At 47.6% G+C, this 57,671-nt stretch carries 50 protein-coding genes, 1 tRNA gene and 1 pseudogene (2 of these 52 only partly in view); 11 read left to right on the top strand and 41 right to left on the bottom strand.

Annotated elements, in window-relative coordinates; all coding sequences use genetic code 11:
* The 5 genes from U5R06_04295 to U5R06_04275 all read right to left on the bottom strand — a co-directional run.
* Positions 1–184: the 5' portion of a hypothetical protein gene (locus U5R06_04295; protein MDZ7722051.1), read on the bottom strand. The gene continues 110 nt to the left of window position 1, outside the view; the window shows 184 of its 294 coding nt (coding positions 1–184); its start codon is at positions 182–184; the stop codon falls past the left edge of the window.
* A gap of 92 nt (positions 185–276) precedes the next feature.
* Positions 277–3,399, bottom strand: coding sequence for an efflux RND transporter permease subunit (locus tag U5R06_04290; protein MDZ7722050.1), 3,123 nt, complete (start codon positions 3,397–3,399; stop codon positions 277–279).
* On the bottom strand, positions 3,396–4,517 hold the full coding sequence (locus tag U5R06_04285) for an efflux RND transporter periplasmic adaptor subunit (GenBank protein ID MDZ7722049.1): 1,122 nt from the start codon (positions 4,515–4,517) through the stop codon (positions 3,396–3,398). Before U5R06_04285 ends, U5R06_04290 begins: the two co-directional genes overlap by 4 nt.
* Before the next feature lie 15 nt (positions 4,518–4,532).
* On the bottom strand, positions 4,533–5,909 hold the full coding sequence (locus U5R06_04280) for a TolC family protein (GenBank protein ID MDZ7722048.1): 1,377 nt from the start codon (positions 5,907–5,909) through the stop codon (positions 4,533–4,535).
* 29 nt (positions 5,910–5,938) lie between these two features.
* On the bottom strand, positions 5,939–6,538 hold the full coding sequence (locus U5R06_04275) for a TetR/AcrR family transcriptional regulator (protein ID MDZ7722047.1): 600 nt from the start codon (positions 6,536–6,538) through the stop codon (positions 5,939–5,941).
* A gap of 294 nt (positions 6,539–6,832) precedes the next feature.
* Between U5R06_04275 and ispG the strand changes: the two genes are divergently transcribed.
* From ispG to U5R06_04235, 8 genes are all read left to right on the top strand, one after another.
* A complete protein-coding gene (gene ispG, locus U5R06_04270) occupies positions 6,833–7,891 on the top strand; it encodes a flavodoxin-dependent (E)-4-hydroxy-3-methylbut-2-enyl-diphosphate synthase (protein ID MDZ7722046.1) in 1,059 nt (352 codons plus the stop codon).
* A complete protein-coding gene (gene ftcD, locus U5R06_04265; protein MDZ7722045.1) occupies positions 7,891–8,904 on the top strand; it encodes a glutamate formimidoyltransferase in 1,014 nt (337 codons plus the stop codon). Before ispG ends, ftcD begins: the two co-directional genes overlap by 1 nt.
* On the top strand, positions 8,901–9,830 hold the full coding sequence (locus tag U5R06_04260; protein MDZ7722044.1) for a PfkB family carbohydrate kinase: 930 nt from the start codon (positions 8,901–8,903) through the stop codon (positions 9,828–9,830). The genes ftcD and U5R06_04260 overlap by 4 nt, the downstream gene beginning before the upstream one ends.
* Positions 9,827–10,357 (top strand): peptidylprolyl isomerase, encoded by a 531-nt coding sequence (locus U5R06_04255; GenBank protein MDZ7722043.1) that lies wholly within the window; start codon positions 9,827–9,829, stop codon positions 10,355–10,357. The genes U5R06_04260 and U5R06_04255 overlap by 4 nt, the downstream gene beginning before the upstream one ends.
* A 44-nt stretch (positions 10,358–10,401) precedes the next feature.
* The gene (locus tag U5R06_04250) at positions 10,402–11,076 is read left to right on the top strand and encodes a glycosyltransferase family 2 protein (GenBank protein MDZ7722042.1); all 675 of its coding nucleotides are present in this window, start codon (positions 10,402–10,404) and stop codon (positions 11,074–11,076) included.
* 124 nt (positions 11,077–11,200) lie between these two features.
* A tRNA-Pro gene (locus tag U5R06_04245) sits at positions 11,201–11,278 on the top strand.
* Between the two features lie 122 nt (positions 11,279–11,400).
* Complete coding sequence (locus U5R06_04240; GenBank protein MDZ7722041.1) at positions 11,401–12,330, top strand: DUF368 domain-containing protein; 930 nt, start codon at positions 11,401–11,403, stop codon at positions 12,328–12,330.
* An 88-nt stretch (positions 12,331–12,418) separates the two neighbouring features.
* Positions 12,419–12,541 carry a hypothetical protein gene (locus U5R06_04235; protein MDZ7722040.1) on the top strand — a complete coding sequence of 41 codons (123 nt, stop codon included), beginning with the start codon at positions 12,419–12,421 and terminating at the stop codon, positions 12,539–12,541.
* A 434-nt stretch (positions 12,542–12,975) separates the two neighbouring features.
* Here the strand turns inward: U5R06_04235 and U5R06_04230 are convergent, their stop codons facing one another.
* Both U5R06_04230 and tnpA read right to left on the bottom strand, forming a co-directional pair.
* Complete coding sequence (locus U5R06_04230; GenBank protein ID MDZ7722039.1) at positions 12,976–13,152, bottom strand: hypothetical protein; 177 nt, start codon at positions 13,150–13,152, stop codon at positions 12,976–12,978.
* Positions 13,153–13,296: 144 nt separating this feature from the next.
* Positions 13,297–13,758 carry an IS200/IS605 family transposase gene (gene tnpA / locus U5R06_04225; protein MDZ7722038.1) on the bottom strand — a complete coding sequence of 154 codons (462 nt, stop codon included), beginning with the start codon at positions 13,756–13,758 and terminating at the stop codon, positions 13,297–13,299.
* 876 nt (positions 13,759–14,634) lie between these two features.
* On the opposite strand from tnpA, the gene U5R06_04220 reads away from it, so the two are divergent.
* Both U5R06_04220 and U5R06_04215 read left to right on the top strand, forming a co-directional pair.
* Positions 14,635–14,868, top strand: a complete 234-nt coding sequence (locus U5R06_04220) for a hypothetical protein (protein ID MDZ7722037.1) — start codon at positions 14,635–14,637, stop codon at positions 14,866–14,868.
* A gap of 1,099 nt (positions 14,869–15,967) precedes the next feature.
* The gene (locus U5R06_04215) at positions 15,968–16,204 is read left to right on the top strand and encodes a hypothetical protein (GenBank protein ID MDZ7722036.1); all 237 of its coding nucleotides are present in this window, start codon (positions 15,968–15,970) and stop codon (positions 16,202–16,204) included.
* 1,181 nt (positions 16,205–17,385) lie between these two features.
* Here U5R06_04215 and U5R06_04210 read toward each other — a convergent pair.
* From U5R06_04210 to U5R06_04110, 21 genes are all read right to left on the bottom strand, one after another.
* The gene (locus U5R06_04210) at positions 17,386–18,450 is read right to left on the bottom strand and encodes a glycosyl hydrolase (GenBank protein ID MDZ7722035.1); all 1,065 of its coding nucleotides are present in this window, start codon (positions 18,448–18,450) and stop codon (positions 17,386–17,388) included.
* Positions 18,451–18,832: 382 nt separating this feature from the next.
* A complete protein-coding gene (locus U5R06_04205) occupies positions 18,833–20,626 on the bottom strand; it encodes an ABC transporter ATP-binding protein (protein ID MDZ7722034.1) in 1,794 nt (597 codons plus the stop codon).
* A 478-nt stretch (positions 20,627–21,104) separates the two neighbouring features.
* Positions 21,105–23,453, bottom strand: coding sequence for a hypothetical protein (locus tag U5R06_04200; GenBank protein ID MDZ7722033.1), 2,349 nt, complete (start codon positions 23,451–23,453; stop codon positions 21,105–21,107).
* 68 nt (positions 23,454–23,521) lie between these two features.
* A complete protein-coding gene (locus U5R06_04195) occupies positions 23,522–23,689 on the bottom strand; it encodes a hypothetical protein (GenBank protein MDZ7722032.1) in 168 nt (55 codons plus the stop codon).
* Positions 23,690–23,713: 24 nt separating this feature from the next.
* Positions 23,714–24,877 (bottom strand): T9SS type A sorting domain-containing protein, encoded by a 1,164-nt coding sequence (locus U5R06_04190; GenBank protein MDZ7722031.1) that lies wholly within the window; start codon positions 24,875–24,877, stop codon positions 23,714–23,716.
* A gap of 13 nt (positions 24,878–24,890) precedes the next feature.
* Positions 24,891–25,913 (bottom strand): hypothetical protein, encoded by a 1,023-nt coding sequence (locus U5R06_04185; protein ID MDZ7722030.1) that lies wholly within the window; start codon positions 25,911–25,913, stop codon positions 24,891–24,893.
* Positions 25,914–25,941: 28 nt separating this feature from the next.
* On the bottom strand, positions 25,942–29,856 hold the full coding sequence (locus U5R06_04180; GenBank protein ID MDZ7722029.1) for a C25 family cysteine peptidase: 3,915 nt from the start codon (positions 29,854–29,856) through the stop codon (positions 25,942–25,944).
* A 240-nt stretch (positions 29,857–30,096) separates the two neighbouring features.
* A complete protein-coding gene (locus U5R06_04175) occupies positions 30,097–33,831 on the bottom strand; it encodes a C25 family cysteine peptidase (GenBank protein MDZ7722028.1) in 3,735 nt (1,244 codons plus the stop codon).
* Positions 33,828–34,952, bottom strand: a complete 1,125-nt coding sequence (locus U5R06_04170; protein ID MDZ7722027.1) for a radical SAM protein — start codon at positions 34,950–34,952, stop codon at positions 33,828–33,830. The genes U5R06_04175 and U5R06_04170 overlap by 4 nt, the downstream gene beginning before the upstream one ends.
* Positions 34,953–35,123: 171 nt before the next feature.
* A complete protein-coding gene (locus tag U5R06_04165) occupies positions 35,124–35,498 on the bottom strand; it encodes a S24/S26 family peptidase (GenBank protein MDZ7722026.1) in 375 nt (124 codons plus the stop codon).
* A 110-nt stretch (positions 35,499–35,608) separates the two neighbouring features.
* Positions 35,609–35,911, bottom strand: coding sequence for a PqqD family protein (locus U5R06_04160; GenBank protein MDZ7722025.1), 303 nt, complete (start codon positions 35,909–35,911; stop codon positions 35,609–35,611).
* Positions 35,904–36,350, bottom strand: coding sequence for a GNAT family N-acetyltransferase (locus U5R06_04155; GenBank protein MDZ7722024.1), 447 nt, complete (start codon positions 36,348–36,350; stop codon positions 35,904–35,906). Before U5R06_04155 ends, U5R06_04160 begins: the two co-directional genes overlap by 8 nt.
* A 67-nt stretch (positions 36,351–36,417) precedes the next feature.
* Positions 36,418–37,599, bottom strand: a complete 1,182-nt coding sequence (locus U5R06_04150; protein ID MDZ7722023.1) for a radical SAM protein — start codon at positions 37,597–37,599, stop codon at positions 36,418–36,420.
* A complete protein-coding gene (locus U5R06_04145) occupies positions 37,596–39,545 on the bottom strand; it encodes a radical SAM protein (GenBank protein MDZ7722022.1) in 1,950 nt (649 codons plus the stop codon). The genes U5R06_04150 and U5R06_04145 overlap by 4 nt, the downstream gene beginning before the upstream one ends.
* 38 nt (positions 39,546–39,583) lie before the next feature.
* The gene (locus U5R06_04140) at positions 39,584–40,303 is read right to left on the bottom strand and encodes a YjbH domain-containing protein (protein ID MDZ7722021.1); all 720 of its coding nucleotides are present in this window, start codon (positions 40,301–40,303) and stop codon (positions 39,584–39,586) included.
* Positions 40,304–40,378: 75 nt separating this feature from the next.
* Complete coding sequence (locus U5R06_04135) at positions 40,379–41,545, bottom strand: hypothetical protein (protein MDZ7722020.1); 1,167 nt, start codon at positions 41,543–41,545, stop codon at positions 40,379–40,381.
* On the bottom strand, positions 41,542–42,090 hold the full coding sequence (locus U5R06_04130; GenBank protein MDZ7722019.1) for a hypothetical protein: 549 nt from the start codon (positions 42,088–42,090) through the stop codon (positions 41,542–41,544). Before U5R06_04130 ends, U5R06_04135 begins: the two co-directional genes overlap by 4 nt.
* Positions 42,091–42,205: 115 nt before the next feature.
* Positions 42,206–43,414: a YjbH domain-containing protein gene (locus U5R06_04125; protein ID MDZ7722018.1), complete on the bottom strand. Its 1,209-nt coding sequence runs from the start codon at positions 43,412–43,414 to the stop codon at positions 42,206–42,208.
* Between the two features lie 125 nt (positions 43,415–43,539).
* Positions 43,540–44,811 (bottom strand): sugar transferase, encoded by a 1,272-nt coding sequence (locus U5R06_04120; GenBank protein MDZ7722017.1) that lies wholly within the window; start codon positions 44,809–44,811, stop codon positions 43,540–43,542.
* Positions 44,763–45,482 (bottom strand): hypothetical protein, encoded by a 720-nt coding sequence (locus tag U5R06_04115; GenBank protein ID MDZ7722016.1) that lies wholly within the window; start codon positions 45,480–45,482, stop codon positions 44,763–44,765. Before U5R06_04115 ends, U5R06_04120 begins: the two co-directional genes overlap by 49 nt.
* Before the next feature lie 74 nt (positions 45,483–45,556).
* A complete protein-coding gene (locus U5R06_04110; protein MDZ7722015.1) occupies positions 45,557–46,591 on the bottom strand; it encodes a DUF354 domain-containing protein in 1,035 nt (344 codons plus the stop codon).
* A gap of 518 nt (positions 46,592–47,109) precedes the next feature.
* On the opposite strand from U5R06_04110, the gene U5R06_04105 reads away from it, so the two are divergent.
* Positions 47,110–47,295, top strand: coding sequence for a hypothetical protein (locus U5R06_04105; GenBank protein ID MDZ7722014.1), 186 nt, complete (start codon positions 47,110–47,112; stop codon positions 47,293–47,295).
* Positions 47,296–49,190: 1,895 nt separating this feature from the next.
* Here the strand turns inward: U5R06_04105 and U5R06_04100 are convergent.
* From U5R06_04100 to U5R06_04040, 13 genes and pseudogenes are all read right to left on the bottom strand, one after another.
* Positions 49,191–49,460 (bottom strand): hypothetical protein, encoded by a 270-nt coding sequence (locus U5R06_04100; GenBank protein ID MDZ7722013.1) that lies wholly within the window; start codon positions 49,458–49,460, stop codon positions 49,191–49,193.
* Positions 49,461–49,822: 362 nt separating this feature from the next.
* Positions 49,823–50,068 carry a hypothetical protein gene (locus U5R06_04095; GenBank protein ID MDZ7722012.1) on the bottom strand — a complete coding sequence of 82 codons (246 nt, stop codon included), beginning with the start codon at positions 50,066–50,068 and terminating at the stop codon, positions 49,823–49,825.
* 207 nt (positions 50,069–50,275) lie between these two features.
* A complete protein-coding gene (locus U5R06_04090; protein MDZ7722011.1) occupies positions 50,276–50,491 on the bottom strand; it encodes a hypothetical protein in 216 nt (71 codons plus the stop codon).
* 37 nt (positions 50,492–50,528) lie between these two features.
* Positions 50,529–51,425 carry a nucleotidyltransferase family protein gene (locus U5R06_04085; GenBank protein MDZ7722010.1) on the bottom strand — a complete coding sequence of 299 codons (897 nt, stop codon included), beginning with the start codon at positions 51,423–51,425 and terminating at the stop codon, positions 50,529–50,531.
* A 3-nt stretch (positions 51,426–51,428) separates the two neighbouring features.
* A pseudogene (locus tag U5R06_04080) lies at positions 51,429–52,407 on the bottom strand (NAD-dependent epimerase/dehydratase family protein).
* A gap of 191 nt (positions 52,408–52,598) precedes the next feature.
* A complete protein-coding gene (locus U5R06_04075) occupies positions 52,599–52,946 on the bottom strand; it encodes a four helix bundle protein (GenBank protein ID MDZ7722009.1) in 348 nt (115 codons plus the stop codon).
* Positions 52,947–53,110: 164 nt separating this feature from the next.
* Positions 53,111–53,701 carry an ERCC4 domain-containing protein gene (locus tag U5R06_04070; protein MDZ7722008.1) on the bottom strand — a complete coding sequence of 197 codons (591 nt, stop codon included), beginning with the start codon at positions 53,699–53,701 and terminating at the stop codon, positions 53,111–53,113.
* A gap of 881 nt (positions 53,702–54,582) precedes the next feature.
* Complete coding sequence (locus tag U5R06_04065) at positions 54,583–55,281, bottom strand: ERCC4 domain-containing protein (protein ID MDZ7722007.1); 699 nt, start codon at positions 55,279–55,281, stop codon at positions 54,583–54,585.
* 242 nt (positions 55,282–55,523) lie between these two features.
* Positions 55,524–55,760, bottom strand: coding sequence for a type II toxin-antitoxin system HicB family antitoxin (locus tag U5R06_04060; GenBank protein MDZ7722006.1), 237 nt, complete (start codon positions 55,758–55,760; stop codon positions 55,524–55,526).
* A gap of 179 nt (positions 55,761–55,939) precedes the next feature.
* A complete protein-coding gene (locus U5R06_04055; GenBank protein ID MDZ7722005.1) occupies positions 55,940–56,590 on the bottom strand; it encodes a nucleotidyl transferase AbiEii/AbiGii toxin family protein in 651 nt (216 codons plus the stop codon).
* On the bottom strand, positions 56,569–56,823 hold the full coding sequence (locus tag U5R06_04050) for a hypothetical protein (GenBank protein ID MDZ7722004.1): 255 nt from the start codon (positions 56,821–56,823) through the stop codon (positions 56,569–56,571). The genes U5R06_04055 and U5R06_04050 overlap by 22 nt, the downstream gene beginning before the upstream one ends.
* Positions 56,824–57,443: 620 nt before the next feature.
* Entirely contained in the window at positions 57,444–57,659 is a 216-nt protein-coding gene (locus tag U5R06_04045; protein MDZ7722003.1) for a type II toxin-antitoxin system HicA family toxin, read from the bottom strand.
* Positions 57,656–57,671, bottom strand: partial view of a type II toxin-antitoxin system HicB family antitoxin gene (locus tag U5R06_04040; GenBank protein MDZ7722002.1) — the final stretch only. It continues 236 nt past the right edge of the window; 16 of the gene's 252 nt are visible here — the last part of the coding sequence; its start codon lies beyond the right edge, outside the window — the gene reads right to left on this strand; it ends in the stop codon at positions 57,656–57,658. The genes U5R06_04045 and U5R06_04040 overlap by 4 nt, the downstream gene beginning before the upstream one ends.

Genomic DNA, 57,671 nt, shown 5'->3' with positions numbered 1-57,671 from the left:
GTTTGTCCTTGATTTTCACCCATTCCGCCATGGCCTCCCGGCATTCATTCCAGCTGGCCGGATCATAAAACTTGCAATTCAAACAACAATGTAAACAAGTCTTGCACTTTGGGCACGTATCCGTTGATCCGATACGCTGACTGGGTGCATATTCAATTTCATGTCCGCATTTGTAACATTTCATAGCGCACCTCCTTTGGTCTAAAATTATAAAAAATCAAAGGTAAATGCAAGAACAAAAAAGGCGTCCCCGCGTCGGGACGCCTTTTTTTTTGATCAGGCGTTCTCTATCCGCGCCTGTTTTGCAGCTTTTTTTTCTTTTCGGCGTCTGCTTCGCACCTCGAGCGTTGCATAGATGGTCGGCACCACAATTAAGGTCAGACCGGTGGCCACAATCAGACCTCCCATCACGGCGCGGGCCATGGGAGCCCAGGATTCACCGCTGGCGCCCAGTCCCAGCGCCAGTGGAAACATCGCCAGAATGGTTGTCAAAGCCGTCATCAGCACCGGTCGGATACGCACCCGTCCAGCTTCACGTATGGCATCAAACAGTTCATAATTGCGATCTCTGAGTTGATTGATATAATCAATTAGCACAATACCGTTATTGACCACGATCCCCACCAGCATAATAACGCCGATAAAGACGATTGCGCTGAATATGGTACCGGTCAGTAAAAGGCCCAACGCGACCCCGATAAAGGACAGGGGAACTGTGAACAAAATGACAAACGGATCGATAAAGGATTCAAACTGTGAAGCCATAACCATATACGTTAAAATAACCGCGATAAACATCGCCAGCAGCAGATAAAAGAATGATTCCTGCTGTTCTTCAGCCGCACCGCCGATTTCCAGTCGGAAATTAGTGGGAACTGCGATATCATCAACGACGTTTCTGACATCTTTTGTTACGCTTTTCAAATCCCGTCCGGCGATATCAATATTCACACTGACCTGACGTTCCTGGTCTTCCCGGTTGATGGTTTGAGGAGCATTGCTGTATTCAATATTGGATATAGCGCGTAACGGCACTTGTCGGCCCTGTGGTGTGACGAACAAAATATTATCCAGATACTGCTTGCTGGTTCGGTATTCTTCTGCCAGACGCACCCGAACATCATATTCATCCCCGCCTTCGCGGTACCGGGTCGCCACATTCCCCAGCAGACTGTTCTGCAGGGTGCCGCCAACCTGTGCGGTACTCAAACCAAGATCGGCAATGCGATCGCGGTCCAGATTGATAGCCAGTTCGGGTGAAGCATCTTCAAGCGTGCTTTGAACAAAATCTACGCCTTCAATTTCGCTTACTTTGGTCTTGATCTCCTCAGAAAGCGCACGCGCAACCTCCAGATCAAAACCGAATATTTGTATCACAATATCACCTTCGCCGAACATTTGGTTAAATCCGCCTTGAATAAATTTCACTTCAGTATCCGGCAATTCATTAAAGCGGTCCCGCAACACATCCTGAATTTCAAACTGGCTGCGCTCGCGCTCGCTTTGATCCGGCAGCGTAATTTGCATGGAACCCCGGTTCGATCCCTGTGACCCAAACAGCGCCATGATTCCTTCACCCTGGCCGAAATCCACATAAGTCAATTTGGCTTCCGGTACTTCTTCACGTACAATATCTTCCATGGTTCGCATGGTTTTCGCCATTTCATTCAGACTGATACCCGGAGAGCGCTCCACCTGCATTTCAATGAATCCCATATCATTTTCCGGAAGAAACTCGGCGCCGAGCATAACCAATATGATGACAGAGACGACAAACGCACCCATGGATAGCAGAATAACAATTTTGCGATGCAAAAGACTCCAGTCCAGCCATTTGCCGTAACGGGCGTACAACCGATTCATCATGGTTTCGATGCGGCGCGCCCAGTTCCCGAGCATGCCTTTTTGTTTATGCACCTGGCGAACGCGCAAAAAGCGTGATGCCAGCAACGGAATCAGGGTCAGCGCCACCAGCAGGGAAACAATCAACGAAAAACAAATGGTCAAGCCCATGTCCCGGAACAATTGTCCGGATAGACCCGGGACAAAGAGAATGGGGACAAATACCGAAATTGTGGTCAATGTCGAAGCTGTAATGGCCATCCCCACTTCAGAGGCGCCCTGGTCGGCGGCTTTATCAGCCGGCTGACCTTCTTCCTCATGCAGCCGGTAAATACTCTCCAACACCACAATCGCGTTATCCACAAGCAACCCGACCGCCAGCGCCAATCCGGCCATAGAAATCACATTCAATGTAAGATCAGCCAGCATCATGACAGCAAAGCTGAGTAATATTGAAATCGGAATAGACACGGCAACAATGAGTGAACTGCGGAAATTGCGTAAAAAGAACAACAGGACAAGAAACGCCAGGACAATGGCCTGAACCGCTGTACTGCCCAGATTGGACATGGATTGATTGATAAAATCCGCCTGATCCCAGAAAATATCCAGGCTTACCCCTTCAGGCATGGCGCTCTGGAGATCAGCCATTTGCGCATTGATCCGATCCGATGTGTTGACAATGTTGGCATCCGATTGTTTCTGTAAAAACACCATCACCGCCGGTCGGCCATTGGTCCAGACTTGCTGTCGGACCTCCTTGAATCCGTCAATGACATCCGCCACATCGCGAACGCGGATCACAGAACCGTTCATGGTTGTGACAGCCGTATTTCGAATCTGCTCAACATTGTCATACTCGCCCTGCGTCTGTATGGAAAACTCGGTGTGCTGATCATCGATAAACCCGGACGGTATCTGCAGATTGTTTTGCTGCAAGGCAGCGGTGACCTGCTGAATGGCAAGGTGATGCGCACGCAATCTCACCGGATCAATCATCACCCGAATTTCACGAGTCAGTCCGCCCGATGTATTGGCCGTTGCCACACCGGGAATACGTTCCAGACGCGGTTCAACTTCATCCAATGCAATCTGCCGCAATTCGGCAGGTCCATGCTGGTCCGAATTCACCATAATGTACATGATCGGCATTTGCGAAATATCAAATTTAAACAAAAGAGGATCGCTCATATCAGCGGGCAGATAATCGCGGATATAATCGAGATTATTCCGGACATCCATTTCCGCCTGGTCCATATCCGTGCCCCAGGCAAATTCAAGATACACCAGGGAGAGACCCTGTTTGGATTCAGAACTGACCTCTTTAATATTTTCCGAGGTTGCAACCGCCTCCTCAATCGGACGGGTCACAACCGTCTCTATATCTTCCGGTCCGACACCGGAATATTGTGAAATCACCACCATCATCGGAAATTCGAGTTCAGGATAAAGATTCAGTTTCAACTGGGTTAACCCGAACAATCCGAATCCGACAGCGATCAAGTAGATCATCGTAAATGTCACGCCGCGGCGTATGGATACTTTGGATAATTTCATAATTCACTTTCCTCTTTGACGATCTTGACAGGTGTTTGGTCTTTGATATTGTTCTGGCCTTCTACAATCAGTTTTTCTCCGACTTGCAGACCGCTGTCCACAGCCATGCGCACATGGTTGATGTAATTAATATCCAGTGTCCGTTGCTCAGCCAGGCTGTCTTTTACGACAAACACATGATATTCTTTGACCACCTGGTTGCCGCTGCTCTCACGGTTTAGACGTGTATTTTCAAGCGTCGCAAATCTCGGCACCAGGATCGTGTTTTCCACAATGCCGGTCACAATTTCAACTTTGGCGTACATACCGGAACGCAGCAACCCTTCAGGGTTATCAATATGAACTTTAACCGTCGCCATACGCGTCATCGGATCCAGAACCGGACTGATGCGTTTAACCTTACCTGTAAACACTTTATCTTTATAACTTTTAATATGAACACGCGCAGTTTGTCCCGTCTTGATTTTGCCGAGATCATTTTCAGTCACGTCGAACCGGATCTCTACGCTGTCCATCTGAACCATCAAAATAAGCGGCATACCGGGTGATGCCATATCACCGGCTTCCATATAGCGTCTGCCGACCACCCCCTGAATGGGCGAAGTAACCGTGGCATCCTTTAATCCCTCTTTTGCGCTTTGCAATCCCGCTTCAGCCTGTTCCAGTTGCGCTTTGGCGGCTTTGTATTGAGTTTTAACCTGATCATACTGTTGTTGACTCACCGCACCCTCTTTAAAAAGCCGTTCGCTGCGTTGAAACTCTTCTTTCATATTGGAATGCTGTGCTTCAGCGGCGGATAATGCAGCCCGGGCTTGTCTCACACCCTGACGGATGGAAGTCGCGTAAATTTCAGCCAGCGGTTCTCCTTTTTTCACCACATCTCCCTCTTTTACAAAGAAACGCGCAATGCGGTCGGGAATCTTGGAAAAAACTCTGACCTCCACCCGGGCTTTGATATCACCCTGGTAGGTGAGCGATTGTTCCAGATCACCACGCGTTACAGTTTGTACGGTCACCGGAACACGAACATCCTGTTCTTTTTCCTCGACACCTGTTGCGCATCCGAGCAGTACTGAAATAACCAGTACGACACAACCTATAGATAATATACGTTTCATTGGTTTCTCCCAAAGTTATTCTAATAGTCCGGTTAATGTTCCTGTTGCTTTGCGCAGTTCATATCTGGCCATTTGATAATCAAACAAAGACCGCAATTCGTTCAGCTGCGCCTGAGTCATCGCCGACTGGGCAGCCCAGACATCCAGTTGCGTGCTGGCGCCCTCTTCGTACATCATATTGGCCAGCCGATAAGACTCTTGCGCGAGTTCCACGGACTGCGCGGCGGCCTGATACTTTTCGCCGGCTTCCTGAAGATTATTATATGACATTTCCACTTCTGCGACAATGCCGTCTTTTAGCTGCTTGTCATGATCCAGGACGATTTTATAGTCCAGTTTGGCTTTTTGATAGGATTTATTGTTTTTGAATCCGCTGAACAGCGGCACCTGCAAACTGATACTTGAAGTAAAACCCTTGCTGAATTCATTCTGATTCAGTTTCCAGTCGTTCTGGTTCGCCATATAGGAATAATCGGTTTGGAATATCAATTTCGGCATAAACGCACTGCGCGCCGCTGTAATTCCCTTTTTGGCGATATAACGCTGTTCATGAAACGCCTGTACCTCGGGACGATATTGCAGGGCTTTGTCTTTCAGATCGCTCAAGGTCATTTCTGCCATGGATTCCTGTTCATAGAGCAAATTGCCGTCTACTTTTAGTTCCTGATTCCTGGGCAGACCCAGGACCATACGCAATTGTGTTAATGCAATCTGATAATTATTTCGGGCTGAAATAGCCTGGGGCTCTGTATTGGCCACATTGACCTCGGCACGCATTTTATCAAACCGGGATGCCGTACCTGCATTGTATTTTTTCGTCACCACATTTAGATTGGCCTTTGCCTGTTCCAGCGCCTCTTCCTGAACCGTCACCAGCTCTTTGGCCAAAATACAGGAGTAAAACGCCTGGGTTGAATTGTAAATCAATGACTGTTTTCTGGAAGCCTTGTCATATTCGGCGGCCTTGACTCCGGCCAAAGCCATTTGAATTCCGGAGAGTCCGGCGCCGCCGAGAAATAAAGGCTGCTGCAAGTTTGCGCCGTAACGGAACGAATTCTCCAGTCCAAACGCCACTTCGATATAGTCCGGCATCTGGCTGCTGAATTGATCCGGCAACGCCGGTTTTAAAAAGTTGGGCATTCGGGTGGTTTGAATATCCCAGTTGTGCTGAACATTGGCGTTGGCATTCACCTGCGGCAGCACCTGTGAATAGGCCTCCCACACACCGGCCTCGGCTTTTTGCACCTGCTTTTCAGCGCTCTGGTAACCCGGATTGTTTTCCAGGGCGATAGAGACACTTTTATCGAGTGTCAGAACCATAGGCTCCTGAGCCTGCAGCGAGACACTGATTAAAAAAATGATACACAACCCTGTGTACATTAGACGTTTCATAAAATCCTCCATGATCTCGAACTTTTTTTTTATTCATTCAATCCTTTAAAAAGCATTTCAACAATTTCTTCAGCCAGGTCATCGTTCAAAACATCCTCTTGCGAATGCAGTTGCTGCCAGATAAATGACTGCAGGACCCCGCCAACGATTCGCGCCGCCAGTTCAGGATGCGCGCTGGCGCCAAACTCACCTGTTTCAACAGCTTCCTGAATCATGGTTATTAATATTTTTCCTCGTGCTTCAGCTTCCGCCTGCATATCCACCAGAACCGGTTCCTTTTCCATTGAGGTGAACAGTTTTTGAAAAAAGCGGACATAATCCGGATGTGTCTTTGCCGCCTGGAAAAATTGTTTAAAAATCAAAACAAGCCGTTCCTTGACCGGAATGGGTTGTTTTGATGCTGACTCTAGGGTAGTAAACACATGATCCACACCGGTCTCGATCAGTTCTTTGTAAATACCCTCTTTACTTCCGAAATAATAATAGATCGTCGGTTTGGAAACATTGCATTTCTCGGATATTTCCCGCATGGAAACACCGTTATAGCCTTTTTCGGAAAAAAGTCTTGCAGCGACCTGAAAAATGGTGTTTTTTGTAGAACTGCAGTGCCTGTCATTTTGCTGCATCATTATATCCCGTTTTATGACTTACCGTTCGGTAAATTCAAGACGAATATTTTTTCTCATTGTTTCAACCAATCGCCTGATTTTAACATTTAATTTGACAAAATATTGCAAAATCTTACCTACCGTTCGGTAAATTTTCTTGTATAAACGTAGTGCAAGTCAAAAGGTTTCATATTTTAAAGCATTTTTCAGAATCTTTACACAGATTTTCCCGTTAAATCGGTGCTAACTATTCTGTAATGCTTGCTTTTCAGCAATAAATTTTATAAAATACAGGCTGAAAATTATGGTAAAATTATGATCAAACGCAGAAAAACCCGTAAAATATTTGTAGGGAATATTCCGATTGGCGGCGATGCTCCAATAGCTATTCAGAGTATGACCAATACAGATACAACAGACATTGCCGCCACTGTAAACCAGATCAAGGCTCTGGAAAGCGCCGGTTGCGATATTGTACGCACGGCCGTTCCGCAAAAACAGGCGCTAACCGCGTTTGCAGAGATCAAGAAACAAATCACGATCCCCCTGGTGGCGGACATTCATTTTGACTATAAACTGGCCCTGGGTTCACTGGACGCAGGAGCGGACAAAATCCGTATTAATCCCGGTAATATCGGAAAAAAAGAATATGTAGAAAAAGTCGTAAAAAAAGCGGTCCGATATAAAATCCCCATACGAGTCGGTGTCAATTCCGGTTCAATTGAAAAGGATTTATTGAACGAGGAAGGCGGCGCCACAGTCAATGCACTGGTGCGCAGCGGATTGCGCAATATCGACCTGTGCAGAGAGTTTGGGGCGGAAGATTTGGTCTTGTCTCTGAAATCATCCGATGTTTTAAAAACCATTGAAGCGTATCGATCCGCCGCGCGTCAAACCGATGTGCCTCTGCATATCGGGGTAACGGAAGCCGGGACGGTAAAAAGCGGCACGATCAAAAGCGCGGTGGGACTGGGCATCTTGCTCGCGGATGGTATTGGAGATACCCTGCGCGTCTCTTTAACAGGAGATCCGGTGGATGAAGTGACGGTCGGGCGGCAAATTCTGAAAAGCCTGAATCTCACACCTCCGGGTGTGAACATTATTTCCTGTCCCACCTGCGGACGAACTCGGGTGGATATGATTCCGATTGTGGACAGCGTAGAGAAACGTCTGGCGGGTATAGATAAACCACTGACACTGGCCATTATGGGCTGCGTGGTAAACGGACCGGGAGAAGCGCGGGAAGCGGATATCGGTGTCGCCTGTGGAAAAGACAGCGCTGTTTTGTTCAAAAAGGGAAAAATCATCCGCCGAATCAAAGAGGATCAGATTGTGCAAGAGCTGATAAACGAGGTAGAGAACTGGAAAGGTTGATGAAACTGGTAGAATGCGTGCCCAATTTCAGTGAAGGACGGGATGCCAAAAAAATTCAAACTATCCATGATGCGATCACATCGGTGTCCGGGGTAAAGGTACTGCATAGAGACAGCGGTTTTGATGTAAACCGAACGGTCATCACCTTTGCCGGAGACAAAATGAGTGTCTTCCAGGCCGCATTTAACGCCATTCAAACAGCTTTTGAATTGATTGATATGCGCTCTCACAAAGGTGTACATCCCCGGGTTGGCGCCACAGATGTGTGTCCGTTCATTCCATTAAGTGGTACGTCGATGCGGGACTGTATATCGCTTGCCCGCGAACTGGGGAAAAAAGTAGGCGCAGAACTTGACATACCGGTTTACCTATACGCGCATGCGGCTCTGATAGATGCCCGGCGCAATCTTTCCTGCATCCGAAGCGGTGAATATGAAGGATTTCAGACAAAACTCGAAAAAGCTGAATGGAAACCTGACTTTGGTCCCGCACGCTTTAACCCTGTCAGCGGAGCCACCGCCATTGGCGCTCGTCCTTTGCTCATCGCTTATAATATAAATCTTGACACAGAGGAACTTGATATTGCAAAAGAAATTGCAGCCGTTGTCCGGGAATCAGGAAAGCGCCTTGTTGATCCGGACGGCAGTGTAAAGAACATCCCCGGCCGTCTCAAACAGTGCAAAGCAATTGGCTGGACCCTGAAGCAATATAACAAAGTTCAGGTGTCCATGAATCTTGTTGATTTTACCGTAACACCGATGCACACAGCCTTTGAAACCGTCAAGGAAGAGGCAAAAAAAAGATCTGTGCATGTTACCGGCAGTGAACTGATTGGCATGTGTCCGCTTGAGGCGCTTTTGCAAGCGGGGCGGTATTATTTGCAATCAGATTCAAAACCGGATCAATTGATTCAAACGGCGGTGCAGGCGCTGGGGCTAAATGACCTCGGTCCTTTTGACCCGGACGCCAAAATCATAGAACGACAAATCACAAAACTATTTGATGAACCATGACAAAGACCATACCCTATCGATGCGTTGGTTTGGGGTTAATTGTTGTCGACCATTTACTGTTGACACAACATTATCCGGAACCCAACACAAAAAATATCGTTGATCATTATGTGATGCAGGGCGGCGGTCCTGTCCCCACAGCGCTGGCTGTGCTGGGACGATTGGGCATCCCCGGCACATTTATCTCTACGGTTGGTGACGATGAAATGGCGGATTTTCTGCAGCACGAATTAGAGCAGTTTCATGTGGATTGTTCCGCTCTGGAAAGACATCCGGATCGGATGACAGCCGAATCATTCGTCATTATCGATCAACGAAACGGAGACCGAACTATTTTTCTGAATCGTAATGGCAGTAGTATTTCAGACCTGAATGAGGCCTGTATAAACCACATACGCGAGGCTGAGATTCTGCATATAGACGGTCGAGACATTGACCTTTGTATTGAAACCGCTCAAATCGCCCGTCGACACAACACTCGGGTGTCTATTGATATCGGCAGCAACCGGCCCATTCCGGAAGAATTGCTTCAATGGGTTGATATCGCCATAGTCAGCGAGACGTTTTCAGAGCATCAAATAGAAAAAAGCCCTCTGAAAAGTGCGAAAAAATTATTAGATTTCGGTATTACAACCGCGGCGGTTACCTGTGGGGCCCAAGGCAGTTACTGGGCCAGCAGAGAGGAATCGTTTCACCAGCGCGCATTTCCGGTCCCGGTTGTAGATACCACAGGCGCGGGAGATGTATTTCACGGCGCCTCTTTATACGGCATCATGAATGGTTATACATTAAGGAAAACAGCACAATTCGCTTCAGCGGTTTCCGCGATCGTCTGCTCTCACATCGGCGGTAAACCGGGAATACCTGATCTTGGACAAATAGAACATTTTATTAATACTTTAACCGTATCATCGGAGGATTTATGAAGCATCGTCATATGTCAGTTTTGCTGTTGGGCATCATTCTGTTGTATGCTGCGTTGGGCGCTGCACAGGTCAGAACCATGTACGTCAAGGTAGCGGAAGAAAACCTGCGTATCGCTCCCAACGGCCGTAAAATCGGCACTATTCTCAAAGGCACGGAAATGACCATTCTGCAGGAACGGGACAACTGGGTGCAGGTGCAACTCACCGGCTGGTTCTGGAAGCCGTCCCTCACCGCATTCAAAGCTTCAGACGATTCCGGAGAATTTCATGCGCTGCATATTATGGTCAAAACGCGGGAAAAAGCGCAGGAGATCAAACAAAAGCTTGAACAGGGTCAGGATTTTTCAACATTGGCTCGCCAACATTCAATCGCGCCGAGCGCCTCTATTGGCGGTGACCTGGGTTATTTTGATCGCGGAGATTTTAGTCAGAAAATAGAGTCTGTGATTGTATCGCTTGATGTCAACAAAGTCAGTGATATTGTAGAAACAGCGCATGGTTACAATATTTTCAAACGTATAGAATAAATCACTTGCATCAATCATTTTTTATTGTTATATTTTAAGACTTTATGAGTTCTTGTTATATTGCAATTTTAGCATATAATGAAGAATCGACGATTGAATCCTTGATCTTTGACATAGCAAAGTATATTCATCCCGAACATATCCTGATTGTGGATGACGGGTCCGTTGATGCAACGGCGGAACGCGCGAGAAAAAGCAAGTGCACCGTGCTCTCTCATCCTTGCAATCTTGGCAAGGGTGATGCCATTCGGTCAGCTATCCGGTTCGGCGTGGCTCACAAATACAGATGGATGATCATGATGGATGCGGACTTGCAGCATCCCCCCAGTTCTCTGCCGGCTTTTTTTCATGCGATTGAAAGCGATGTTTCGGATGTCATTATCGCAAATCGAACCGATCGGCAGCGCTGTATGCCGGCCCATCGTCAATTGAGCAACGGGATTACTTCCATTATGGTCTCGCTTGTTTCCGGCGCACGCATCCGGGACAGTCAATGCGGATATCGCGCCTTGCGATTAGACGCTCTAAAGGCCATGAATTTCTGTGAACGAGGGTTTCAAGTTGAATCTGAAATGCTGATTAAACTGGGTAAAACCGGGAGCCGTTTTGCAGAAATCCCCATTCGCACCGTGTACACAAATAAAGGCAGCGCCATTCATCCGGTTCGGGATACTCTGTTGTTTGCCAAACTCATTTTCAAAAGCCTGACCTGGCAGTGAATCAAAACAAAGGTTTTTATCAAAGCTGATAACATTGAGGTCAATGGATTAAAAGTTGGCGAATTAATAAAATATACCCGCCCCTGGCGGGTTGTTTCAAATCTCAAATACATTCTCCCAATATCGGGGCGTAGCGCAGTCCGGTTAGCGCGCCTGCTTCGGGAGCAGGAAGTCGGAAGTTCAAATCTTCTCGCCCCGACCAGAGCTGGTTTTAAAAAAACCAGCTTTTTTTTGTTATAGCAGCCTGTCCCCATTTCCCAAGGGGCTGGTCATTGTATTTTTATTTCGAACCTTATATCGGCATTACACAAAATCGAGCGGATCATGAAAAAACACCATCTCATCCAATTTTTGCAGGGACTTGCATTGGGCTCCGCCAACGTTATCCCCGGCGTGTCCGGCGGTACCATGGCGCTGTTGTTCGGCATTTTTGAGCGGCTCATCAATGCCATCAAATCGTTTAATTTGACGGCGCTGCAATGGCTCGGACAGCGTGAATGGCGTAAATTTGCCCAACACACCGATTTCGTGTTTCTGATGTCCCTGCTTTTCGGGATCGTCGCTGCCATTCTGTCGCTGGCAGAATTATTGGATTTTCTCTTTCAGCGCTATCCGGAATGGGTATGGTCTTTTTTCCTGGGGCTTATCCTGGCCTCGGTCTATTTTGTCGGCAGACGCATCGAACACTGGCGCCCGCCGGTGTTTATCATGCTGATTGCCGGGGCAGCCCTGGCGCTGTTTATCTCGTTTGTCAATCCCGCCACCGAAAATGACGGTTTTTTTTACCTGATTCTTTGCGGCGCCGTCAGCATGTGCAGCATGATCCTGCCCGGACTTTCGGGGTCGTTTGTTCTGGTTTTAATGGGGAATTATCAACTGGTCATGATTCATGCTGTGAGTCAGCGCGATTTTACCATCCTTTTGCCCGTCGCATTGGGCGCGGGACTCGGTTTGGTTTTATTCGCCAATTTGATTGCATGGATTTTTAAACATTTCCGCAATGCGACGCTGGGATTGCTCACAGGATTTATTTTCGGATCGGTCGGAGTGTTGTGGCCGTGGAAAAACACACTGTATCTGCGGGATGCTGCCGGGGAATTGATCATCAAGGAAGGTGAGGCGGTCATTACCGGCTATCGGCCGTTTTTCCCGGATGTCTTTACGTCAGAGTTTGCGGTTGCGCTGCTGCTGATGGTTGTTGGGGCGGGTTTGATTATTTTGATTGAGCGGTCCGCGCCGGAGAAAGAATCGTAGAACAGCAAATTGATCTATCGTCTCACGAGAATCAATATTCATATTCCAGTCGAATTCCGGCCTATTCCGTCCCGACGGGACGGGGACCATGATGATGATTCTGACTAGAGATATTTTGTCCCTACGGGACAAGGCCGCGGCCGGCATTGAATGCAATAGCGGCAAGAGCGCAGACCGTATCCCCATCGCCCACCGGCGGATTCATTCGTAGACGGTTGAGCGTGGCCGCGCTCTACCTGCCCATGGAATACCAGACAGAACGATCGCACCGCCCCAATTTGCAAAAACATATTCAAATCCGCAAAACACTCGCTATAATGAAACTTTGCACAATCCCCGTCCCGGCAGGGACGGCATATCTATAGCTACAATCGTCGTTCGAAACCGGCGGCCCGTAGGGTCGCAATATGAACAATTTTAATCAGGGTGTGGAAAATCAATTTCAGCACATCCCGGAATCAATCGTTGGCATCGTTGACCGACGTCTCCGGCATATGCCGCCCCGAACGGGGCGCCTTTTTTTGTTCGCATGGGTTCTATAGATATTTTGTCCCTACGGGACAGGTTGGGGTGATGACAGAAAAAAATATCCTGGAGAATGTTCAATTTATACTGACTAGGAAATGTCCAAAGCATAGAATTTGATCAAATATCTTTATTCACCATTGAAAAAATTCGGACAGCTGTTTCTTCAATGATGCACAATCCCCGTCCCGGCAGGGACGGTATATCTATAGCTACAATCGTCGTTCGAAACCGGCGTCCCGTCAGGGACGCGATAGGCGCAATATTAATCAGGGTGTGGGAAACCCCTTTCAGCACATCACATGATTAATAGTATGTTGCGTTGTTTGTAAATTACGGCATATCCAATTTCGAGACAAAGGACAAACTGTATATTAGATTAGATATAAATTCTGAATCCACGTGCTTTAATGACGACATATGCAACTTTGTTATTTCATTCTACTCAATATCATAAAAAATATAACGATCACTGTAATCAACGTTAAAATTATCTAAAAATTCGATATATTCTGTCCTAAAAGATTTCTTTCTATGATGTTTTTCCTGATTTTTTATATACGTCGCAACATTATTGATTTGTGAGTGCGAATACGAAAACGCTCCATATCCGGCTTGCCATCCGAATTTTCCACAAGCCAGTCTACGCTCATTAATCCAGGTAGACGAACATCCCTTGATATCCTGAAGAAGGTCAGGTATTAATTGGTGCGGCTTATAACCAATAAATAGGTGCAAATGATCCGGCATTCCATTTATTGCAATGAGTTTGTGCTTGTTATTCTGAGCAATTCCGGTGATATATTTATAAAGCTCATCTTTCCAGTCCGATTGAATCAAAGACATTCTGTTTTTCACTGCGAACACGAATTGAAGGTAGATTTGTGTATAGGTATTTGCCATTGTTCCCTCCTAGTGATAGATCCCCAGGTTGATATATATTTTGACGTTGTTTGTATTTAAAATATGTAAATTGTATTAAAAAAGCAAAGAGCTTTTCTATTAATGGAAACAATACTCAATATTTGAGGTTTGCTTCCGTTTCCGGCATATCGCACCCCTAACGGGGCGCTTTTTTTTGGCCGCATGGGTTCTATAGATATTTTGTCCCTACGGGACAAATTTGGTAAATGACAGGATTGAATATAATAAAGAAGCATAACCGAATTCCTGTGCCCATGAAAAATCAGACAAGATGATTACGTACAATTATTGCTTTTTATTACGTATAAATCCGTGGCGGCAGCGCAGACCGCATCCTCTTCGCTCACCGTCCCGGCGCCAATCAGCCGAAAGGCAGACGCGATACCGGGGCTCTGAAATAAAAGCCTCCGTTAGCCGGCAAAGGCTAACGGACGGTCATTGGCGAAGGAGACGATCAAAACCTGTATTTTAAAATAGCTTGCGATTCAGACAAAGAATCGCTTGAGTATTTTTTCCTTTCCGAACCCAGAGACCCTGTCCGCCCACCGGCGGATTCATTCGTAGACGGTTGAGCATGGCCGCGCTCTACCTGTCTACGGAATACCAGGCAAGAGGATTCCGTATAAAAATTGACTTTGACACCGTATAATCCGGGCATGGATCATCAGCTCAACGGCGGCCTTTCTCAAAAAACGCAAACCATTTTTCGCCCGCGCACCGCCAAATTTGCAAAAGCATATTCAAATCCGCAAAACACTCGCTATAATGAAACTTTGCACAATCCCCGTCCCCGTAGGGACGGCATATCTATAGCTACAATCGTCGTTCGAAACCGGCGGCCCGTAGGGACGCAATATGAACAATGTTAATCAGGGTGTGGAAAATCAATTTCAGCACATCCCGGAATCAATCGTTGGCCGCGTTGCACGCCGTCTCCGGCATATCGCACCCCGAACGGGGCGCGTTATTTTTCGCATGGGTTCTATAGATATTTTGTCCCTACGGGACAAGGCCGCGGCCGGCATTCAATGCAATAGTGCCAAGAGCGCAGACCGTATCCCCATCGCCCACCGGCGGATTCATTCGTAGGCGGTTGAGCGTGGCCGCGCTCTACCTGTCTACGGAATACCAGGCAAGAGGATTCCGTATAAAAATTGACTTTGACACCGTATAATCCGGGCATGGATCATCAGCTCGACGGCGGCCTTTCTCAAAAAACGCAAACCATTTTTCGCCCGCGCACCGCCAAATTTGCAAAAGCATATTCAAATCCGCAAAACACTCGCTATAATGAAACTTTGCACAATCCCCGTCCCCGTAGGGACGGCATATCTATAGCTACAATCGTCGTTCGAAACCGGCGGCCCGTAGGGACGCAATATGAACAATGTTAATCAGGGTGTGGAAAATCAATTTCAGCACATCCCGGAATCAATCGTTTGCATCGTTGACCGACGTCTCCGGCATATCGCACCCCGAACGGGGCGCGTTATTTTTGTTCGCATGGGTTCTATAGATATTTTGTCCCTACGGGACAGGTTGGGGTGACGCCGGGATTAAAGGAAGTGGAAAGTTTAAATTTATGCTATCAACGAAATATAAAATATACAAAAGCTTGACATATTCAAACCCGGGAAACACTCGATATGCTGAACCTTCAATGATGCACAATCCCCGTCCCCGTAGGGACGGCATATCTATAGCTACAATCATCGTTCGAAACCGGCGGCCCGTAGGGACGCGACAGGCGCCATTTTAATCAGGGTGTGGAAAATCAATTTCAGCACATCCCGGAATCAATCGTTGGCCGCGTTGCACGCCGTCTCCGGCATATCGCACCCCGAACGGGGCGCCTTTTTTTGTTCGCGTTTGTTCTATAGATATTTTGTCCCTACGGGACAGGTTGGGTGTCGTTTGGATCAATATCATGATTAAAAATAGCCATTGACGACGGACGTAAGGTTTACGTTCCGGCATAATCCATCCCAATGGGACGGATTATCTGGTAGCACTTCTGGCTACAGATATCTTGTCCCCACAGGACAGGGTGTGTTGCCTGGAATGAAGGCGATGAAAAGATAACTCTGCATGCTGAACCTTTGTTTATGCAAAATACCAGTCCCGGCAGGGACGGCATATCTATAGCTACAATCGTCGTTCGAAACCGGCGTCCCGTTAGGGACGCGATATGAACAATTTTAATCAGGGTGTGGAAAATCAATTTCAGCACATCCCGGAATCAATCGTTGGCCGCGTTGCACGCCGTCTCCGGCATATCGCACCCCGAACGGGGCGCGTTATTTTTGTTCGCATGGGTTCTATAGATATTTTGTCCCTACGGGACAAGGCCGCGGCCGGCATTCAATGCAATAGTGCCAAGAGCGCAGACCGTATCCCCATCGCCCACCGGCGGATTCATTCGTAGGCGGTTGAGCGTGGCCGCGCCTCCCTGCCCATGGAATACCAGACAGAACGATCGCACCGCCCCAATTTGCAAAAGCATATTCAAATCTGCAAAACACTCGCTATAATGAAACTTTGCACAATCCCCGTCCCGGCAGGGACGGTATATCTATAGCTACAATCGTCGTTCGAAACCGGCGTCCCGTAGGGACGCGATATGAACAATTTTAATCAGGATGTGGAAAATCAATTTCAGCACATCCCGGAATCAATCGTTTGCAGCGTTGACCGACGTCTCCGGCATATCGCACCCCGAACGGGGCGCGTTATTTTTGTTCGCATGGGTTCTATAGATATTTTGTCCCTACGGGACAGGTTGGGGTGACGCCGGGATTAAAGGAAGTGGAAAGTTTAAATTTATGCTATCAACGAAATATAAAATATACAAAAGCTTGACATATTCAAACCCGGGAAACACTCGATATGCTGAACCTTCAATGATGCACAATCCCCGTCCCGGCAGGGACGGTATATCTATAGCATTATTCGTGACAGAAAATCAGGCGTCCCGGCAGGGACGCGATAAGCGTCATGTTCGTTATCGGTCGGTAAATTTGTCCAGCACATACCGGAATTAAGGTTTTACGGCGTTGTTTCACGATTCCGGCATATGCCGCCCCGAGAGACGCGACAGGTCCCGCTGGGACGGGGGCTCGGGGGCATTTCTGGCTATGCGTCAAAGGAAGAAAATGCAGTTGAAAAGAGCAAGTCTTCATGTCCAACTGGTGCTCAGCCTCGAATCATTGGGAAATCTCGTCCCGGTTAATGTCATTGAATTGAGTAACCATTTTTCCCCAAAATGCGGTTTTTTAATCGTGATTTACTGTTTGGTAATTTTGAACAAAAATCAGCAGATCGTCTGAACGTATTCGCTCATCAAATAATGTAATAAGGTTTTCGTTCATCTAATCTAAAGGCTACCAAGCTTGAACGGCTTTGAATAAGGTTTAAATCTTGCTGTTTCGTATTGAATATTGTGTGATATCCATTTTAAGGTTTTACAATTCAATAATCAAGTTCGTTGCCCAATTTTTAATATTTCAAAAAAGCAGACAAACAATCAAACGCTCAAAAAATGAATTTATATTTTCTCCCCAAAAAGCGCCTGCATAAAGCGCAGGCGCTTGTGAATGATAGTATTTTTTATTCAAGGGTAACGCGGTACTCGCCCTTTGCATTCTTTTCAATCTCATCCATCGTAAGGACTCTGGGTGAGTTATACAGCGCTCGCACGGAATCGGGATCATTGGCTTTGAACAGCCAGTTGGCCCATCCCATAAACCAGGTCCATTGCGGCTGTTCATCAAGAATATCAGGTTCAGGCATTTTTCCGATTTCACCCAGCGAAATAACTTTATCGCCGGCCAGTTCAATCAAATCATCATGATGACTCTGTTTGTAATCATTGTGATAGACATCAGCGGCCAGCACATCAACATATTCGAGTCCGGGAAAATAGAGATCATAATCGTATGCCTCGTCGCCCGGTGTATCGCGCGGTGCGTTGGGATTCCATACCCAGATCAGATTGTTGAGGTTATGATGATTGACCAGACGATCATACATCATTTTCCACAGCTTTTGGAAACCGTCCTCTCCCCTTTTGTCACACCACCAGAACCAGATACCGTTCATCTCATGGTAGGGCCGCCAGAGCACCGGAACATTTGCTTTTTGCAGTTCCTTCAAATGCACAGCCACATGATCAACCTGTTCCCGCCATTGTTGATTCAGCTGCGTGCCCGGAGTCGTCAAACTGTCCCATTGCTGCTCAGAGACTCCCGGCTTCCACAACCAGATGCTCTCATGATCACAGGAATCGCCGTCCGCGGGAAAACAGGCATGCCACATTAATGTGATGATATGTCCCCTGGCATACAATTCCTTTGCTGTCTCGACCATGTTGCTCCTGACAACCGCCGGATCATTGCCGCGAAAATTGAAACTGAAATCTGATCCCCAGACCACAGGCATTGAACCGGTCATTTCTTCAACAGCCGTTGAATATTGCAGCGGATTATTGGGACCATTATGATGTCCGGACAACACATATTCGCCTCTGATCTCGTACAGAAAATCCAGCAAGGCACGCGCCTCCGGTATGGTATCGGGATTAACCGGTTGCGGATGATCGACACCGGATTGGCATCCCACCATCAGTACAACAGCCAAACCGGCCAGAAAGAGGGTCAAAAGTTTTAAATCCATAGTTCTCTTCTCCTGTTAAGGTGATCTAAATCGTTTTCGGTTTCTTGCAAACTACAAATACAGCATGATTTTTTCAAGTTATATTTTCAGGTATGACAATAAATTACAAAACGGACAGAGAACAGAGGGCAGAGGGCAGAGGACAGAGGACAGAGGACAGAATTAGCTAATAAATAATGAAATATCAAGTAATTTTTCAGGTTTAATTGTTGATTTGTTGAAAGGTTTATGCCCGAGTAAACATTAAGCAGTAAACAGCAAAAATGAACTGACTTTAGATGATATCAAGTGATTTCCGGGGGAGCTGTTGAGGGATTTAAAAGCTTGAAAAAGTAGGCAGGATACAGTAGAGAGAACAATAAATATCTATTCCGGCGGACAATCAGCTGTCACAGTAAAACTGCGATTGTTTGCGGTAGAATGCGGCGTATTCGTTGTTGTTCTTCATGAGGTCCCGATGCGGGCCCTGTTCGGTAATCCGGCCGTTTTGCAGGAACAGCACGCGATCGGCCAGGGAAGCGCTGGCGAGCCGGTGGCTGATCCAGATGCTGGTTTTATCCCTGGTCATGGATTTGAGACGCTGCAGCAGGTCATACTCGGCCTGTGCATCCAGGGCGCTGGTGGGTTCATCGAAAATGACAATAGGGGCATCGCGCATAAACACCCGGGCCAGGGCAATTTTCTGCCACTCTCCCGCACTCAAATCCATGCCGTTCTCAAAGCGTTTGCCCAGCGGCGTTTGATAGCTGTCCGGGAGTTCCTGTAAACGAGAATGAATTCCGGCAGTTTGCGCCGCAGTTTGAATGGTCTGTTCGTCGGTCTGCGAATGAATATCGCCCAGCCGAATATTTTCAGATGCGGATAAATGATATCTCGAAAAATCCTGAAACACCACACTCAGAGCTTGTCTCAAATCTTTGATTCTGTAGTGTTGAATATTCAATCCATTGATTTCGATCGTTCCGGTATCCGGATCATACAATCGGCATAACAGCTTGACCAGAGTGGATTTCCCGGAACCGTTCGGACCCACCAATGCAATATGTTCTTTTGCCCGAACCTTAAAAGACAGATCGGTAAACACCGGCTGCGCTGCAAACGGATACGTAAAGGCCACCTGTCTGAATTCAATAGCGCCGGCTTTTGCAGAAATTTTTTCGGGGTCGGGCGGATCTTGAATCTCCGGCTCGAACCTCAGGAACTCGAACAGATTAGCGAGGTAAAGCGAATCTTCAAATAATTTGGCCAGACTGGAAAGCATGGCGCGCAGATAATTCACGCCTTTTTGAAACGCCTGGTAATACATGACCATATCGCCCAGGGTGATCAAGCCCATAACAGCGCGATAGGCCACAAAGGCAAAGGATCCGAAAATCGTGAGCACGGTTATGCACTGGGCCGCGACTTGATGCAGGGAGCGTTTCTGCGCCAGTTGCAGCCGTTCTGTTCTCAATTCGGTTTTGAGATGGCTGAATCGGTTGATGAATTCATTCCCCAGATCAAACAAACGGATCTCTTTAGCATATTGATCCTCTGTGAGGATAGAGGAATAATAGGCAGATTTGCGCATGGCGTCGGTGTTCGCCAGTTCCCAGTGAAACAATCGATCGGAATAACGCAGCTGAAACCAGATTCCGGGAACAGCCGCAATCAGCAGCAGCAGTGACACGAGCCAATGAAACGACAACAACAAGGAGAGCATGGCAAGCATGGAGACGCCGTTCTGCAGCAGTTGAGCCGTATTGTCAAAGGTGGCCGTGGGACGCGAAAGCGCCTGCTTTTGCGCGCGGTGCATGGAATCATAATAGTGGGCGTTTTCATAATAGGCATAATCCATACGCACGGATTGTTCATGAATCCGGTCGCTCAACTCGTCCAGCACCTGCATTTTTTGTTTTTCCTGTAAAAAGCGGGAAAAAGAATTCAGGGAATACAGAGCAAGATGGGTCAACGTCAGGGCAGCGATTAACAGCAGAATGGGAAACGGATCGGGCTGTGCTTCGGATATAGCCTTTGTCACACTGTCAACGATGAGCTTCATCAGATAAACCGTGAGCAGCGGCAGGACGCCCTGAACAAGCACCAGCAACAGGCGTAATACAGTGTTCAATCGGGAATTGCGCCAGATGATCTCCAGGGCGCGGGGAATGAATTTGATATGCGTGATATGTTTCAAACCGAAAATCCCGTGATTCCGCACATAACCAATCAATGATTTAAAATACAACCATTATCAAAAAGAAACAGTTTTTCGCTTCTATAACGAATCGAGTTGGAAATTTACAAACGAGGACGTCAAGATCATTAAAAATCCAATTCACGCAAAGAAGCAGAGATCGCAAAAAAAACCAAGAGATCATCCATATGATGCTTTCAAACAGTTGAGAATCTTTATTGGCCTGTGTTTTACCATGTGCACTTTTTTTCCCTCTGCGCCCTCTCGCGCCTCTGCGTGCAATGCTTCGATAATCAATCCACACAACAATAATAAAATATAGACCTTACAGATTTCCATTCAGCTTTTTTTGCATGACTGCTCATTTACTTTTTATATTGAACCATTCAAAACCTTAGAGACACATCATGTAACCAAAAAACCTGTCTTTGCATCGCGGCAAACCTGCTTTTTTATCCCCGTTAAACATCCTGAATTTTTACGGTTGAATGCCGTTATGCCAGCTATCGCCGAACACCTGCAGATCAACTCCATCGATTATCTGCACACCTCCTTGAGTTCCATATCCACAATTAAAAAACTGCTCTCTGGAATAAAGATCAAATTCAGGTGAGCCTTCAGCATGCCATGAATCGCCAAATTGCTGCAAATCAACTCCATCCACATACCCATTGCCATCGTAGTCACTGAATATACGTCGATATAGAACAAATACACCTTCTTTATCGCTTATATTAATTGTGACGGTGTTGGCAGAAGCATCGATGGTTCCGCCTAACCATATCCACACTTTAGCGCTCTCATTCAGCCAGGCCACGCCCCAATAGGCGGCAGATTCTTCAAATCCCGCGGCATCCGCATCGGTGTAATGAAACTCGACATCCGCCGTATAACTGTTGATGGAGGCCGGAACCTCCAAGGTCCAGTATAACGGGATTTCATCGGTACAGGGCAAGGGCGTATAAGCGGTATTGGTCTGGGTCAGGGTCACATCACCGGACCCGTCCAACGCGGTGACATTCATTCCCCATTCATGCCCGTCGCCCGGATCATTGAATGTATAGTTTCCCGCGGATGAAATATTCAACGTCTCGCTGAACACCGGCACATCCGACAAAATCAGATCACCGTACAGGGCAGGGATCAGATACGGGTCATCCTGGGGCAGGGTCTGCAGCGCCGACGGCCAGATCCCTGTTGTGGTTGAAGACGCCGCGTCCAGGGCGGAGATATAGAGTCCCAGCTCATCACCGGGAGCGGCATTCAGCATACTGTTGGCCAGGTCAAATTTCATTTCGTAATGCATTTGGCCCGACTGTAAATCCGAGCTCTGGCTGATATCGGCATCGGTTGAGGTATCGGGGAAGCTCAAAGAGCGCGGCCAGAATCCGGTGATTGAGCGGACCTGATTTTCTGCAGAAAATTCCGCCTGACGGATCCAGACATTGCCCTCAGAGGTGCCCGAAGACGGCCAGGCTCGATTTTGATCCGCATCCAGATACAACGCCAGCTGATCATCAATATCCTGAGCCGTGTTTGATTCATCGCGCACGGCCACATACAGATAGTCCTGATCATTCATCATGAACAGCTTGACCGGATCGGCGATGCCGTCCGAGGTGATTGCCACGGAATCGGCCTCACTCCATTCAGCGGCGTCAATATTTCCGTCCAGCGTCGGCGGATTCAAGGTAAAGCCCGACAAAATTTGCCGTCCCTGAGCCTGCGGGGCAGCATGAACCTGATAGGAATCGTCGCTTTCGCCGGAGGCATATTGGGCGGTGATTTTATAATAATAAAGCTGTCCGTTTGTGACGCTGGCATCGCGGTAGAACTGCCGCGTCGATCCCGTAGCAACGACAGAGAACGGTCCGGAGGCGCCGGTACTGCGATAAACGGTATAGGACTGCAGGTCCTCCAGCATGGCCTCTTGTTCCTGATCCGGGGCATTGAATTGACGGATGTCCTGATCCGGTGCAGCGTTGATTGTGGTAAATGACAACGCATGAACGCGGGGTGATGTGTAAAACTCGGACATATGGGTGGAGGATGCCCGTTCAATCGGCGCGCTGCCAACCGGGGCGTCCCAGACCAGCGGAACCGCAAGGTTGTGACTTTGCAAGGCTCTGACATTGCGCGGTGGCGCCGGTTTTCCGGCATAGCCGTTGTCGAAAAAGTCCAGATAATCCGCCATGACATCCGATGTTATCGAGGCGCCGTCCACGAGTCCGCCGAACAGAAACGACGCGCCGATGGTGCGATACGTGCCGCTGTCAAAAGCAATGCCGCAGGCAAATTCCGGATTGTTGTTGTTGTGGACAATAAAAGCGCCGGATTTGGGCGCCAGGCGGTCGATATAGGCATTGGGACCGCTGTATTCAAGATCGAGGCCGCGCAGGTTATTGGCGCCGCGCACCGTATCGAGCGAGGCGGCTTGCGTCCCATCCGACAATCCGGTGATCTGAAATTTGACATGCAGATCGGTGACGTCATCATAAGCCCAGGTATCGCCGCCTTCCATGTACAGAGCGCCGCCGTTGTCCAGATAATCGACCAGTGCAGCGATATCTGCAGAATCATTCACCGGGTCCAGGACCCGGTTGTTCGGATCGGCGCCCAGACAGACAAATACATAGTCATAGCTGCCCAGAGTGACACCGCTGAGATCAGAGGCGGTTCTTAATGTCCCGGTTACACCCTGACTTGACAGCGCACTGTTCATGTCCGACCCACTGCCGCCGGTGACACCTGAGGGTTCCCAGATGAGGGCGGTTTGGGCGCCGACATTTGAGGCTATTAAGAGTGCTATATAATATACTATTTTCATATTGTACCGGAAAAAAATGCCGGTTATACCCAGCATAAGCTAAAAAAAATATTTTAAAAACAATTTCTTTATACAGCTGATGAACAAACGCTACCACATGAATTTTCAACATCACATTGTCCAATTTCGTTTTGTTGAGATAAGTTACTTCCTGTACAATCACCTAAAATTAAATTTTCCTGCTCATGATTATGAACCAGTATCTTTAAACTCGGTTTCACCCACGTTTTTTTCATAACCCTCTCCTCTTTATTTTAATATTACCTCAGTAACATCATTTTCCGGCTTTTTATTTCTTTGCCAGCTTGAAGCCGGTAAATATAAACCCCGCTCGATACCGGTTCATTCATTTGATCAGTAGCGTCCCAGCGTACCACATGCTGGCCGGCGGACTGATGCGCGCTCACCAGCGATTTGATTTTGCGTCCGGTCATGTCAAAAATAGTCAATTCAGTGTATCCTGAAAGAGGCAAGTCATACCGAATCAAAGTCACCGGATTAAACGGATTTGGAAAATTGCTATACAACCGATAGTCTTCCGGTGCATGTTGCGCATCTACAACATCCGTGCTGATCATTACTTCAATCGGGCCAAACAATTCTGTCTGTCCATCTGTGTCCACCTGCTCGAGCATGTACCAATAGCTCTCAACAGTCTGTAATTGAGAGTCCCGATATTCATAGGTGTTTTGAGTAGTACTTGTTCCAGCTGCATTTATCAGTTCACTGTTAATTTTAACATAACCATCAGATTGAGATTCAGAGCGCAAAACATTGAAACCCAAGGCATTTTGTTCACTCTGAGTTGTCCATTTGATCGTAACCTGTTCAGCATCCAACCATGCCTCAAAGGATGAAAGCTCTACGGGTAGGGACCCCCCACCGAATGTGGCTTGATGGTCATAATTTGTTAGATAGTCACCCTCAGAATCATTTGTTACATATTGTACACTAGAAAACGTAATACCTTTGGGATTATCCACTGCAGCCTGTAATGTAAAATAACCAAGATACCCATTACCATCAGGAGCTTCTGCATCCGTTTGTTCTCCGCTCGCCGTATAGGCGACGTCTCTGTATCCAGAGCCAGCTGAACCTGTGGAAGTTAATGAACTTCCCAAAATATTGGATTCAGTAAATCCATTATTCGGAGAATATCCACCATCATTAATTTCTGATGGATCATAGTTCATAATAAAATCAAATTCATCTAAATCGGAAACCCCAACACAATAACAGTGAACATAAAAAACGTCTCCCGAAGTCAAGCCCTCAACATGGGTCACATTGTCATTTGTACCATTTCCCGGTGAGGACAACTCTATATCTACTCGAAATTCTGCACCGGCATTTGGACCAGCCATCAGCAATGCCGGTATAATCAACAATACAAAAGAAAATATTAATAGTATCGATCGTTTCATCTTTGCCTCCTGTTTAATAATTACCACCATTATGCCAGCAATCTCCAAAAACCTGTAAATCCACCCCATCAATTATCTGATTACCACCACTCATATTTTTGTTATAGTTAAAAAAGCTGGGATCACTTCCTGTGGTAAAGCCGGATGTTTGCTGCCATACATCTCCAAAACGCTGTAAATCCACTCCATCCACATACCCATTACCATTTACATCTCCAAAAATCCGTCGGTAGAGTGCAAAAGTACCGGTGGGAGTGACACCCGATACTTCAATATAATTGCCGCTCGAATGCACAGTTCCTCCAACCCAGTTCCATGAGTTTGACCCGGGATTGTATTGCGCAATCCCGATATAATCTGAATTCTCGGCAAAACCGGCAACATCCTCATCATTATAATAAAAATAAATACGCACCGTGTTAAAAATATCACCGGAAAACTCCCAATGATAGGGCGCCACATCCGCGCCCGGCGCATCAGCCGGCGCCTGATTGTTTTGCGTGACAGTCAATGTGCCGTCATCGCCTTTTTGAATTTCAACTTTGACCGCATGACCGTCTCCCGGCGCATCACCGCTGCTGCCGCCTTCATTAAAATCGTACCAGCCGTTGCCGCTGATGGTTTCGGTATCGGAAACCGGATCACTGTTTAAAATAACATCCACGAACGGATCGTATGTTTCAGGCGGATAAGGCTGCTTGTAAACCGAATTGTTGGAATTGTCCACTTCTTCCAGGGTATAATAATAGCGCCCGCTTTCGGATGGCGAATCCGTTACATCATAGGTGCCGGGACCGTCAGCTAGAACAAAGGATACAACTTTGGTTCCATAGGATGTGGAATTGGTGGATCGCCAGATATTAAAATGCGACACATTGCTTTCACTGCCGGTTTCCCGGTGGACATCCACATGCTGATTGGGTTTATCAAATACGGTATAAAACTCGACCAAGGTGATATGCACAGGGTGATCCTGGGAGCGGCCTAAATTAAAAAACATGCATACGGTCAGTACAAAAAAAATCAAGCGCTTCATTAAAGTTCTCCTCAGGTTAAAGATAATATCACAATATTTTTACAAAAAAACAACATTTTTCATCGGGCAACCAAGACTTTTCCGGTTTTTTGCACCTGTTCATCCTGATCTTTTGCTTTAATCTGATACAGATAGACGCCATTCGCAATTCTATCGCCGTTTCCATCCCGGCCGTCCCAGGGAACCGCATTGAAACCCACCGGCAATAGTCCGGGCTGTAGCACGCAAATGAGTCGGCCGCTTGTTGTGAACAGTCGAAGCGCGTAACATCAGCGGATTTATCATTCACCAGCACAAAGGTGAATTCCGTTTCATCACGCATGGGATTGGGGACATTCATAACCTGTTCCAGCGCACAATCAGACTCGAGCCGAAACATGATCTTGTTCAGTTTCGCGGCCTCATTGCCAAGATGCAATGGCGTGTCAAGTGACAATTCGTAGGTTCCATCAGGCCATCCGGATGTATTCAATTGCAATCGGGTTTTTGACCCGGTTTGTTCAACCACCTCAAACTCAACAGGATCTTCGTTCAGATAAAAACCGAGCCTGTCGGTGATCACATGCTGCTCACTCTCAAGGATCACCCACAGCCTGGAATTTGCGGGGATAATATCACCCGAGAATACATCCTGCAGACGTTGTTCTGAATGAATCTGATAGGCTATAGTGTGAATGGTGTTTTCCTGAACAGACGTGGTCATGACGGTCCAGTTCACCGTTTTTTTATCTCCCGGACGCCAGACAACCTCCGGCATCAGATTCAATGTATCAGACCCCATGCTTACCTTAAAAGTCAGCGTATCCCCGGCCCGGGCGCCGTCCAGAGTCGCAGTTTCGGGATTATCGGCATAAATACGCAGGGGACCGATGCGTCCGCTGTCATTTTGAACGCTTGTTTCCTGCAAGAAATTGTCGCCGTTCCAAATGGTAACCGGACTTCCGGCGGCAAGCGGTTCACCGCCCATGGACACCGTACCCGAATACTGTGCGGACACAAAATGTTCAGCGGCAGGCAGATGCAGGGCCATGGACGGATCGCCAAAGGAAATATAAAACCAGACATGATCCCAATAGCTCGGATGCGTGCTGTACATCACCTGCGAGGCGGTCATCACAGACTGTCCCCAAACGGGCTGCTGGTTGATCAGCACATCGTGATAAAACTCATCAGCCATAGTCTGAACCGGGGTTAAAAAGGCAAAGCCCGCTCCCGTATACATCCCCGCCGCACCGCGGCTGCGTTCCTTCAAAAAGAACTCTGCCAGACAGGTTCTCTCAATCCTGGGATCTACAAAATCACCATTTTTACAGGCTTCGATCAACACAACCGGCAGTCGGCTGCCATTGCGCATACCCGGGATATCGGTGCGATGCAGCATATTTTCATTGGCCCATTGCTGATTGGAACCATGTCCCTGATAATTGACAAACAAAGCGCCCTGGTCCCATGCGTCCAGCAAAGCGGTTTTCGCTGCCGAAGCGCTGCCGTAATCATCCAGATAAATTTTTTCAATTCTATACAACCCTGGCACATTGTCAGCAATCAATGCATCCGAATTGCCGGTGAAATCAAATTCCGCTTCGTTATCATCTGTAGCAAAAATCAAGCGTTTGTTCCAATCGCTGTTCTCATAATCCGACTGGTACGCCAGCAGTTTGTCCATGATCCCTCGTGCTTCATTCAAAGAGCGTGACGGAACACGCCCCACCATCATATCCGGGATAATATCTCCGCCGTCGACACAGGCGTACCACTGATCGGTGGGCGACTCGTTGTTCTGATAGATGGTTTCGAACATGTGGGTGGGCACAAAATCAGAACGCGAGCTGCCGTATTTTCCCGGATTCACCATACGCGGATTCCAGGACGCATCCCCCACCAAAAGTACATAGGCCGGCGCTGTGGTCCAGAAATCATAGGCATATTGAAAAAAGTTCTTTAACGCCTGATCGCTGTACAAGCCGTAATTAAACTCATCATAGACATCCTGCACCTTGACGGTGTGAACCCGATACCCCTGCTGCTGTTTGAATTCAGCAAACCCGGCAACGGCTTCGGCAAAATCATCAAAGACAATCAACACATAATCGGATTGCCGGCCTGTGTTTCTCCAGTCAGAGTTTGAATCCATATAAACGGAATCCGGCTTATAGCGTTTATCCGGGGTTATAGCTGTATATTTTGGATTCCCCGACACATCACCCTGAAATGACAGGGTGTACACCGCTCCGTCAGCGGTCACGTCCGCATTCAGAACCCGCTGCGGGGCTGTAGAATCTGAGACATCGTATAGCAACAGGGAATTATCCTGAAATGATTTGATATGACATTCAACTACTCCGCTCCCCTGAGGGCGTATGGTCAAACTATCGTTGATCGCTAACCAATCCTGCCAGTATTCAACTTGGAACTTCATAATGTGCAAAACATCAAGCCCAGCCCCGGTGTCACCTGGACCAAAATACTCGACAACAAGATTATTCTCCTTTAAAACTAATTGCGAAAATGATTCCTCATGTACAGCTAATACTTGTCCGTCAAATTGATGATCCATAACTAATGATTTATCAGAAGGGTCTGAAGCTGGAGCAATATATGTTATAAAATGGTGGTCAGGATATACATTATTATCCAGCGTCCCCCCCTTAACCCAAGTCTTAAAATAGCAATCACTGGCAGCAATGTTAGAAATATTATATAAAATAATAGGAGTAGTCCATGATTCATAACTGGAATAACCACCGGCAATCCAGTCCCAACGCCATCTATCTTCATTTGTGCTATTGGGAAAATTTGAAATATAATCAACATCCTTCTCAAAGTGGGTTCTTGTCTTTCCACGCGTGAGCACCGACGCCGACGCATCCGGCGCCCCATCCTTTTCGCTCATGCGCAGACCGGAACTGCCTGAAACGGTCAGCCAATAGACATTGGTATGCGAATAAAATGATTTATGCCCGTCTCCGTAAAACTCGATATAATCACCGCTGTCAAAACTACCGTCGTCCTGGCCGTGGACATGGATGGCGATTTCTTCTCCCTTGTTAAAGAGCTTCAGGTTGCGCGGATCTTTGCCGGTCATATCGAATCCGGCGGCATCGAGATCGGATTTTTCCAGCCAGTAGATGGCGTTATGATCCACTTGCAGTTTCAGCCATTCGCTGCCCTGATCGAGAAAATAGCCGCCGTTGTTTTGTTTTCGCAATGCACGCGGCGGTTCTAAAAACGATTTTGCCTGTTCGTAATTGATCAGGGTATTTTGATACAGAGGCCGAAAAAAGGTATCAGCCGGAGCCGTCCTCAGCGCTGCGCTGCGTTTGCCGAGCGCGCTGTTAAAGTCAATGCGAATGATTGCGGACTTTATGAGCTGCACGCGTTTGCTGACCGGATTGTATTGAAACGGCCGAATGCGCAGCGCCGACATGCGCTGTCCGCGCATGATCACTGGATCGTTCAGCTGGATCGGTTCGTTCGGATATAGACTGTTTGACTGATAAACCTCGCCCGTTTCATAGACATACACCGGCTGTCTGTCCGGATCCGGCAACCAGGGCGTTTCGGAAACAGGCAGTTCGATATCCGCGGCCGGAGTGATAAAGGCTTCCGGAATATAGCCGGTCTGTTTGTCGAGAATTCTGAGCGTCGGTTGCGCATCATGGGGGATACCGAATGTCACCGCTGTAACGGGCAGCTGCGGCGCACGTGGGTCGGCGGTTTGAGAAAATCCCGGTACCTGAATGATCTGATTGTACTCTGAATGGCGGCGGGTTTCCTGAACGGTAAAATCGGGCAACGTAAACTCGATCGTCAAAGCATTTTCATCAGAACTGAGAATATTGATAGACGGGGTTCTCTGCAGGGCAGAATTTGCATACAATGCAGACAGCAATCCGCTATACACCATGAAAACAAACACACTGTATTTCAACACATTGATCATTACCAAACTCCTGTTTCCTCTACCATAAACACCGTTAACGCCGTTTTCATTTCCCTGATTTCACCGTTACAATAAAAACAACAAAATTCATACCACAACACTCTTTACCAGCATAATTCAACTTGTCTATTTGTTATATATTAATTTAATAAAATTCTATTAAAAGTTTTGACCGACAAGTCTTGTTCAAAATTCGACGCATAACCCGTTCGACTGTTCAACATTTCAACATTTCAACGTTCATTGTATCAGCATCATTTTCACAATTTTCTTTACAGATTCATAATCATCTTTGGCCGTAACCGATATCAGGTAGACGCCATTGGCCAGTCGATCGCCGGTTTGATCATAGGCATTAATCTTAAAAGTATTAAAACCGACAGTTGCGGTAAAATATTTCGTCCAGAGCGCCCGACCGGCAAGTGTAAAACAACGCAGAACAATATTGGCCGGTTGGTCGTTGAGCAGCATAAAAGTCAACTCGCCCTCTGTATACAGGGGATTGGGAGTCACAAGCACATCCTCCAATGCCAGTGACGATTGGACCCGGAACAGGAGGGATTGCGCATGGTCACGCGCCGGTCCGGATAGAAAAGAAACCATGAGTTTATAGTCTCCATCCGGTAAATCCGGTGAAAAAGAAACCGACAGCTCTGGTCCGTTCTGATTCCACGTCAATTTTTCATCAGCAACGCTGCTGTCATTCAAAAGCAAGCTGATTTGCTCCGGATCGATGTTGGAATGTTCATCCCGTATCATTGCCGTAATCCTGGACTCCCGCGGCAGGGGGTCACCTGAAATCCATTGATCGGCTGACTGATTGTTAACGTACAATTGAATCGTCACATCATTTTCGACAGCGGTCGACGACAGCTCAAAGTCCATCGAGTGTAAACCGCTCTGCCATTCGACCACCGGATTCAAAAGCAAGGTATCTCCGGAGACTGCCAGGAAAAAAAACAGAGAATCGCCTGTGCGTGCGCCGTCGCGCTGCGGGGTGTAAGGATTATCAGCCGGAACCCGTAGACTGTCAAAGCGGCCATTTTCTTTGATCAACGCACTGTCCCCATATCGGCGTGTAAAATGGCGCGCAAAGATTGCAGCACCCTGCGGCGCCGGTTCTCCCTCTATTTCAACGGTTCCGCTGTACCAGGCCGGGTCAATTGTCGATTGTACTGCGATCGGCATTTGCAGGGCCGGATCGCCGAAAAACATATAAAACAACGCATGGTCCCATTTTTCCGGATGACGCGACAACAGCTCGGCGCGCGCCAGCGTCGCGGCCGCCGCCGGCATTGCGATCGATTCGCGCAGCAAGGCCTGATAAAAGCGGTCGGTGAGGGTGCGCAACGGACTCAGATAGGCATAACCGGCGCCGGTGTACACGGCAATGGCGCCGCGATGTCCCGCGGTCATAAACACCTCACCCATGGCGCTTTGTTCCGGGTCGGGATGAATAAAATAGCCGTTGATACAGCTTTGGGTCATGACCAGCGGCATTTTGGCATTATTCTGTAAATTCGGGATATCTGTGATATGGAACAAGCGCGGCTGCGCCGCCCAGCTGACCCTGGACCCGTGTCCGATGTAATTAACGATCAATTGACCCTGGTTCAGAGCATTTAGGAGAGCTGCCCGCGCTGATGTCTCATCCAGCATATCTTTGGCATACAGGGCCGAAACCTGGTAAACATCCGGGACCAGCTCTACTGTTTTTTGGGTAAAGCCTTCAAAATCGCCGCCGATATCCGAGTCATCCGAAACAAACATCATAGAACGCTGCCAGTCCGCCTGCGGGTTTTTATGATATTGCATGATATCCAGCACAGCATCCTGCGCTTCTTCAGCGGTCTTTACCGGCAATCGGCCGACATACAGATCCGGGACCAGGTCCGATCCGCTGACACAACCGAACCAGGAGTCCGATGCGGTTTCGAACGAATAGGAATTGGAGATAAACAGATGCGTCGGCACGTAATCGGTCTCCCCGTTTCCGGTGTAATTCAAATAATCATACGAGGCATCCCCCATCAAAAGCAAATAAAGCGGAGACGGTTTGGGCCAGTTGTGATAGGCGTAGGAAATAAAGTCTTTAATGACAGACGGGTCTTTGTGACCGTAATTAAACTTGTCATAGACAGACTGAACATCCACCACCTGCACCGACAATCCCCGGGAGCGGTGAAATTCAGCAAGCTGTTGAGAGGCTTGTATAAAGTCCGCATGACTGACAATGATATAATCCGTTTGCGGCGCCGTAACGTCAACAGGACTATAAACAGACATTTCATCCGGCCTCCGGGAGTCCCTGACAATCAAGTAGTGTCTTTCTCCGGAAAGCGAGTCTGAGAAAAGCAGAGAATAAGGTTCGCTCTCTGAATACCGGACATTGGTTATGCGTTTTATACAATGGTTGTTTTCAAAGGCGTATACCCTGAGGTCATTGTGAGACAGCCCGCGTAACCGGATGCGGTGTTCCCCCTCACCCAGGGCGGTAAGCCAGACGCTGTCCGAGTCAGCGATATAATCCTGCCACCAGGTCAATTCTATGTTGTCGAGGAACTGAAAATCATAGGGCACATGGTCCGGCAACTGCAGATCAAAATCAATTGTGTTCTCACCGTCTTTCAAATCGCTCAAGGGAAATGTATTCTGCATCTGTTTTCTGATGCGACCATCCCACAGCTCGGAGATGACCTGATTTCCGTTAACAGAAACGACCGTGTGATGATCCGGTTCGACGTCCGGCAAATGCACATAACCGAGCATTTCAACGTCGAGTTGTGCACTGGCGGCTGTATCGGACACGTGCGACGCCTCAAAATCCACCTGAAAGGGTCGGCCGCTCATCAACCGCTCCCAGAACCAGTGATCCTCCTGCGGCTGGGCTTCAAGTTCGCTCAGATAATAGGTTTGCTGCTCCAGGCGGATGGTCCTGGGCCCGCGCACCAGAATCTCTCCTGCCTCTGAAAACGAATGGTCGATGTGTATTCTTTCACCCTGCTCTGCTCCCCAGGTGAGCCAGTAGGTATTCTTGCGGGTATACTCCGTTCCGACCCGTGCCACCCCCCATCGGATTTTGTCGCCAGTCTGTAAAGCCTCATGACCCGTAACGACCTCGATGGGAACTTGAGCGCCATTCAGAAACAGCTGCAATGTGCCCGGGTCGATGGATTGAATCTCAACGCCCATGTCCTGTAAATCGCCGGCGGTTATCTGGTAAAGGCCGGGCTGAGGCACCCTGATTTTGACCCAGGGCTGAGCTGATGACGGAAAGGCTGCGGGCTTTTTCAAGGGCAGCTCGGGTGAAAATTGCCATTTCTCTGCCTGTTCGGGATTGCAGACCAGTCTTTTCACCCAGTCCAGACTTTTCGGATCGTGAACACCTGTGGGGCTTGATGCACCTGTAAACCGCACCCGAATGATCATTGTTTGTGCGAATTGCGCGTGTCCGGTCACCGGATTGTATTGAACCGGAAACAGACGAACCGGCAGGATTTTCTGTGACCGCAGCTGATACGGCTCGCCGTCCATATACCAGGAGGCGGGAAAATGCTGACTGGTATTATAGATTGAATCATCTCGTTTAAAGACATAATTTACAGTCTGCGAGTCCGAGGGTACAGATTCAGCCAGAACCGGAGCCGGAGTGATGTTGAAACAGGAAAACTCATAGATATCAATCGGCTGAGAAGATATGCTAATGTGCGCACGGGGAGGCACAGCCACCTGCAGGGCCCACACCGGCAGTTGAGGCGCACCAATTTGACTCTTGCGGCTGCAGCCGGGGATGGTAATGTCGTAGCCGGTCTCGGACTGGATCAAATCAAAATCAGGGAATTTGACCTGCAGTTCGAGATGGGTGTCTGATGAACCCAGGATGGAGACTGTGGGTTGAGCAGCGAAAGAAAATGACAACCCAACGCCATAAAGCATCACAAACGCTGTCAGGCATATTTTAATCTGTCTTTTCACTTTTCGTCTCTGTGAGATTTCTCAGATTTTCCCGCGCGGGCCTGCGCCACCTGACAGAGATACTCGACCGGTTGGTCCGACTGACCGGTTTCGAGATAGGCGTGCGCTGCACACCAGGAACAGAGATTAAAGATGCGGCAATTGTTGCAGCGGTTCAGGTATTCCGGATTTTGTGTGGTTGTCTTGCGCACGTTTGGGATAAAGGTCTTCCATGCGTCTGCCAAAGAACCCTGTTTCAAATCGTAGATAAATTCGGGCTGAAGCATATACGGACACAGTTTCAGCCTTCCGTCATAAGAAACCACCACACTGCCGTTTCCGGCTCCGCAGTTGAGCAAGTATGCGGTTTGCCGGTCCGGTCCGGACATGATATATTTATCACAATGTTTGGACAGCGCTTCCCGTCGTTGATCATCGCGGTTTTCAAGATCGACGATCTGGTTTTGGGTCAAACGCTCCTGCCTGATTATTTCATTGCGTTCCTGATCAAAGTCCGCGCGCAGACTCAGCTGCGGATCAAAACGATAAAAATCTGCTGTGTACTGTCGCGCAAACTTTGCGATTTCCTGCATTTCGTGAACGTTGGACTGCAGCGCCATGGCTTTGAGGCGCACCGGAATCTTGTGTTCGACTAAAAGATTCAATCCATGCCGAAAACGCTCAAAAGAGCCGGGTTTGCGGGTCACTTTTTCAAAGGTTTCGCGGGTCGCGCCGTAAATCGTAACCTCGATGGCATAAGGCGGATATTCTTTGAACACGTTGATATGTTCTTTTGTGATCAATCCGGCATTGGTAAACAACATCAACAACAGGCCTTTGCGTTTGAGATCAATATAAATATCCGAGAAATCCGGGCGCAAAAGCGGTTCCCCTCCGGTGAGCAGACACCACACCGCGCCCAAATTAATAGCTTCATCCGCTGTTTTTAAAATAAACTCTCTTGACATCTCATTTTTTTTACGCTGCCTGTCTCCGGCGGGTTGGTTAATATAACAATGCCGGCAATTGAAATTACATCGCTCCGTGATTTCGAATGTGATGGTATGCAATTTATGCCGACCTTTGTATCGCTCCCACAGGGGATAATCGGTGATCGGTTGCTGTTCAAGATAATTTTCCATAAAATGGCCTGTCTGTCAAGAATGGGTCAATTCAACGTTTACACTATCATTCAAGCGTATTCAAATATTTTTTTACATCACATGCTATTGCAGCTTGTATTTATAGTCTAAAGATTTAATTATTTTATTCATAAAGGGTTCCATAAAACAGTTACACAGTTGTTCAAACGATCAAAAAATTCGCTGAAGCGGAGAAACCATGCCGGGCATGTTCGATTTGATCATTTTGCGAATGGGAATCAAGAGTCCGATACGGGACAGACCGGCAATGAGGATCGATTCAAGACGGGACTGGGGGCGTCTCAGACGGGCATTGCGTTCTGTTTGCACGACACATCCGGTCAACTGGGAAAAAGCCAACCAGCCGTCGGCACGCTTTGCGTTATCGCCTTTCAACAAAAACGAATCTTTGCGTCTGCCGACCACACGATGAATGGCCAGACCGCGAAATTTCGGGTGCCGAAAGGCAACGACATCTCCCAGGTGCGGCCTGCGGTTAAAGGGTTCAATGATCACAACATCCTGGTTGCGGATAAACGGGTACATGCTGTTACCACAGGCCAGTTTTCTGACAAGCGCCCCATTTTGGAGTACAGCCGAAAGCACTTTAGGAAGCAACCTATCAGTCACCGTTATTTTATTTATCTCGGGGTGTTTCAAGACACTTTGATCAAAATATTGCGTTTTTCCAGTTCCTGGACAAACCCGTTTATATCGCGGGCGAGCTCCTGTTCCTGCACTTTGAATTCGCTCAGCAGCTCCGCCTTGACAGCATTTATATCTTTAATACCATCAATTTTATCCCAAATCAGACGTCCGGTTTCATTTAAAGCATAAATTTCTTCATCCAAGTCCCCGATACCCGCCGTGACCGGCACCAGGATATATTCATTTTCAATTTCCCGCGCGACGACATCTTTGTTCTGTTTGTAAACGCTGTCCCATTGGATGTCAGCCATTTTTTGCTCCTTTTTTATAGGTCAAAATTTGATAGTTGTTATTCCAGCTGAATGCAAGGTCATGATCCATCTCAAAACCTGATTTCCGATAAATGTTCAAAGCCTGTGAATTTTCAGGATTCACCAACAAATGCAATGTATTGAACTGTCTTTGCTCTGCAAATGCAATTGCGCATCGGAATAATTTTTCTCCGCATCCCATACTGCGGAACAGCGGTTTGACGATGAGCGCATACAGCCAATAATGCGGCATTTGAGGACGCATCTCGCCAAAATAGATTAATTGAATACATCCCGCAAGCATGCCCTGAAACCGGGCGATGAGAATGAACTCCTTTTCACCGGAAACCGTCGGTTTTTTGTTTTTTTTATTCAGCCAGCGTTTCAGTTCGGGTATATCATCCGGTTGCGCCTCATAAACATCGAAAAGCCGTTGCATCTTTTTAAGGTTACGCCTGATCAACGGAACGCTTTTTACTGAACGCAATACGCAGAGCAGACCAAATTTAACTCGACTTTTCATGTACAAGCCGTTCCCTTGTCTGCAGTTTTCTGATCCGATTTTCCCGGTTTCTCACCTCCCACGCTTTTTCTCCGGCGGTCAATAATCCGCAAGCCTGTGCTTCAGCATGAGCCAGCGCACAATAGTAATCCACCGGTTGATCCATAACCCCATGTTCGCACCAGGCCGTTCCCGGACATTGGCGACACCGGTCATAAAGAAAGCATTGGGCACATCGTTCCCTGTACTCTATATTTCTGGAATACAAAGACTCTTTGCGTCGGGTCAATATCTGCATCGCTTCATCCAGGGGGAGCTCATGCAAATTGACAATTAGGTTCGGGTGGCGCACCATCAGACAAACCTGAAGATTGCCGAATGAATCCACCGTCCATGCGGAGCATCCGGCGCCGCAGGTAAACAGCTTGTTACCGGGCGGTTTTGAAAACTTTTTCATAAATTGCTGCATTTCATTCAGATAACGTTTGGGATTACGTGCCATAATTTCGACAAAGTGTTCAGGACTCATGCGTACATTGCGTATTTCATGATTTCGGGTTTCTGAATCCCGTCGCACCCGCAAATCAAAATTCAGCGCGTAATCCGGTTTTTGATTCATACACGGTATGGTTTCCGCCCAGGCTTCAAATTCCAGGCGTTCATTATAATTGGGCGGCAGAAAAGCCTGTTTGACCACAAAAGGAATATTATTCTTCCATAACGCCTGAATCCCCTCCCATGCAGGACGGAACGTGTTCGGCTTGCGGGATACCGCCTCATAAGATGACTGATGCATGCCATATAACGTCACCTCAATGGGGTAAAGCGGCGGTATATCTGTAAACAAGGTAATGATATCCGTGTGAAGCAATGTCGCATTGGTGAACAATATAACGCGAATGCCCAATTGTCTCGCAACTGTGTAAAGCTCGGCAAAATCAGGACGCAACAGCGGCTCACCCCCGGTGAATCTGATACTCAGGCAGCCTTTGTCCGCAGCCTGTTGAATCAATTCGCGGATAAAGTCAGTACTCATCTCATCACACTGATGCGAAACCGGTTTATTGATGTAACAGTGTACACAATTGTTGTTGCAGCGTTCCGTCAACTCGATATCCAGGTGCCGCAATGTCACTGCTTTTTTATCAAACGGGATATTGTATACTTTATCTACATATTCACTCATACACAGCTTTCAGTTTCAAGTAAAATCGGTACAATGCTGCCCGAGAGATCGAAATGAACATAATAGGCGGGTACGGCGGCATACAGTTTTTCAAGAAATGACAAGGTATGTTGCCACCACTTCTCGTCGGGTAAAGGCTTGACGAGTTTGGGCAGCATTTGCTGATAAAAGTCCATCATGGTTTTTACGGGTGCAAGTTTGTTTTCCCGGTCATGCACGGGGAATAAAATCATGGAAAGAGGCGAAGGCCCCGGCGAGACTGCGGGGATACTGCTGTGTTTCCAGGTACCGTACAGTTGAAAGCGGTTGCCAGATTTTTTGATGATAACACGATCATCGGAAAGAATATCAGCCTGCTCAGCGAACAATTTTGTAAACGTTGATTTGCCGGCGCCGGATTGTCCGGGTACCAATAATCCCAGATCATTCACCTGAAACCCACTGGCGTGCACCAGGGTGCTTTGATGATGGGCGACAAGATTTGACAGGATCAATTGATCATTCGGGGCAAAAGATAATGATTCCAGTTCACCATCTTTATATTCCTTATCATTTCGGTGATAAACAAACCATCGCGAATGATCGTCATTGCTGGCCGTGATGCGCACAGGTTCATGTCCATTCCGCTGTTCGTCGGTATATTTCAAATAGTAAACCGTTTCACCCTTTTTGCGGATATCCCAGACGTCGCGGGTTTGTAAACGCGGACCGAAATCCACCCGCTGCATATTTGGAAAATTAAATGAATGCCGAATATAAAGGTCTTCGGGAGCCGGTAAGGTTTCAAAGGTTCGAATTGAACTCGCAAAGGTGTTATCCGTAACGGGTAGTTCCGATTCAAGCTTGACTGTCAATCCGCCAATCGAATAATAGCGAATATGTTCATCCTGCCATTTCTGTTTTTCGCGGCTGGTCATATCAGCAATATCACAGAGATAAGAAATCGGTTTGGAAAAAGAACCGGTTTCCAGCCACGCGTAGGCGGGACACCAGCGACATGAAGAACGCCGGCCGCATACACCGCAATTGTCAGTATAGTCGGTATCTGCTGTGACTTGATTCAAAGATGGTATGAACCGTTCCCATCCCTCCTTAAACGTTCCTTTCCGCAAATCATAGAGTAATTCCGGTTTTCTAATAAAATCACAAAACGATAAATGTCCAAAAGGATCGATGGCAAAATGATTGATTTTTTCCAGACAGGGTTGTAAGATATTTTTTCCCGAGGCTTGAATCTGACAAGCGCTATCTTTATTCTGGTCTGAAAACGCAACGTTGTCAAGTTCAACCACGACCTCTGCCGGTAAACGTTGCGCCCGAATCTCTTTATTCTTACTCTCATCCCGGTCTTTGTGCAAATAGTACCACACCGCTCCCAGCCGCCAATGCGGACTGATCGTTTCAGCCAACGCTTTCATATCTTCCAATTGATGAATATTATCGCGCATGGGCACGATCTGGACTTCAAACTTGACGCCCGCTTCTTTTAAATAGCGCATACCGCGCAGGGCGGCCTGGTAGGATCCCGGATTGCGGGTGATATGGTCATTGACATCTTCAGTGGCGCCGTACAGGGCCACCATAATGCGGCCTTTGGGGTTGGCGGCGATTTGTTTTGCGATTTTGGGGGTTAAAAACGTGCCGTTGGTGTTGAGAGAATAGCGCCGGTACTGGCGGGTGGCCTGTTGAAAAATCTCGAGAAAATCCGGGCGCAGCATGGGCTCGCCGCCGGTGATCGACCACTCGCGCGTGCCCATGGCGCGCGCCTGATCGATCAGGTCAATCCATTCCTCTGTGGACAACTCTTCTTTTTTCTTTGGATCGCCCGGCGCTTCCCGCACCCAGCAGTGGCGGCAGTCATTGTTGCAGCGGTATGTCAGCGTCAATGTCCCCCGCACCGGTATATTCGGCAGTTTTTCTCTTTTTTCAAACGTTGCGTAGCTCATATCATCTCCATATCGGATTTTAGAGGATCAGGGGATCATCACAAGGTAAAGTATAAACTCATTTGCCAGGTCATATATCTTAGGTTCCACCAGGCATAGGTCACCTGCAGATGCGAAAAGAGATCGAGTTTGGCCGCGAGATTGGTATGGCGGCCGTCATATTCAGCGACAACCCGGACCGGCTGCATGGGCTGCAGCGACACACCGCCCCAGAGTCCGACGAGATGGTGGGTATTGGCATCCAGCCAGTCGGTGCCGTAACCGATATTCCAGGTCAGGGGGGTTCGTCCCAGCCATCCGGGTAATTTTTCATCTTTGGTCAACACCACATAAGTGGCGGCAAACAGCTGCGAGCCTTTGATCGAAACATCAAGCGCTTTTCCGCCGACAAAGTCCTGGGCGCCGATGGCAATGGCGGGCCATAATCGGCTTTGACGCAGTAAACGCATGCGCAGCGCCAGCGTACGGGTTCCCATACCTGCGGGATGCTGGTCCGGCGACACCACGCCCAGCAACCCTTCCATAAACGGCAGATAGCTTAAAGCGCCGAACACCATGGTGCGTTCTTTATAGCCCATGGGCACATGATCAATCCGCGGCATGCGGCTGACCCCGATGCGCATCTGCCCGTCCGGCATGATCGTCGCGGTCGGTGTGACAAAAAGTCCACTGTACCCGTACACCGACGCAAAGGGTTCAGCTCTCGCTCCAAAAGCGAGCAGCAAACAAAAACATAGGTTGTAAAGCGGTTTACTCATCCGGCGTTCCATGAAAAAAAGGGCAACCGTATACACGATTACCCTTGATTATATACAGTCTATTGAATATTAAACTCAGCTGCCGCTTCCCTGATCGTGGATAATAATGCCCTGTGTATGCGTGTGCGGCGTTGTCTGATCGAGGGAAACCACCTGCCAGTACAGCTTGCCGTCAATATAGAATTCAAGGCGGACGCGCGACATGACGCCGAACTGTCCGTCTGTGAATTCGCACCAGACATAGCCGTCCTCGTTGGTAAACAGATGCAGGTAGCCATACTTGTCTTTAAAGCTTCCCGATGGACCGGGTATGACGCGTCCGGGGCCAATCACAACAGAGACTCTGATCTCGACATTTTCATGACCCTGGAGCAGGTTATTGAACACCTTGATATTGATCTTTGTAGTGCCGAACTGGCGCCCGACAAAATCGTCATCCGTGGTGGCGATAATGCGCACCGAATCCGACGGCAAGAGTTCGCCCGGAATGGTGAAACCGGGTCCCGGACTTCCGCCGTCCAGGTAATCGATACCCGGATCATAAACATCATTGCCGTTCACATCCACGATCATATCATAGGGGCCGGGCCAGAGTTTCAGCGGATTCATATATTTGGGCTTGCAGGCGCCGCGGATACGCACTGTCGGTACGCAAGACGTGCGATGATTCAACTGCAGGTTCGTGGTCATCTGCATGGTTCCGACGGTGCGGATGGTGTAAATGGGATCGCCCGCCTCCCAGACCTCCTGATGCAGCGTCACCGCAATCGGGGTCCAGACCATCGGGGAACGGTTAGAACGATAGTTTTCGGATCCCGGCGTGTTCCAGTAATCCCGGTTTACATTATAGAGCGACTGGCGGTAGGGGCAAACCGTGGCAAAAATGGCATCAAGGGAATCAAACTGGGATTTATGAATGCCAAACTCGTCACTGGCAATGTCAATGAAAATATCTTCTTCGGACGCCGGTTCCTGGACGACCAGGCCCTGCAGCAAGACATCGGATACCGCATCGCCCTCGTTGTACTCGGAGAACGGCTCCGTGTCCACCACCACATCATAGCCGCCGGTGACCGGCGGGGTCCAGACCAAGGTCGGCGGTAGCGAGCCGTCGCCGTTAATGGTTGCGGTTTCGATGCCGCCGCTGACATCCGCATAGCCCATGCCGTCAAAGACCGTATCCACGTCGCTGATCACCAGCAAACGCACATTGTCGCCCGGAACGAATCCGGTTCCCGTCATGTAAACGGTTTCTCCAATGAGAGCCTGTCCAAAGATATCGCTACCGGAATTATTGCAGACCCAGGTATGCGGTTCGGGCGCCGGGGCGTCTTTAACCTCGAACGGGATGCTGAGGATGGTACGCGGTTCATGTTTTTCCGGCTGAAGAACATGCACCAGATAGTCGCCCCCGCACTCATCGGATTGCCGTCATTGCCCAGACCAATGTGATGCCAGACCGGCAGGCCCATAATGTTTCCGTCCATATCGGTCACCATAACCGTCTCGTTCAAGGTCCGGTCATCCGATAAACGGACAATTTCAATAAAGGTCTGTTCCTGTTTTATCAAATCCATCAGATTGACGATGAGGGTTTCATGCCGATAGAAGGTTCGACGTCCCACTCCGTTCTGATTGGTTGTTCGCGCTGCTTTTGTGATTCTGAATGAACCGCTGCTGAGCGGATCATCCACTTCATTCAGACTGCACGACATCCCCACCAATGCGACGATGATTAAAATCGCGACACATGACACGCGTACAGTTTTACCCACTTTACACAACATGGTATTCCTCCCACATAGTTTATTCGCCGGACCCGGATAGCATTTAACAGTATCTTTTGCGGTCTGACGGTATACCTCATTAAAAAATAGCAATAACAACAAAAAAAATCAAGACTTATTTTAGGAAACTCAAATTATTTTTCAAATATGACGGCCAGAGACGTTTGTATACATGCCGCCACTCCGTACCGGATTGCACAGAGATGCCGGTGTCAATCGGTCCGCCATAGGTATAAACCTCGCTGGAGGCTTTATAATTCCACACATAATACTCGCCCCAGCGTATCCGCAGCCGGTTTGGAGCGGAATGTTTGGGATGAGAAAAGGGAATCGTAAACCGGAACCCGCCATGCGTATCCCGATCGGTTCGGGTCACATAAAACCCCAATCTGGTTTCACCGAAATAACGTGCAATGTCAAAAGAAAAGCCCTCGTCTCGCATCAGAAATTGCTCATAGCTTAATCCGGCTGACATATTCCAGGGTTTTAAAAAAATACGCGCATAAGCAGACCCTGTGGTGAGCATATCAGTGGAAATGTTCCACTCTTGATCCTGATAAAACAAAAATCCGGTTCTGTGCAGTCTGCCGCCCATTAACAGAGTCCGATTGAAAAACATGCGGTTCATTTCGATTCCCGCCCCCCAGCGCTCCGGCACGAAGGCGCCGGCTGCGACAATCATTCTGATATCTCCCGGAACGGTTAGAAACTGGGAGAGCGTTGCTCTGGAGAGCCGTATCGACTTGTCATAAACGCCCTGCTCCGTATAAATCTCGTCAAACACGGGTATTACAGGCTGCACCTGTATTTCCGCTCCATCCCACAATCGCACACGAAAATCCGGATAAATATTCAAATTCAGTTTAACACGATCCTCGTAATTGCCCAATTGAAAATTCATCCCGGGCAGAACAGAAATATCTATTTTCCCCAACGGGGTGTTTCGGGGTTGGCCGGTTAAAGATTTTAAATCGAATTTTTTTGTTTTTATAAAGTGAATTCTTTCAAAGAACGTTGCATCGTTCATTTCCCGCGCGATAAACGCCCGGTAATCCGTTAGATGAATACTGATGCCCGTGTTGATCATACCGCGACTCACGGGCAGCAGCATAATTCGCTGTTCCGTTTCAACGCATTCATCCACACACTTGAGGACCGCTGAAAGCGCCCGGACCTCATCCCGGTGGATGCGGTTTTCGTACTGGACGGCCAATTGACCGTGCCGGTTTTCATAACAGACCACATTTTCAAAGCCCAACCGGGCCAGCTCATCTGCAAGATGCTCAGGTACCGTTGACGCGGCAATCAATACAGTGCATGTCACAATGATACTTAGATAAAACAGGATTTTTGCATTCATACTATTATAAAACAGAGGTTTGAGTAAAATATTCCTTGACAGGAGAAAAATAACAGCTACCGGAACTCTGATTTCAACAGCGCGGGCGACTAGTGACTGCGGGCGTGTCTGAACAGTATGTTCATCACCGCCCTGGCAAAGTAGATCACATCGGTTTTCCAGGGCTCTTTTTCTTTGCGAATCAGATACTGTCGCTCGGATTCAATGATATCCTCAAAACTTTTCGGCATATCCGCATAAAACGGAGGAACCAGTCCGGGCTTGTGTCTGATTCTCATATTCTGTACATCCGGAGGATACAACGAATAATAATGCCGGCTCAAGGCGCGCACGCCAAACAGACGCATTTCGCCGCGCATCAGATTCACAAACTGCGGCACTTCATCAATCCAGAACTTTCGAAACACCCTTCCCCATTCCGTCATGCGAAAGTCGTCCCTGAGCTTGCCGGATTCATCGAGTTGGTTCTGCTGATAGACATAATCCTGCAGATATTCGGCATAAGGATGCATGGTTCGCAGTTTGTAAACATTGATCAATTTTCCCTGATAGCCGACACGTTTTAATTTGATAAGCGGTCCGTATGACGGATTCAAATCCGTGCTCGGCAATCCGTTTTTTTGAGCGATATACCAATGCTCGCCATTGATCGTGTGTATACCCAGCAAATGAAATCCGCAAAAGTACAAGCGTCCCGCGATTTCCGCCCGGGAAAAAACGCGTTTTTCGCCTTTGGAAATAAGGAAATACAGCTTTTGACACCCGGGCAACTTGGGACAAACCCGATACCAGGTAAAATAAAGACCGTATATCATAAACGCCAGCGGCCTGGGAAACCGATTGTCCAGCGACTCCCGAAACGTCTCCAGGCGCGTTTTGCGCAGTATAAAATACCCGCCGCGAACGAGTTTACGGTGAACCTGAAGGAAATAGCGGTTGATAAAACGAATATTGTTGATTTTTTCGAGATTAATGAACAATTGAAGCTCATCCTCCGGCAGAACATCAATATTATATAATGTTGATGTTGTTAGGACTTTGGCGCGCAACGCATCAACACGAGTCAAATCCAGATTTTCGGCAAGGACATGAAAAAGATCTGGATTCGCGGATAAATATCGATCTTTGAGATCTGCAATGGCGCTCTGTTTGGGTTTTGTCCAATGCCCCGTCCCCGTATCAGCAGCGATTTGAGGTTTACCTTCATAGTGCTCGATATACTTGCGTACCTCATTAATGTCCTCAATATCACCCCCCCGGCTTTTACGGATTTTCGAGCTTTGCGTCCAAAACCATGCAATTTCAAGCCCCATCAAAAGCAGCAATGTGCCAAAAATAGTGGATCGGGAATAATGAAACAACTGGAATGCAGAAGATGAGGACGGAAAAAAGCGCGGCTGATAAAAAACCGGAAACGCAAGGTTCCCGCAACCGCATGATAAAACTTGTGGATATCGTGGTACTGGCGTGTCCATTGTGACGTCACTGCATTGATACCGGTCAGAAATAATAAAACCTGGATGCCTTTGGGGTCTAATGAAAGGGAGCTATACTTTATAAAATAAATCACAAAGAAACCAATCATCAAAAGAAAGGTATCAAAAAGCAGGTAACGAACCTCTCCTGTCTTTTTCTGCGGATAAGAATGATCCGGAAGCGCATACGCATTGTTTTTGTACAGTGAGACCGGTACGATTGAAATTAACCAATAACTGATAAACGTGCCGAAAATATGATACAATGAAAAATCCGTGCTCCCGAGAAAAATCACAATCAATACCGTGAGATACAGCATGTACAGACTGCTGGTGACTTGATGGAACAATCGGGCTTTAAACGCACCTTTATCCAGGGCCCAGTGATTTTTCCGGCTGAAATGCACAATTCCCCAAACCGCGTGAATTAAAAGCCACAACTTGTAATAGGACGCGCTCAGTCCGACAGCCGGCGATAAAAAATGCATTCCCCAGTAGGCCAGGTTCAATGCAAGCAGATCAAACAGGATAAATTGATATTTTTTAGTTATTTTCAACTCCTGTACCTCTACAACCCTTCCCAGAACCGACAGTCCCATACCTTACCATATTATAAAGTTCGTTTTCCAGTTCATTCATATGAGAGCAAATACCGTTCCATAAATAACGTAGAATCAATATGATCACGCCGGTATGTCTGGATGGCATGCCGGTACCCGGATTTTGACCGGATCAGCCAATTTTCCCAAAAATCGGGATTCGTGTCCGTGAAAGCCTTTTTTTGCACCAGAGCCCCATAGTGTTTCGCATCTTGAATATATCCCAGTTCAAACGGGTTCAGCAGCACCGCCGGCGTGCCCGCCCATACCGCCTCTGCCGCGGTTGTCGCTCCCTCACTGATACAGGATTGTGCAAACGCCAAAGCATGATGAAACCGATGCGGCGGCAACGGGAACCGGTACGGCTGCAGGTCGGCGGGCAGATCGTTTTCCGCGCAAACAAACACCTTTTTGTGGTTTAAAATCAGAGACACCAGGTCAATCCGTTGTCGATCGGTCATACCGTCTCCCCGATGATCATGGAACGCATTCCAGGCCACAAACCGAACCATGACATAGTCTTGATCTTTAACACCCAGTTCTTTCAGCACTCCCAAATCCGCCTGAAACCGATCCGGGTGCAGATAAGCCGATTCATGCGTGCCGTTGTATCGCAGGGTGCGGCCGCCGAGTCTGCGTTGATAGCTGTTACTGACCAGTTTGACCGTAACAAAGGGCAACGTGAGCCGATCCAGGCCGACTCTGTGCTCGGTATCCAGACAGGCGATGTGCGGAATGTTCAACAAGCCGCCGATCCAGCTGCTGTGCAGCGAGGCGGTGCTCAGCATCACGTCGGGTTTAAAGGTACGCACGATATGATAAAATTCATAAAGATCGCGCGGAATACCGGCTATTTTTTTTAACACCGATTGTCCCGGTTCGCTCCAGATCACGGCCGGCAGATCGTACGCCGCCAGCAATTGCCGCGTCACGTCCTTGTCGCGCGCCGCAAACAAACCGGTCCAGCCGCGTTTTTTCAGAGACCGGTACAGGTGCCGGAAATGGTGAACTTCGGCGGGGTGGCAAATGTCGAATAATAGTCGCAAGTCGTAAAGTCTAAAAGTCAAAGGTGCAAGGTCGGGAAATCAACAGGTAAACCACAGGTAAACCACAGGTAAACCATAGTGTTGCACTCGTTGAAAGGTTTAATTGTTTAAGCGTTTACAATCTGAATCTATCAAAACTTTCGGCTTCTAACCCGGATAAAACATGATCCAAAAAGGGTTTAAATCTTTTGTCCAATGTGTTCAAGAATATGATTTCCAGCACATCCCGGAATCAATCGTTTGCCGCCCTGCCTGCTGTTTTCCGCATATAGCACCCCTGACGGGGCGCTTTTTTGGGTTCGCATGGGTTCTATAGATATTTTGTCCCTACGGGACAGGTGCGCCGACGGCATTGAATGGAATAGTGGCCGCATCCCTGTGTCCACGGATTACCTATAAATTCATGGCGGCAGACGCAGCGCCAGGTCTCGGTTTTTGTGCGTGGCGAAAGCGCAAACCATCCTGCGAATGTGCATTGTCAATTTTGCCAAAAAACAGCATATTCAAATCCGGGAAACACTCAATATGCTGAATCTTCAATGATGCACAATCCCCGTCCCGGAAGGGACGGCATATCTATAGCAACCATCGTCGTTCAAAACCGGCGTCCCGTCAGGGACGCGATAGGCGCCATGTCGATCAAGGTGCGGGAAATCCCTTCCAGCATAGTCCGGAATCAATGGTTTGCTGCGTTGACTGCCTTTTCCGGCATATGGCACCCCTGACGGGGCGCTTTTTTGGGTTCGCATGGGTTCTATAGATATTTTGTCCCTACGGGACAGATTCTCGATAGTCGGGACAGGCTCCCGATAATCGGGACAGGCCCGATAATCGGGACAGATGCGTCGACGGCATTGAATGGAATAGTGGCCGCATCCCTGTGTCCACGGATTACCAGGTAAAAGGATTACCTATAAATTCGTGGCGGCAGACGCAGCGCCAGGTCTCGGTTTTTGTGCGTGGCGAAAGCGCAAACCATCCTGCGAATGTGCATTGTCAATTTTGCCGAAAACAGCATATTCAAATCCGCGAAACACTGGATATGCTGAATCTTCAATGATGCACAATCCCCGTCCCGGAAGGGACGGCATATCTATAGCAACCGTCGTCGTTCAAAACCGGCGTCCCGTCAGGGACGCGATAGGCGCCATGTCGATCAAGGTGCAGAAAATCCCTTTCAGCATAGTCCGGAATCAATGGTTTGCTGCGTTGCCTGCCGTTTCCGGCATAGGGCACTCCGGACGGGGTGCTTTATTTGTTCGCATTTGTTCTATAAATATTTTGTCCCTACGGGACAGCTTCCCGATAACCGGGACAGGCTCCGATAATCGCGACAGGCCCGATAGTCGGGACAGGTGCGTCGACGGCATTGAATGGAATAGTGGCGCGGGGCGAATCGCTGTGTCCACGCAAAAACAGACAAGATTACGTATAAATTTGTGGCAGCAGCGCAGACCGTAGTTCAATCACGCGCCGCTATTTGCAACACCAGGCATTTACAAATCCGCGAAACACCCGGTCTGATGAAATTTTGCACAATCCCCGTCCCGGCAGGGACGGTATATCTATAGCAATATCCATCAAACAAAAACAGGCGTCCCGCAGGGACGCAATAGGAACAATTTTAATCAGGGTGTGGAAAACCCTTTTCAGAACATCCCGGAATCAATGGTTTGCAGCGTTGACTGCCTTTTCCCGCATAGGGCGCCCCTGACGGGGCGCTTTTTTGGGTTCGCATGGGTTCTATAGATATTTTGTCCCTACGGGACAGGTGCGCCGACGGCATTGAGTGAAATAGTGGCGTGGAACGCATCGCTGTGCCCACGCAAAAACAGACAAGATTACGTATAAATTTGTGGCAGCAGCGCAGACCGTAGTTCAATCACGCGCCGCTATTTGCAACACCAGGCATTTTCAAATCCGCGAAACACCCGGTCTGATGAAATTTCGCACAATCCCCGTCCCGGTAGGGACGGTATATCTATAGCAATATCCATCAAACAAAAACAGGCGTCCCGTAGGGACGCAATAGGAGCAATTTTAATCAGGGTGTGGAAAACCCTTTTTAGCACATCCCGGAATCAATGGTTTGCCGCGTTGACTGACGGTTCCGGCATATGGCGCCCCTGACGGGGCGCTTTTTTGGGGTTCGCATGGGTTCTATAGATATTTTGTCCCTACGGGACAGGTGCGCCGACGGCATTGAATGGAATAGTGGCCGCATCCCTGTGTCCACGGATTACCTATAAATTCGTGGCGGCAGACGCAGCGCCAGGTCTCGGTTTTTGTGCGTGGCGAAAGCGCAAACCATCCTGCGAATGTGCATTGTCAATTTTGCCAAAAAACAGCATATTCAAATCCGGGAAACACTCGATATGCTGATTCTTCAATTTCGCACAATCCCCGTCCCGGCAGGGACGGCATATCTATAGCAATATCCATCAAAAAAAACAGGGGTCCCGCAGGGACGCAATAGGAACAATTTTAATCAGGGTGTGAAAAACCCTTTTCAGAACATCCCGGAATCAATCGTTTGCAGCGTTGCCTGCCTTTTCCCGCATATAGCACCCCTGACGGGGCGCTTTTTTGGGTTCGCATGGGTTCTATAGATATTTTGTCCCTACGGGACAGATTCCCGATAGTCGGGACAGGCCCCGATGCTCCGGACAGGTCCCGATAACCGGGACAGGTCCCGATGCTCGGGACAGGTGCGTCGACGGCATTGAATGGAATAGTGGCGCGGGGCGCATCGCTGTGTCCACGCAAAAACAGACAAGATTACGTATAAATTTGTGGCGGCAGACGCAGCGCCAGGTCTCGGTTTTTGTGCGTGGCGAAAGCGCAAACCATCCTGCGAATGTGCATTGTCAATTTTGCCAAAAAACAGCATATTCAAATCCGGGAAACACTCAATATGCTGAATCTTCAATGATGCACAATCCCCGTCCCGGAAGGGACGGCATATCGTATAGCAATATCCATCAAACAAAAACAGGCGTCCCGCAGGGACGCAATAGGAACAATTTTAATCAGGGTGCGAGAAACCCTTTTCAGAACATCCCGGAATTAATCGTTCGCGGCGTTGCCTGCCTTTTTCCGCATAGGGCACCCCTGACGGGGCGCTTTTTTGGGGTTCGCATGGGTTCTATAGATATTTTGTCCCTACGGGACAGGCTCCCGATGCTCGCGACAGGCCCGATCGTCGGGACAGGTTTGTGAGGTGTCATGAATGAAGGGCATGTAAAGTTCAAATTACCCTTGCAATGAAATATCGAGTTTACAACACCAGGCATTTACAAATCCGCGAAACACCCGGTCTGATGAAATTTTGCACAATCCCCGTCCCGGCAGGGACGGCATATCTATAGCAATATCCATCAAACAAAAACCGGCGTCCCGTAGGGACGCAATCGGACCAATTTTAATCAGGGTGTGAGAAACCCTTTTCAGAACATCCCGGAATCGATCGTTTGCAGCGTTGACTGACGGTTCCGGCATATGGCACCCCTGACGGGGCGCTTTTTTGGGTTCGCATGGGTTCTATAGATATTTTGTCCCTACGGGACAGATTCCGAGAGTCGGGACAGGCTCCCGATGCTCGGGACAGGCCCGAGAGTCGGGACAGGCTGTGTGCTGCTTCCTGCAGACGACGAATGAATCAGCCGGCAGGCGGAGACCGTCCGTGGGCTCTGTCATGAAAGGGCGCTAAAGCCCCCTATGGTTGTGTCGGGTTCGTAGTATTCGCGATCCCGGCTTGACGTTTGACCACAGACTTTTCACCCTTTTTAATCGATTCAGCAGAGCGGTCAATAAATTCGCATCCGGCGCCTTTATCCAGTCGGTTTTTTTCGGGGTCATGCGAAACCCGGTATAATAGAGTGTCTGGGCGAGTCCCTGACGGAACTGATATTGGAACCGCAACGCCTGACTGCGGGACCGGCGTTTGAGTATACCCTGTTCAAAATTCTGTTTTATTTCCGCGACGAGTCGGCGCGCCGTTTTGTCCCGGTTCAGAGCCCGGCGCGCAGGTTGCGGCAGCGATGAGTCCAGCAAGGCGTGTGTCAATCCCAAATCCGACCGTTAAAAACCGCAACAGACCGGTCTTTTTGTAGCGCTGTACTTCGTGTTCCCAGTTCCAGTTCGGGTGTTGCCACTGCCAGCAGAACAGATCCGCCACATAGATCAATTTTTCATAATGGTTCTTGGCGCCGTGCATCAAAACCATAAACAGGATAACAGAATCATCAAACGCGCTGTTTTGTTCATTCCGGGATTGTTTTGTCAGATGTCTCAGATCATCGTCGGAAAAAGGCTGGCGGCAATAACCTTCGGTAATATCCCAGTGCAGATCAATGACAAAACCATTCTTTTTGTGTCTGAATTCCATGCTGAACACCCGGGATACCAGAGTCTGCAATTGTACGGCTGTTAAATCATAGACGTTCAGATATCCCAATGTCTGCAGCCGGTCAAATGCCTCGTAGCTTTGATGCGGATGGACAAAAACATCCAGGTCGGTACATTGCCGAAACGGCAACCCGGGCGCCAACAGCTGCTGCCACACCGGTCCCTTGAACGGGAAATATTGAATGCGATGTTGTTCAAACTCTTGTAATATCGTTCCCAGTTCGCGGGTCAGGCGTGTGTACCGCGCCAGAGACCTATACCAATAATCCCGCTCTGCTGGATTGAACTCACAGGGGGAAAACCAGGGCAAACAGCGATGAAAACGCGCGACCTGGAATAAATCTATATTGGGCTGCGAATAGCCGGGCTCCCGCAGCCGGCGCCGCATCCCGGCGATAAATTCTTTTGCGTTTTCTCCCAAAGTCAATATTGAACCGCCTTTAGGCATCCGCTATACATGATAGAACCAGCGATACCATTCGATAAACCGATGGATACCGTCTTTGATATCCGTATTCGGTTTGTAACCGGTGTCGCGCATCAGATCCGAGACATCGGCGTGCGAGGCCGGCACATCACCGGGCTGCATGGGCAGCAAATTCTTCTGCGCCTCCATACCGAGTTCCGTTTCCAGCGCTGAAATAAAGTCCATCAACTTGACCGGCGCATTGTTGCCGATGTTATAGATCTTGTACGGCGCCCGCGAACTGCCGGGATCGGGATTGGCCGCGTCCCAGTCCGGATTCGGCTGCGGCGGCCGCTCGATGACGCGTTTGATGCCCTCGACAATATCATCCACATAGGTAAAATCGCGCTGCATATCGCCGTGATTGTACACATCGATGGGCTGTTTGTTCAGGATGCGGTCGGTGAACAGAAACAGGGCCATATCGGGCCGTCCCCAGGGACCGTAAACGGTAAAAAAGCGCAGTCCCGTGCACGGCAGATCGTAAAGCGCGCTGTAGGCATGCGCCACCAGTTCATTGGATTTTTTACTGGCTGCGTACAGACTGATGGGATGATCCACATTGTCGGATGTGGAAAACGGCCGCGACTCGTTCCAGCCATACACGCTGCTGCTGGAGGCATAGACCAGATGTTTGACGTTGTGATGCCGGCAGGCTTCCAGGATATGATGAAAGCCGATGACATTGCTCTTGAGATAGGAATCCGGTGGCGGCGACGCTGTAACGCACCCCGGCCTGGGCGGCCAGATGTACCACGATATCAAACTGCTCCTGTTCAAACAGATCAAACAGCCGCCGCTGATCAGTGAGGTCCAGTTTGATAAAGCGGTAGTTGCCCCATTTCTCACTCCGGGCTATCTCATGCGTGCGAATCTTCTGCATCGGCAGTCCGCACTGCTGCAGACGTCCGTATTTAACGCGCAGATCGTAATAATCATTGATCACATCCAGACCGACGATGTCCAATGATCTCCCCGGCCAATCCGCGCTCTGCAAAGACGTTTCCGGTTTCTGAATAAATGACGGACGAGGTGTCGGTAGCCGGGTGGAGCCGGCAGGCCCTGTTAGGAGTATTTTCATAATCTGCTCTTTGAGTTTTAAGTGGTTAAGTTTTAAGTGGTTAAGTTATGTACTTAACCTTACCCTATTTTTTATTACGATAATATTTGATCAGGCCTTGAAGCGTGGCAGAAATTCCGCTCAGTTCGGAATAGAGTGCTTTGAATTTTTGATCGGGAAGAATATTGATCTGTCTGACAAATATAGAGTTGAGTTCGTAATTCTGCAGCAGATATTCCCTTGGCGATATTGAGAAAACGAATAAACTCCAGACGTGAGTCTCGTTCAGCGCCTTCGGCAATATTACTGGGTACTGAAAAGGCTGATTTTGTTACTTGATCTTTGATCGGAAAGTTTTTGCAATCATGGAAAAGACGGATTACAGTGATAGCCAGTTCACAACTCCGTCTCCATACATCCAAATCCTCATAAGATCGATACATAATAGCCCCCTTTTATCCTTAAAGCTTAAAACTTTCTTCTCACTTGAACTTGTTTAATATTCCTCACAAAAAACACCACAAATATTCCCGGCCAGCTTGTTCCCGATCCCCGACACAGCAGCCAACTCGTCTTTTGACGCACAAGCAATACTTTTTATATCCATCTAAAATGCTCGAAGCAATGCCATGGCTTTTTTACTGCCCACGCCCGGGATCATTTGTAATAGTTTGATTTTCTGCCGCTGATTTTTCTCGAGTTTGTTTCCAGGCACATGGATCATGGGTGATATTGTTCTGATCTGAAAGTCGGAATGCTGCATTTGCTGACCTAAATAATAAAACATTCGTAGTGTCTCAGTTGCGTTCAGGGTACGAACCACGGGAATACCCACAATCAACTTTAGATGAACCAGTGCACCCAGCAATGCTTGTCGAGTTAGTTTGCAATATCGTTCTTTAGGACTCACACTCTCCACGACTATGGCAGAGTGGTGACTGCAGTTTTTTAGATAATATGCCTGTCTGAACAAATGCCCGGATTTCAAGGACAGCAAAAAGTCAGGATAAGTTTTTCGTTCAATTATAAATTTATGTTCTATCAAATAGTCGCCGCACCGTAAATGCGCGAATTTCCATAAAATATGATCCGAACACGAGCCAAGTTCACTGACCAAACGACTGGCATGTTCGCGATGATCGATGATGAGATGAACCGGCTTTTTCCTGCCGGTGTTCAATTCTCGATTTTCTTGCACAACGCCCCCTGTAATTAATGTTTAAATCTGTTAAATAATCTGCTTCTTTATCAAACCAAACTTTTATTTCTTTTTCCATAGCAATTCACCTTTTTTAATTTTATCGATATAATAAGCAGTGATGAGAAAATTATTGTCATGCAACATGATCGATCAATCGCTCAAGTTATTCCCGAAGACCAAGATAATGCTGATAATCATTTGACCATTCTGAATAAGAAATGGAGTCTTCCAACTGCCCCTTGCGATATTGATTAAAAAAATGAACGTTTTTTGCTTCTTTCCACACTTAATCTCTAATCACATTTTCTACACTGCGCTCAACTATTTCTTTCATACTTTTCTCAAATTTCGGCCAATCACTGATGCATCGGATCAAAGTAGTTGATGCCGTTGGGCCAAACCAGCGTATGTGCTTCCGGATCAAAGCTTACTTTATCAAACACGTTTTCATCTTGTAGTACACCATATAAAGGACCGTGTAATACAGGTTCAAAATTTATAGTTTGAATGGTATTGTCATCAAAAAAATCGGAATGTTAAAGCACCTACTTTATCGAAATGTGTCACGATATATCTGGCATGTTCCATTTTTCACTCACGGCTGAATCGTCTATTCAAATCCTGTTTAAACTCGTATTTCCTTACATAATAACAAATATTTTCTTGAAAACCAAAATGCTTTTCATTTAACAAAACAACCACCAGGCTGTTCCAGAAGACAGAGATCAGACGTCAGACATCAAAAGTCAGACGTCAGTTTTTAAAGTTAGTTGATTTCGTCATCATAAAACCCAACATCTTTCCGAGCTGATTTTGTGAAACAAGTTTTTGATGTGTTCCCTCGCTTAAAACTTTAAACGTTCTTCTCACTTGACTTTTCAATATTCCTCGCAAAAAACACCCAAAATATTCTCGGCCAACCTCTTCCCAATCCCCGCCACCGTAATCAACTCGTCTGTTGAGGCACAAGCAATTTTTTTAATCGATCCAAACTTTCGCAACAAGGCCATTGCTTTTTTACTGCCCAGTCCCGGGATCATTTGCAAGAGTTTGATTTTTTGGCGTTGCGCATTGTTCAGGCTGTTTGCAGGTAAATGCAGGAGCGGTGTTATGGTTCTGATTTGAAAATCCGGTCTTTTAATTTGTCGCCCTAAAAAACAAAACAGTTGCAAGGTTTCTTTGGCATTTCTCGTGCGAAACACGGGAATACCCGGTATCAACTTGAGATGCACCAGAGCGCCCAGCACAGCCTGTCGGGAAATAGTACTGGTTCTCCTCTCAGCAGTCCCGCCTTCAACGATAACGGCAGAACGATAATCGCTGCAACTCAACGCATAGGCCTGTCTGAACAAATGTCCGTCTTTTATAGAATTCAGAAAATCAGAATAGGTCTTTCGTTCAATCAAAAATTTGTGTTCTACGAGATAGTCGCCGCAACTAAAGTGCCCGAATTTCCATAAAAAACAATCCAAACAAGAGTCAAGTTCACTGACCAAACGACTGGCATGTTCACGATGATCGATGATGAGATGAATCGGTTTTTTCTTTGAGGTATTCCTTTCGCAATTTTCTCGCACTATTTCCCCCCTGTTATTGCTGTTTAAATGTTGAATGGTTGAATCGTTTATACCAATATCTCGTTTGGCAATGCATAAAGCTGCGTCATAATAATCGATGAACCCCATTATCTCATCGACACAGCACTTTTTTTTAATTGAATCATACAGCACTTTTCAAAGAAACTGAAAGAGGCATATTTTTCAAATTAGTACACGGATTATTTCTTTTGAGGATACCAACGGCAGACGACCAGAGGCTGTCATGCCGGAATCTCAAACAAAGTTGTATACTTTTCATTCGCCGACAAACTCTCTTTTATATCATCCATCAACCCGATAATTTTGGCATTTTCAAGAAATAACATGACAGCTTCTTTTAAATTAATTCGAGCTTCCTGCACAGTATCACCACAGCTCGCCACACCCAATTCAGGACATTTAGAAACATATCCTCCTTCTTCTTTCCACACCACAGCGGTTAACTCGACAAATTTCATAACAATAAACTCCACAAATAAAGAAATATACAAAGCAATCTAATTCCTGGTTTATTATAGTCAACAAAAAAAATAACAATTATTGTTTTAGTCAATCAACATTCGCATAATGATAGCCAACCTCATGCCCCATCCCGGCAATCTGCTCCATGATCTTTGGCTTAAGCTTTCCGGCACAATCAGAAAAACCCAATCTCTTTTACCGTTTGTACCATAAAACGTTTAACGTCAGCCCATTCGGCAGGTTGTATCATCCGTGGCATCGGCTCATGCTCCGCATCTTGAAAATAAACAAGAGACTTGAATAAATGATAATGATGACTCACCCCCTCACCATACTTTTCCGAATAAGCCGCTAAAAGTTCGGTGAGGTTCAAACGCTGCAATAAAAAATAAAAATCGATAAAATCTTTTTTTGCACCCCGTCCGGAAATCGCTGATAGTTTCATAAGCGCGATATCAAAAATATCAGCCAAGTTTAAAAAGTGTAGCGGATGTAAGGGCTTTATGACGGGATAGCGATAGCGTAGAAATGACAGTTTGACGCCATTAAGAGAGCCATGGATCGTATCACGCCCCTCTTCAAACAAATCAAATTCCCCAAGATCAGATAAATGTCGCATGACGTTGTGATTGTTAAACTCATTCCGGGAGAAAAAATCAAAATCAATAGAAATCCGATGCCCGATATGCAATGCCAGCGCTGTACCGCCGACAAGGTAAAATGAGCCCAGCCACTCCTGCCGAGCCAAGTCATTTAGCAGCGTTCTCTGAGACGGGGGCAAGATCTCGTAAAAAAAGTGATTTTTCAACTCATCATGATGTTCCAAAAGTTCCTGGTCTTTTCGCTTAGATTCCGGCTATTGTGAAGGACGTTTTTTATCTGCGCCCGGTTCGTATGATCGAATAGCCATCGCACCGCATCGTCATCACCAAAGTTTAAAATTCGTTCGATAATAAATTGATGATGCTCTCTCATGGATAACTCGCTAATATCACAATCCCAAAAATATTTTTCAGCCGCCGTTGGTATAGAGTCAATAATATCATGTTTTGTTTTCATAGAACCTGATTCCAGCGCTATGATGTGATGCCGAACCATTCAGGTGATGATAGCCGGCAAAACCAACTTTTATTTTTCTACTTGTTCACCTGCATAAAATCTAAATAAAATCGGAATAAAAGGCAATAGATGTTTTGTGCACGTATGCAGAGGTTCTGTTCTCCACCCTCAGAATCGGTTCTGCTAAAAGAACCGGGCCCCGTCGAAACAAACCGTTTTATAACGCTGCCTCGGAAAAAAAGAGTCGAGTCCGTCAAACGACATCGTGAAATGATGCGCTTTACCACATTCTTCAAATTCTGCCAAACCATTTCAGAAAACAGAGAACAGACATCAGACGTCAGTCTTTTACTGCCCTCTGTTCTCCGACCTCTGACCTCTGTCCTCTGACCTCTGTTTTCCCTAAAACTTTCTCCTCACCAGTGCTCTCTTTACCACATTCTTCAAATTCTGCCAAACCATTCCAGAAATCAGACATCAGACGTCAGTCTTTTACTGCCCTCTGTTCTGTTCTCTGACCGCTGACTTCTGACCTCTGATCTCTGTCCGCTGCCCTCTGCCCCCTGTCCTCTGTCCTCTGACCTCCGTCCTCTGTCCTCTGATCTCTGATATATTATGATCTAACCTGTTTTCTCCCAATCATCATTATCGATATCCAATTGCTTTAATATGCCTTTTAATGTACCGACTTTTAAATCCTTGCTTCCCCAATCCGGAATAACCATTCCCTTATTCGATACGGGATTTATCCATTTCCTGTGAGACCCTTTTCCTCTCCGCTTAATCTCATAGCACCCAAGTTTCTTTAATCGTTTTACAAGCTCACGATATGTCATACGTCAGACGGA

This window comes from candidate division KSB1 bacterium (assembly GCA_034521575.1).
Classification (GTDB): Bacteria; Zhuqueibacterota; Zhuqueibacteria; order Residuimicrobiales; family Krinioviventaceae; genus JAXHMJ01.
This window is presented reverse-complemented; position numbering and strand designations above follow the sequence as displayed.

Coding starts and splice junctions, on each gene's coding strand:
- U5R06_04105 (MDZ7722014.1), top strand. CDS start 47,110: ATGATGCACAATCCCCGTCCCGGAAGGGACGGCATATCTATAGCAACC.
- U5R06_04050 (MDZ7722004.1), bottom strand. CDS start 56,823: ATGAAAACAAAACATGATATTATTGACTCTATACCAACGGCGGCTGAA.
- U5R06_04190 (MDZ7722031.1), bottom strand. CDS start 24,877: ATGAAACGATCGATACTATTAATATTTTCTTTTGTATTGTTGATTATA.
- U5R06_04195 (MDZ7722032.1), bottom strand. CDS start 23,689: ATGAAAAAAACGTGGGTGAAACCGAGTTTAAAGATACTGGTTCATAAT.
- U5R06_04100 (MDZ7722013.1), bottom strand. CDS start 49,460: ATGCTGTTTTTTGGCAAAATTGACAATGCACATTCGCAGGATGGTTTG.
- U5R06_04155 (MDZ7722024.1), bottom strand. CDS start 36,350: ATGCAACGGCTTTTCGATGTTTATGAGGCGCAACCGGATGATATACCC.
- U5R06_04260 (MDZ7722044.1), top strand. CDS start 8,901: ATGACAAAGACCATACCCTATCGATGCGTTGGTTTGGGGTTAATTGTT.
- U5R06_04280 (MDZ7722048.1), bottom strand. CDS start 5,909: ATGAAACGTCTAATGTACACAGGGTTGTGTATCATTTTTTTAATCAGT.
- U5R06_04200 (MDZ7722033.1), bottom strand. CDS start 23,453: ATGAAAATAGTATATTATATAGCACTCTTAATAGCCTCAAATGTCGGC.
- U5R06_04135 (MDZ7722020.1), bottom strand. CDS start 41,545: ATGACGGGAACCGGATTCGTTCCGGGCGACAATGTGCGTTTGCTGGTG.
- U5R06_04255 (MDZ7722043.1), top strand. CDS start 9,827: ATGAAGCATCGTCATATGTCAGTTTTGCTGTTGGGCATCATTCTGTTG.
- ftcD (MDZ7722045.1), top strand. CDS start 7,891: ATGAAACTGGTAGAATGCGTGCCCAATTTCAGTGAAGGACGGGATGCC.
- U5R06_04060 (MDZ7722006.1), bottom strand. CDS start 55,760: ATGAAATTTGTCGAGTTAACCGCTGTGGTGTGGAAAGAAGAAGGAGGA.
- U5R06_04095 (MDZ7722012.1), bottom strand. CDS start 50,068: ATGCCGGAACCGTCAGTCAACGCTGCAAACGATCGATTCCGGGATGTT.
- U5R06_04075 (MDZ7722009.1), bottom strand. CDS start 52,946: ATGTATCGATCTTATGAGGATTTGGATGTATGGAGACGGAGTTGTGAA.
- U5R06_04250 (MDZ7722042.1), top strand. CDS start 10,402: ATGAGTTCTTGTTATATTGCAATTTTAGCATATAATGAAGAATCGACG.
- U5R06_04290 (MDZ7722050.1), bottom strand. CDS start 3,399: ATGAAATTATCCAAAGTATCCATACGCCGCGGCGTGACATTTACGATG.
- U5R06_04220 (MDZ7722037.1), top strand. CDS start 14,635: ATGAACAATGTTAATCAGGGTGTGGAAAATCAATTTCAGCACATCCCG.
- U5R06_04160 (MDZ7722025.1), bottom strand. CDS start 35,911: ATGGCTGACATCCAATGGGACAGCGTTTACAAACAGAACAAAGATGTC.
- ispG (MDZ7722046.1), top strand. CDS start 6,833: ATGATCAAACGCAGAAAAACCCGTAAAATATTTGTAGGGAATATTCCG.
- U5R06_04045 (MDZ7722003.1), bottom strand. CDS start 57,659: ATGACATATCGTGAGCTTGTAAAACGATTAAAGAAACTTGGGTGCTAT.
- tnpA (MDZ7722038.1), bottom strand. CDS start 13,758: ATGGCAAATACCTATACACAAATCTACCTTCAATTCGTGTTCGCAGTG.
- U5R06_04170 (MDZ7722027.1), bottom strand. CDS start 34,952: ATGGAAAATTATCTTGAACAGCAACCGATCACCGATTATCCCCTGTGG.
- U5R06_04275 (MDZ7722047.1), bottom strand. CDS start 6,538: ATGATGCAGCAAAATGACAGGCACTGCAGTTCTACAAAAAACACCATT.
- U5R06_04235 (MDZ7722040.1), top strand. CDS start 12,419: ATGATGATGATTCTGACTAGAGATATTTTGTCCCTACGGGACAAGGCC.
- U5R06_04185 (MDZ7722030.1), bottom strand. CDS start 25,913: ATGAAGCGCTTGATTTTTTTTGTACTGACCGTATGCATGTTTTTTAAT.
- U5R06_04210 (MDZ7722035.1), bottom strand. CDS start 18,450: ATGGATTTAAAACTTTTGACCCTCTTTCTGGCCGGTTTGGCTGTTGTA.
- U5R06_04130 (MDZ7722019.1), bottom strand. CDS start 42,090: ATGTTGTGTAAAGTGGGTAAAACTGTACGCGTGTCATGTGTCGCGATT.
- U5R06_04140 (MDZ7722021.1), bottom strand. CDS start 40,303: ATGAGTAAACCGCTTTACAACCTATGTTTTTGTTTGCTGCTCGCTTTT.
- U5R06_04285 (MDZ7722049.1), bottom strand. CDS start 4,517: ATGAAACGTATATTATCTATAGGTTGTGTCGTACTGGTTATTTCAGTA.
- U5R06_04165 (MDZ7722026.1), bottom strand. CDS start 35,498: ATGTACCCGTTTATCCGCAACCAGGATGTTGTGATCATTGAACCCTTT.
- U5R06_04240 (MDZ7722041.1), top strand. CDS start 11,401: ATGAAAAAACACCATCTCATCCAATTTTTGCAGGGACTTGCATTGGGC.
- U5R06_04145 (MDZ7722022.1), bottom strand. CDS start 39,545: ATGAGCTACGCAACGTTTGAAAAAAGAGAAAAACTGCCGAATATACCG.
- U5R06_04215 (MDZ7722036.1), top strand. CDS start 15,968: ATGAACAATTTTAATCAGGGTGTGGAAAATCAATTTCAGCACATCCCG.
- U5R06_04150 (MDZ7722023.1), bottom strand. CDS start 37,599: ATGAGTGAATATGTAGATAAAGTATACAATATCCCGTTTGATAAAAAA.
- U5R06_04180 (MDZ7722029.1), bottom strand. CDS start 29,856: ATGATCAATGTGTTGAAATACAGTGTGTTTGTTTTCATGGTGTATAGC.
- U5R06_04085 (MDZ7722010.1), bottom strand. CDS start 51,425: ATGCCTAAAGGCGGTTCAATATTGACTTTGGGAGAAAACGCAAAAGAA.